Source organism: uncultured Sphingomonas sp., assembly GCF_964235535.1.
Taxonomy (GTDB): Bacteria; Pseudomonadota; Alphaproteobacteria; order Sphingomonadales; family Sphingomonadaceae; genus Sphingomonas.
Map to the genome: position 1 here is coordinate 1 of NZ_CAXSBH010000010.1, position 55,813 is coordinate 55,813.

The following is a 55,813-nucleotide window of genomic DNA, read 5'->3' on the forward strand; positions in this document are numbered from 1 at the left end:
TCGGGAGCGCGTCCGGAGCGCCGTAGCCGCTCGCCAGCGCCACGAACGAGCCCGATCGGTCGGTCTTGGGAAAAGCGCGCGTGTCCCACCGCGGCTCGCCTCCTTGCGCGCGCGGTCGAAGCCAGATCTGGAACATCCGCGTCGGGACGTCCTGTTCGTTATATTCGGAGTGGCGGATGCCTGTGCCCGCGCTCATCACCTGGACGTCGCCGGCCTGGGTGTGGCCCTTGTTGCCGATGCTGTCCTCGTGCGTCAGAACGCCGTCGCGGACGTAGCTGATGATCTCGATGTCGGCGTGCGGGTGCTGCGGGAAACCGGCCTTCGGAGCGATCTCGTCGTCGTTGAGGACGAACAGGTTGCCGACCGCGACATGGGCGGGATTGCCGTGGCCGCCGATCGCGAAGTGATGCTTGGCCTTGAGCCAGCCAAGGTCGCCGCCGCCGATCTCGGCCAAGGGTCTGTGTTGCAGCATCGTCGGTCGCTCCGGTTGGGACGACTCCGGGCATTCCGCCGGTGTCGCCCGCCGCCCGTCTCGCAGGCGGCCATTGGTGGGTCGGGTCAGGGGCTCGGGTCGCACGACGTCGCGGCACCGAGCCGATCAGGTGTTGCCTAGGCGGCCAGCGCCTCGATCTCGGTCGTGGCCTTGGCAAGCGCGGCCGCCTTGACCTCCTCCCCCATGTTCAGCCCTTCGGCCCGCACGACGGACACGTCGGTCACGCCCATGAAGCCGAGCACGCCCGTGAGGTAGGACTCCTGGTGGTCCATGGACGCCGCCGGGCTGTCGCCGCTATAGACGCCGCCTCGCGCGGAGGCGATGAACGCCCGCTTGCCCTTGGGCAGCAGGCCCTCGGGACCGGCGGCGGTATATTGAAAGGTCCGGCCGGCGACGCAAACCCGGTCGATCCACGCCTTGAGCTGCGTGGGCACGGAGAAGTTGTACATGGGCGCGCCGATGACGATGATGTCGGCCGCGAACAGATCGTCGATATAGGCGCCGCCGATCTCGAGATCCGCGCCCAGTACGGGGGTGGCGGGGGTTCCCCCCTGGAGCACGGCGATGTGCTCGCCCGTCAATTGCGACGTCCCGTCGGCGGCCAGGTCGCGGTAGATGACCTTGGAGCCCGGCCGCAGCGTCTGTTGCCGCGCGACGATCTGGGCCGAGAGCGTGCGGCTGGCCGAATAGCCGCCGAGGATGCTGGAATCGATGTGGAGGATGGTCATGGGAAAATACTCCGGAGAACGCGGGGAAGGCGCGATTGGTTGGGGCGACAGGAAGGATTTGATGGCGCTGAACATGATCGTTAACGTCGTATCCCCGTGCGCTTCGGACCAGCAGGGTAATTCCGACGGACTCCATCGGTTCAGCCGATGCCTGGCCGGCGTAGACATGCCGGTCGGCGTACCGCGGCCAGGACATGGATCGAGCCGTCCGCTCACGAACGGCGAACGGAAGGGGCGGCAGCAAGCGCCCCCGGCACATTCGGAGAGCGGCCTTGCACGGCCGTCCCGCCCTGGACCGCGAGCGTCGCATGGTAAAGCCTAGATGAGCCCGCGTTCGATCAGGCTTCTCGCCGTATCGATGATCGACTCGGATGCCGGTCTTGACCGCCAATCCAGCATCCGCTCCGCCTTCACGGAACTATAGAGGGTCCGCACCCCCAGATTGGGCGCCAGTTGCGCCAGCTCCGCGTTGAACAGTCCGCCCAATCGCACGACGATGTCAGGCAAACTGCGCGTGGGAACTCTTGTCGCTTGCGGGCCCAACTCGTCACGCAGGAGTCCGGCGATGTCGGCAAACCACAGGAAATCGCCTGACCCGATGAATCTTTGACCGGCGGCCACGGGCGACAGCATCGCCTTGACGTGCAACGTCGCCAAGTCCCGGACATCGACGATGCCGAATCCGATCCGAGGAAGCGCCGGCATCTTTCCCTTCAGCATCAATCCCACGACATCGACCGAGGCCGAATAATCACGGCCCAGCACCGGCCCCTGAATGGAGGACGGTAGAACGGTGGTCAGCTCCATACGCCCACCAGCGGCCCTGATGAACGCCCAGGCATCCGCTTCGGCCAGCGTCTTGGCGCGAGGGTAGTCGTAGATCTTCTTGGGAGGGAGGTCCGTCCAGACCGCCTCATCCGCGCCGGCTCCCTTGATCCTTGGCGAAGCCGCCGCCGTCGATGAGGTGGCGACGACACGCTTCACGCCGGCCCTCAGCGCGGCTTCCAACACCCGCCGCGTGCCCTCGCGCGCCGGGGTGATGACATCTTGTCCACGGTACTCGCCGGTCGGCATCGGCGATGCGACATGAACGACGTAGTCGGCCCCCGTGACGGCCCGGTCCCAGCCGTCGTCGCTTAACAGATCAGCCGCGAAGAAGGTCAGGCGGTCGCCGGGATCCACCTCGCCGGCGATCATGGCGCGGACGTCTTCCTCGCGGCGCAGGTCACGGACGGTCGTGCGCACCTGATACCCCTGCCGCAGCAGCTCGATGACGACCCAGCTGCCGACGAAGCCCGATCCACCCGTCACGACGACCTCGGCCATCCGCACCCCCGAAAGACGTTTCAAATACTCATCGACGGAAGCCGTCGATCACCATACATCGATTTGCGACATAGGATGAATGAAGCAAGTAGGATGAAAAACCATAGCAAGGTTGAAAGCCGGGCAAGCATTGCTTCCGAAGAGGAGTGCCCAAGCGTTTGCCGACCCGTCGATGCGGAAGTCGCGGACTTCCGCAAGGCTATCCGGGCATTGGCCGGAAAGTGGAAGATGGAGATAATGGCGAATCTCGCGGATGGCCCCCGTCGCTTCGGAGACCTGGGGCGCTGTCTTCCGGGTATAACCCAGCATATGCTGACCGCGCAGTTGCGGGAGCTCGAGGGCAGCGGCTTGCTTGTCCGCACCGCCTATGCCGAGGTTCCACCCCGCGTGCAGTACGAACTGACCGAAGCCGCCTATGCGCTCAGGCCTTTGTTCACCGGGATCCTCGAATGGTCGAAGGCATATGCGGTCGATTTGCGAAAAGGCGACGAATGATCGAGAGCGCGGCGCAGGCGGAAACACGATGATTCGGCCTCATGCGTTCGGCAGCTGTCGGTCATGCTTGCAAAGCTGCTGGAGCGAGGCGTGGAGTGCGTCGATCAGAAACAGGAAGCTTTCGTCGATCGAGTGCGACATTTGAAAGCCGCCCCGCGTCTCGATGTCGGCAAAGCCATGCAATCCGGCCCTGACGATGCGCATCGCATGGACCGATAGATCGTCGGGCACGCCGTAGCTCCTGACGACGGCATCGAAGATCGCGACCGGACGTGAAATCTCGGCCCGTTGCGCACTGGAGTCGATCTTGAGCGCGGTCTGCGTCAGCGCATAAAGGCCGGCATGTTCGATCGCGAAGCGACGATGGGCGGTCGCGATCGAAACAAGCGCTTGGCGGCCGGATCGCCCGAGCGCGGCCATCGTCAGGACATCCGCCAAACGCCGCACCGCGAGCGTGGAGACCCGTAGGATCAGGTCCTCGATGCCGCCGACATGCTTGTAGAGGCTGGGTGCCGCGACGCCGAGATCGGCCGCCAGCCGTGCGAGCGTCAAAGCGGCCAGCCCATGGCCGTCCACGATGGTCGCCGCGGCTTCCGTGACGACTTCGGGCTTGAGCCCTTCCCTAGGCATCGGGGCGCGTGGAAGCCTTGTCGATGCTGATCTTCGTCAGGAACCGAGCGACGGCCGGGTTGACGACCGCCGGACGCTCGAACATCGGCGCATGTCCGGCGTCGGGCACCATGATCAGCTCCGCATCGGCGAAGTTCGACGCCACCCATTCGGCTTCGTCGCGCGGGTTCTTCCAGTCCGGGTCGGCCTCGCCCATGACGACCAGGACCGGCGCCCGGACACGATCGATCCACGGCGCCACGGCACGATGGTCGGCACCGGCGAAGGTGGCGCGGAACGCGGGCCAACGCCCTGGACGTGTCAGCGACACGGTCGAAGCCGCCGCTCGTTCGCCGGCCTTGGCCCCGAGCCCGGGCCACAGCTTGGCCGCATAAGCGCGCCAGACGAATGGGCCCCACGGACGCATGAACGCGGCCCGTAGAACGCGAAGCATCGCATCACCCATGCCGTTGCGGAGAAAGGGGCCCAGAAGGACGAGGCCCGCGACCTGGTCGGGGCGACGTCCCGCCGCGATGACCGCGGCGCCCGCCGACAGCGACGCTCCCGCCAGTATGACCGGCTCTCCTCCGCCGAGCACATCGATCAGCGTCAGGAAATCATCCGCGATCGCTTCGTCACCGTAACGATCAAAGCCGACATTGCTGTCGCCGTGGCCGCGAAGGTCGACGCGGGCGACGCGATAACCGCAGGTCACAAGGTGCGCGGCCAAGGGCGCGAACGCATCCCGCGTGTCGCCCAATGCCGGCGAGCAGATGATCAGCGGTCCGTCGCCCGCAACCTCCACGGCGAGCTTGCCTCCCGCCGTCGCTACAAAGCTAATACTCATAGCCTCGTAGCTACTGGCAATAGCCACTTGGGTCAAGCTTTGTTTCTCGTCACCGTCGATATGGCTGCGCCGGAACGGACCCCTTCGCGCATGGACCGTCCCATACAAGCCGTCTATCCGGAGGTCGGCAGGCTTCGCCGAGCCGCTCGACGGCTCGTCCCATCCCGAGCCTGCTGATAAAGGCGACACGCATGATAAAGATGATCATCACGATCAAGCGGCGAGACGGCATGAGCCATGAGGAATTCGTGCGATATCAGCGCGAAGTCCACAGGCCGCTCCTGATGGCCATCCCGAGGCGAGCCGGTATATTCGCAGGTTCGTCGTTTCGTATCCCGTCCACGCGCCCGACTATTCCGGTCCGGACTACGACTCCGTGGTCGAAGGATGGTTCGACAGCATGGAGGACATGAACGCGCTCTATTTCTCCGAGAACTTCCTCCGCGAGGTCGATCCCGATCATGCGAACTTCATGGACCTCTCATCCTACGGCAGGGTCGTCACTGAAGAGGAGGTCGTCATCGGCTAGGGTCACGACCCATCAGGTGAAAGGCGCGATCTGACTCACGTTCCGTGAGGAGACCGGGGATGAGGGACCTGTACCGGCCGACGGACGAGCACGTCATGCGTTTGCGCCCGTACTTTCGCAGACTCACGGCAAGCCCCGAGTTGTTGATCGATGGGTGTGGAACGGCATGGTTTTGGTCAACCGCGACCGGCTGTTGCTGGCGGGACACACAGAAAGACTATAGTCCGAACAAGGAGCTGCAAGGCCCTGGGGTCAGAAAGGCGTGTTTGCGCGATTGATGGATGGGCTGGCTGCTGCGGGTGCTTGGCCGAGACCGTCATGATCGACGCGACCTAGCCGAAGGTTCTCCGCACGGCATTGAACCTTCGGGCTGTCAGTTGTAACGGTCACGCTGCGGCCGCGCCAACGTGGCCGCTGCCGCGGCGCCGAGCAGCGCGAGAACGGCGAGCATAAGGGCCTTGTGCAAAGCATGGACCAGGGCCGGATCGGCAACGCCGTCCAGCGTCGATCCCATAAGAGCTACCCCGAAAGCAGCCCCAGTTTGGCGCATGGCGTTAAGCACCCCGGCTGCGGTGCCCTCGAGTGCGACGACATGGCCAGAAAAGGCTGTCTCCATCATCGCCGGCACGGCGAACGCGATCCCGCACCCCGCCATGGCGAATAGGGGAGCGGTGACCGTCAGGACGGAACCTTGTCCAACCGTGATTAGGGAAAGGCAGCCGACGACTGCAATGACGAGGCCGGACAACATGACCGTCCGCGCACCGAAGCGCGCGGTAGAGCGTCCGGACGCGATGTTGGCCACGCCGATCAACCCGGTCATCGGCAGAAAAGCGATGCCGGTCGCGAGCGGCGACAGGTGCTGGGCCGATTGCAAAAAGAGGCTATAGGTGAAAATCAGACCGTAAAAGGCAAAGGCAAGCAGGACGCCCACAATTGTCGCCGATGCGAACATCCTGTCGCCGAGCAGCGCGAGTGGAACCAAGGGCTCGGCTGCACGCGAGTCGATCGTAAAAAATACGACCAGCAGGAATAGCCCGAGCAGCAACCCGCCTACGACCCAACTATCCTGCCAGCCTAGGCGGCCAACCTCTGTCACTGCGCCAACGATACAAGACAAGGAGACTACAACCAAGATCTGGCTGAGAATGTGGAACTTCCGGTTGCCGGTGCCTCGATCGACCGGAGCATGACGCTGGGTGAGCCAGATCCCCAATGCGCCAAGCGGCAGGTTGATCAGAAAAATGCTACGCCATCCGACTTGCGCAATCAGCGCGCCACCGAGCAGAGGACCGGCGGCGATGGCAAGACTGCTGGCACCTGAGAAAAGACCTAATGCCTTGGCCCGGTCGCCGCCACCGGGAAAACTGCGCTGAAGCAGAGCCAGGGCGCACGGCATAAGTAGGGCAGCGCCAATGCCTTGGCTGGCGCGCGCAGCAAGTAGCACGCCGAATGACGGCGCGAAGCCGCATGCTACGGATGATAAGCTGAAGAGGCCGAAAGCGGCAATGAACAATTTGCGAACGCCAACGCGATCCGCCAACGTCCCGGCGCTCAGCAGCAGGGCCGCATAGGGCAGCGTGTAGATATTCACGACCCACTGAAGCGCACTTACCTGGACGTCGAAGGATTGCTGCAATGCTTTAAGCGCGACATTGACGACCGAAATATCGAGCGTCACGAGAACGCCGCCCATCGTCGCCGCCGCCAGCACGGCATTGCGGTGCGCCAAGGGGCCGCACTCCAACGGAACCGCGTCTTCCGTCCTCACCCATCGAGGCGCTCCTTTCCCGTGCGCGTAACATTGACCGCCTGTTTAAGCGACGAACGCTCGGGATCGTCGCCCTTACGACCGTGATCCGTCGACGATCTTGCGTCATCGAGGTGCATACGATCACGTCTTCCGCATGCGTAACGATGGTAGGCTGGTTTCGAGCCGCCCGAGATGATTTGTGATTTACGTTAAATGCATAGCAGGCAAGAAGGGGTAACGTTTCTTCGGCTAGACCCTGCCGGCTAGACCCTGCCGGCGAGCGTCAGTTGCACTCCGCACAGCGCGATCAATCGATCGTTCCCGTCAGGGAAACCTACTCCAAGCGGAACGCTCGACCGCACCTTCGATTCACGTCCGCTTGGCCAACTCGGACAAAGCTAGCCCCGTTTCGTCTGCACAACCTCGCAGGTACGGCGGGAGCGACGTTTTCGCTCCCGCCGCTCGCAAACGCCACTGCTACATCGTATCGGCTCAGGCCGGCACGGAACGAGTGCCGTGGCCGACGGTCCGAGCGGACCGCGCGTCGAGGCTGAAGGCACCGGCCCCGAACGCCGCGATGTTGAGCAGGCCGCCGGCGATGGCGACGTTCTTGAGGAAATGGATCATCTGGTTTTGATCGGCGAAATCGGAGTGGAAGATCGCCGCGGTGACGAGCGTGAAGAGCGCCAGCAGGATCGACACTATGCGCGTGCGGTAACCGAGCAGGAGCAGTAGCCCGCCGCCGATCTCGATCAGGATCGCGACGCCCAAGGCGACCTGCGGCGCCGGGAGCCCCATCGCGACGATGTAGCCCAGCGTCGGGCCCGGCGCGGCGATCTTGCCGATGCCGCTCATCAGGAAGAGGACGGCCATCAAGGCCCGGCCGACGGCGGGCATGTATCGTTCGAAGCTGGTCATGGTATCGGGTCTCCTGTTTTCTCATGAAGGCGTTGCGCGCCATTTGCGGTCGGGGCCGCCGAGCATCTCGCGTCCGGAGCGGCGTGGCTCGCGCAAAGCGCCAGTGGACCGGATATCGCCTCGGCGGATGAATTGGACCAGTCGCCATATCCCGGTATGTACCATCGGCGACAACGATGGACGGAGTGGGTCGTGCTGGATGGACTGTCGCTCGACCAGCTCAGATCCTTCGTCACCACGGTGGAGGAGGGAAGCTTCTCCGCTGCCGGCCGAAAGCTGGGGCGGGCGCAATCGGCGGTCAGCGAGCTGATCGCCAATCTGGAAGGCCAGCTCGGGGTATCGCTGTTCGACCGGTCGGGACGCTATCCCAAGCTTACCCGGGCGGGTGAGGTGCTGCTCGCCGACGCCCGTGGTGTGGTCGAGAGCATCGGTTACATGAAGTCGCGGGCCAGGGGCATGGCGGCGGGCATCGAGGCCGAACTGGCCGTCGCGTTCGACGTGCTTTTTCCTCTGAACGTCATCACGGAAGCGGCGAGGGGCTTCCATGAGCGGTTTCCGGACACGCCGCTGCGAGTTTACGTCGAAGCGTTGGGGGGCGCCTATCAGCCGGTGCTCGACGGCCGGGCGAGCCTCGGGGTCGTCGGGTCGCTGCCGCTCATGCCGTCCGAGCTCACGGGCGAAAGGATCGCGAGCGTTACGATGGTCATGGTCGCCGGCGGAAGCCATCCGCTTGCACTGCGCGGCGGCACGATTCCGCGATCGGAGGTCGCGCGGCATCTGCAGCTCGTGCTTACCGACCGCTCGACGCTGTCGTCCGGTCGCGAATTCGGCGTGCTGTCGTCCTCCACCTGGCGGCTTGCGGACTTGTTCGCCAAACATGCCTTCCTGCTTGATGGCCTGGGCTGGGGCGGAATGCCGCTTCACGCGGTCGCGGCGGACATCGCGGCGGGAAGGCTGGTGGTTCTGGACGTCGAGGATGTCGGCCCTGGGGGCCTATCGCTGCCTATGTCGGCGGTCTACCCGCCGGCAGCTCCCCCGGGTCCCGCCGCCCGCTGGCTGGTTGACCGGCTTAGGGAGTGCGCCTCGGAGAAGGCGCACTCGGAAAGGTAAGTTCACTCGCCGTCCACCTCATGGGCGCGAACTCACCAAGGTGTCTCGCCGCTTGCCTCCACGAAGCGACCGGACACGGCATCGTCCCCGAGCAGCGCGTATTCGACGGGCAGCTTGGCACCTTCCTCGACCGTCAAGAAGCCGTTATGCCCGGTCAGGTCGGTCTTCACATAGCCCGGGCTGACCGAGTTGACGACGATCGGCGTGTCGCGCAGCTCCTCGGCGAGTTGTACCGTCAGCATGTTCAGCGCGGCCTTGGACGCGTTATAGCCGATCAGCCGGGCCGAGTAGTACGGTGAAGCCGGATCGCCGTTGAGGGTCAGTGAACCCAGCGAACTGGACAGGTTGACGATGCGCGCGGCCGGCGCTCGGCGCAGCAGCGGCAGCATCGCCTGCGTTACCGCGAGCGTGCCGATGAAATTGGTATCCATGATGCGGCGGGCGGCTTCCGGGGCGCTTGCGGTCGGCGGACCGTCCTTCGCATCGACGATGCCGGCGTTGTTGACGAGGATGTCGAGCCGGCCATGGTCGACACGGATCGTCTCGGCCGCCGCCGCGACGCTCGCATGGTCGTCGAGGTCGACTGGAATCGATCGCGCGCCAAGGCCGGCGGACGAAAGCTCGGCGACCGCCGCGCTCGCACGACCGGGATCGCGGGCCCCGATGATGACGAAGACACCGGCTTGGGCGAGCTGTCGGGCGATCTCCAATCCGATGCCTTTGTTCGCGCCGGTTACGAGCGCGATGCGGGTGGTCTCGGTCATGTCTGCATCCTTATCGGGTTTGTTGTTGTGCTACCCCAAGATATGAAGGATCGTTCGGTTTGAGGATTCGCATATGACATCGCACCGGCCGACGCACCTGAACCCGCGGAAAACCCCACGTCAGGCGCGCGCGACGGCGACGGTGAACGCCATGTTCGAAGCGACCGTTCAGGTTCTGGTGACCGACGGGCCCCACCGGTTGACGACGACCCGCGTCGCGGAGCGGGCCGGCGTTTCGGTGGGCACCATGTACCAGTATTTCCCGCACAAGCAGGCGTTGTTCTACGCACTCAACGAGCGCTACCTCGACATGCTGGCCGAGAAGGTGGAACTCGCGTGCCAGGCAAATCACGGTACCGCCATCGGCCGGATGGTCGAAGCGCTCGTCGCCACCTACTGGGACGCCAAGATGGAAAGTCCCGAGGTTACCCGCGCGCTCTATCGATCGGTCGTGGAGATTGACAACGAAGCGCTGATCGAAGTGTTCGCGCGCCGCGTCGATGCCGCAGCCGCCACGATGCTGGCGAGTGCGTCCGACGCCAGCTTCGCCGATCTGGCCACCGTCAACCTAACGCTCCTGACCACGATCTTCGGTACGGTGCGCAACGTGTTCGAGCGCAACCTGTCCGTCGCCGAAGAACGCGCCGTCCAGGGTCAGCTCATGGCCATGTGCAACGCCTATTTGGGGGCGGTCAGGTCGACCGGATCGTGATCTTGCTGCCGGCGTTGGCCCGCCGTCGGCCTCCGAAGTTCCATGACGCAGCGCATGATGGCTGCTCGCAAGAATCAGGCTGCTGTCTCAAATGTCTGTTGCTTCCATTGCGCGTTCCATCGAAACCGCAGCCTGAGCGGGGTAGTTGGATCGCTGGCGGACTGCCCTACGGAACTGCCATTGAAAGCCGGAAAGCAGGACATTTGCTGGCCCGACATTCATTTTACCTAATCATCATCAGGCCGCTAGTTTCTCTGATCCTCGGCTCCCATCGCGCAATCGCTCAAGCGGCGTGCCACCGCTACGCAGGACGATGGTAAAGAGCGAATCCCGTCGCCCGCTCCGATATACTCGCATGTAAGCGATGATCGCGTTCAGATCGTCAATACCGTCGCGCCGTGCGTTTTTCGGGCTTCGAGGGCGCGGTGCGCCGCGGCTGCGTCGCCTAGCGGGAAACGCTGACCGATCGGAAATGCGACACCCTCTCCCATCACTTCGAATACCCGGCCGGCTAAGCGGCGGCGCTGCTCGGCGGTGGCGCCGTAATGGGCGAGCGTCGGCCGGGTGACGTACACCGATCCCGCATTCATGAGGTCGAGCGCCTTGAAGGGAGGGACCGGACCGCTCGCGTTGCCGTAGGTGACCAACAGGCCCATGCGCGACAGCGACGCGAGCGACGCGTCCCAACTCGCCGCGCCGACGCCGTCGAGAACGACCGCGACGCCTAGGCCGTCCGTCAATCCGCGGACCTGCGCGGCCAGATCGCCCATCGCGCAACACAGGACATGGTGCGCGCCCGCCGCCCGTGCGCGGTCGGCCTTCTCCGCCGTTCCGGCATGCGCGATCACGACCGCGCCGATCCGCGCGAGCCAGGGTACGAGGATCGACCCCATGCCGCCTGCCGCCGCATGGACGAGCACGCCCTGCCCGCGCCGCGCCTTCGCGCACTCCTCGATCAGGTAACACGCGGTCATGCCCTTGAGCATCGCGGCGGCGGCGGTCTCGTCGGCGACATGGTCGGGCAGCGGGACAAGATGTTTCGCCGGCATCACGCGCACGGTCGCATAGGCGCCGAGCGGGCCGGTGCCGTACGCGACCCGGTCCCCGGCCGCGACGTCCACGACGCCGGGGCCGACCGCTTCGACGACGCCGGCGGCTTCCGCGCCGAGGCCGCTTGGAAGCGCTGTGGGATAGAGGCCCGATCGCTGGTAGGTGTCGATGAAGTTCAGCCCGACGGCCCCGTGACGTATGCGCGCCTCCCCCGGATCGGGCGTTAGCGCGGCGGCGTCGATCTCCTCACGCTCGATCACCTCCGGTCCACCGGTTCGACCAACGATCAGGCGAAAGTCGTTCATACCGGCTCCCTTGCACCGAAGTCCCGCCGTGCCTTTACTGGACGTAGGCCTTGACGAGGTCGTACAGGAAGTCGCGCCCGACATAGACCGAGCGGACCTCGCGCCGCTCGTCCAGGCCGTGCGCGCCGTTCCCGTCCGGATCGCCCCAGCCGCCGGGCACACCGTAGGTCGGAATGCCGATCGGGGCGAGGTAGGTGGCGTCGGTCGCGCCGGTCGACATGGTCGGGATGAGCGGCACGCCCGGGAAGTAACGGGCCACGAGCCGTTCGGCGGGCCGCATGATCTTCGGGTCGAGCGGCGGCGGGACCGCGACCGGGCGCAGGCGTCCGACCACGGTCACGCTCACTCCCGCGTCGCCGATCGCTCGGGCCAACGCGGCACGCGTGGTGTCGGCGTCCTCGCCCGGCGCGATGCGGCAATTCACGGTCGCCGTCGCCCGCTGCGGCAGCGCGTTCACCGCGTGGCCGGCCTCCAGTATCGTCGCCACGCAGGTCGTGCGCAGCATCGAGTTGAACGTCCGGTCGCGCGACACGACGGTTTCCGCGGCGCGGTCGGCGGGATCCTTGGCGAGTGCGACCATCGCGCGGCCCAGATCGTCGTTCCGGACGCCCCCCGATTTGGCGAAATAGGCGCGCGTCGTGTCGTTGAAGCGGACCGGGAACTTGTACGCGCGCAAGCGGGCCAGCGCGTCGGCGAGCTGGTAGATGGCGTTGTCGTCGACCGGGATGGAGCTGTGTCCGCCCGGATTGACGGTCCGAAGCTCGAAGCTGCGGTTGGACTTCTCACCGATTTGCATCGACTGGGTCACGAGCTTCCCGCGTCCGTCGGTGCGACCGCCGCCGCCCTCGTTGAGCGCGAATTCGGCCGCGATGAGCTCGGGCCGGTTCTCGGCCAGCCACTGCGCCCCGTTGAAGCGCGCGCCCGACTCCTCGCCGCAGGTCAGCGCCAGCTTGACCGTGCGCCGGGGGCGGTAGCCGTCCTTCTTGAAGCGGACCATGATGTCGACCCAGCTCGCGACCATCGCCTTCATGTCTGACGCGCCGCGCCCGTAGAAATAGCCGCCCTCCTCGATGAACTTGTAAGGGTCGCGCCGCCAATCCTCGCGCCTGGCGTTCACGACGTCGAGATGGCCGAGCAGCAGGATCGGCTTGGCTCCGGCCGCGCTCCCGGGCAGGACCGCGACGAGGCCCCCGTCGAGCGGGAACTTCGCGTCCCCGAACAGGGTGATCTGCGAGTCGCCGTACCCGGCCGCCTTCAGGCGCGTCGCCATCTTCGCCGCGGCGAGCGTGCAGCTGCCCGTCGCGACGGACGTGTCGGTTTCCACGAGTTCCTTATATAGGTCGCGGAACGCCAGCCGGTCCGGGCGCGGAGCGGCGGTCTGCGCCGATGCCGAGCCGGACGAGAACAGGGCGAGAGCGCCGGCAACGGCTATGGCGAACCTTTTCACGAACGACTTTCCTCCGGTGACCTCGAGCCTGCCCGACGCTATGGACGTGGTCCGGGATCGTCAAACACTGTGGCGCAGCGAACGCACGTGCCGACCATTCGCGCTGCTACGGATCGTCCGGGCCGTCGCCGCGTTCACGAGCACGATGATCCAGGATAAGAACGACGCAGGGCGTCCGACCGGCACCGCGAACGTACGGGGCGCGATGCTGCTCGGGGCGCTCGGGATCGTGTACGGGGATATCGGCACCAGCCCGCTTTACGCGTTCCGCGAAAGCCTGAAATCGGCGGGCGGCGCTCCCGCCGCTGTGGAGGCGACGGTGCTCGGCATCCTGTCGCTCATCTTTTGGGCGTTGATGATCATCGTCACGCTGAAATACGTGCTGTTCGTAATGCGCGCCGACAACCAGGGCGAGGGCGGGATCATGGCGCTGCTCGCGCTGGCGCTCCGCAAGGTCCAGCGGCCGACGACCCGGACCGCGCTGCTCGTGGTCGGCGTCGCCGGCGCGGCCCTGCTCTATGGCGACGGGGTCATCACCCCCGCCATCTCCGTGCTGTCGGCGGTGGAGGGCCTGTCGGTCGCGACGCCGCTGTTCGAGCCGTATGTGGTGCCGATCGCGCTAGTCGTGCTGATCACGCTGTTCTCCGTCCAGCGGTTCGGCAGCGGGCGGCTCGGCAACACGTTCGGCGTGGTCATGATCGGCTGGTTCGGCATGCTGGCGCTCGCGGGCGCGTACCACATCCTGCAGGCGCCCGACGTGCTCGCGGCGTTGAACCCGCTGTACGCCGCCCGTTATCTCGGCGGACATGGCTGGGTGTCGTTCGCGGTGCTCGGCTCCGTTTTTCTGTGCGTCACCGGCGCGGAGGCGCTGTATGCCGATATGGGGCATTTCGGGCGCACGGCGCTTCGGCTCGACTGGCTGGGCTTCGTGCTGCCGGCGCTCGCGCTCAATTATTTCGGGCAGGGCGCGCTGGTGCTGGCCGACCCGGCGGCGGCCGCGAACCCGTTCTTCCTGATGTTTCCGGCCTGGAGCATCTACGGCGTCGTGGCGCTGGCCACCGCCGCCACGGTGATCGCCAGCCAGGCGCTGATCTCCGGCGCGTTCACGCTCAGCCAACAGGCGACATTGCTAGGCCTGCTCCCGCGCCTCCAGATCCGGCACACGTCCGACGAGGAGATCGGGCAGGTCTATGTCCCCCAGATCAATTTGCTCCTCGCGATCGGCGTTGTCGCGCTCGTGCTGGGTTTCCGCTCGTCGGAGGCGCTGGCCAACGCCTACGGCATCGCGGTGGTGTCGACCATGGTCGCGACCACGATCCTGGCGGGGACGGTCGCTCGGCATAATTGGGGGTGGGGCCTGCCGGCGGTGGTCGCGGTCACGGGCGCGTTCCTCCTGGTCGACGTCGCCTTTCTCGCGGCGAACGCGGCCAAGGTGTTGAAGGGCGGCTGGTTTCCATTGGTCGCGGGCGCGCTGATCTTCGCGTTGATGATGACGTGGCGGCGTGGGCGCAAGGCCGTGGTCGAGGCGTTGGGCGAGGACCGCGCGGATCTGCCGGACTTCCTCCGGACGCTCGACCCGACACGGTATCCCCGCACGCGCGGCACCGCCATCTACATGGCCGCGCGCAGCGACACCGTGCCGGCCGCGCTGGCGCTGAACCTGCGCCATAACGGTGTCCTGCATGAGCGCGTCGCGCTGCTCAATGTCGATGTGATGCGCGTGCCCTATGTGGCCGCCGACAAGCGGGTCGAGGCGCGTGAGCTCGGCAAGGGGTTTTGGGCGCTCAGCGTCCGGTTCGGATTTTTCGAAAAGCCCGACGTGGCCGCGGCGCTCCGGGCGGATCCGGACGACTTCCCGATCGACCTCGCGACCACGTCGTTCTTCCTGGGTCGCGAGCTGCCGGTGCCGACGATCAATCCCAGGCTCAATTTCTGGCAGGCGCCCCTGTACGCCTTTCTGACCCGCAACGCGGTAAGCGCCCCCGAATACTATCTCATCCCAACCGAGAACGTCGTCGAGCTCGGCACCCGGGTCGAGCTTTGACCGTTCCCGGGGGCGGCTGCCGCATCCACGATAGGACGAACCCCGACATGCCCGAACGCGCCAAGCTCCGGCTGCACGACGTCCAGCTCCGTCCCGACCCGTCGCGCACCGTGGTCCGGCCGTTCGAGCCGGGCTATCCGCGCGGCTTCGACGGCGGCGTCACCCGCACGCAGGAGACGGTGGATTTCATCCTGTCCCTCGACGAGGCGGAGCTGACCCGGCAGCTGGAGGGCGTCACCGCCTCGCTCGACCAGAATCACCGCGACGTCGACGCGTTGTTGCGGCGGCGCTTCGACGAGATGGCGGAGCGGTTCGACGGGGCGGACCGGTGCGACGACGCGCGCCGCCGGCTGATCGGGGCCTATTTCTCGCAGGAATATGCCTATGAGGGGGCCGCGTTGTTCAACCCGAGCGCGGTGCTCCATCCCGATCAGGTCGACCTGGCCGAGGGCGAGGTCCGGTTCCTGCTGTCGCTGCGCGGGATCGGCGAGGGTCATCTGTCCTCCGTCACGTTTCGCACGGGCCGGTGGAGTTCGGACGAAGCGCCGACCATCGACGATCCGGGATCGGTGTCGGTACCGCCCGTCATCGACCGGGCCGATGCGGACGGCGCGTCGATCCGACTTCATTGCGGCGGCAGCCGTACCGTGGCCGAGACCGTGCTGTTCCCCGTCCTGCCGAGCCAGCGCCAGGGAATCGAGGATCTGCGCCTGGTGCGCTTCGACGAAGGCGACGGGACGTCCGTGTATCACGGCACCTATACCGCCTTCAGCGGATCGGCCGCGCGGTCGGAGCTGCTGACCACCACCGACTTCCGCACCTTCGAGATGCGCGCGCTCACCGGCGACTCGGCGGGCGGCAAGGGGATGGCGCTGTTCCCCCGCCGCGTGGGCGGCCGGTACGCGATGCTGGGCCGGCAGGACAACAAGAACATCTGGCTGCTCGGATCCGACGACATCCTCGATTGGAACGGCGGGGCCAAGCTGGTCGAGCCGCGCTATCCGTGGGAGTTCGTCCAGATGGGCAATTGCGGCTCGCCGATCGAGCTGGACGAGGGATGGCTGGTGCTGACCCACGGCGTCGGCACGGTGCGCAATTACTGCATCGGCGCGTGCCTGCTGGATAAGGACGACCCGTCCAAGCTGCTGGCGCGCACGCCGCGCCCGGTCCTGGCGCCCAGCCCCGAGCAGCGCGACGGCTATGTCCCCAACGTCGTTTATAGTTGCGGCGCGCTCGCGGTCGGCGGCGACCTGCTTCTGCCCTACGCGGTCGCCGACAGCTTCACCGCGTTCGCGACGGCGTCGATCGACGACTTGCTGGCCGTGATGGAGTGATCAGCACAGCCCTTCCTCCGCCAACACGGGCCGAAGTTCCTTCCTGAAGGCGAAGAAGCCCTTGCGGGTATGCGGCCAGAACCGTTCGTCCCACGACCGCCTGACCTGGAAGAGGTCGACCCCTGAGTGTTCGAGCGTCGCCGCGGCCGTGGCCAGCGCGTCCGCGACCGGTCCGACGGGGGTGTAGGGGGCCGCGATCGCCGACGCTCCGGCTTCGGTCGCCGCCGCCAGCAGGCGATCGGCGTCGAGCGCGCCGGCGATCCCGGTCGGACAATCGAAATGCGCGCGCACCCGCGCGGCCGTGTCCTCGGCGGCGGCCGCGACGAAGCGGCCCGACTTGTCGCCGTCGCCCGCGATCGCCGAGACGACCAGCGCACCGGCGAAGGATGGGCGGTGGGGGAAGACCGACTCCGGATGCATGTCCTCGGGCGTGACCAGCAGGAGCGTCGGACGACCGGCGTCATGATTCGCCGTGCGGGGCAGGGTGAAGGGAGCGGGCAGGGGCGCTTCGGTCAGAGCCGACGCCGACGTCGCCAGCCCGACCGGCGAGAACCGCCCGCCGGTGTTTCGCGCGATGTTGTCAGCGGTCGCAAGGTAGGTCTTGCCCGCGGTCTGCAACCCCGCCACCCAGCGCCAGGACAAGGTGTTGCTGGCCGGGTCGGCGTCGATCAGGTGCCGCATGAAGAAGTCCGCGCCCAGCGTCCAGGGCAGCCGCAGCGTGAAAATCCAGATCGATGCGAACCACATCCGGGCGTGGTTGTGCAGATAGCCGAACTCGACCAGCTCGCACGCCCAGTCGTCGAAGCCGTCGATGCCGGTCGCCCCGGCCTCGGCGCGGTCGAGGTCGCGGGTCCCCTTGAAGCCCGCGCGCACCTCGTCGCGCTCCTCGGTGAAGCGCCGCCACGCTTCGGGCCGCATCTCCAACCAGCCCTTCCAATAGGTGCGCCACGACACCTCCTCGACATATTTGCCCGCGTCGGCGAAGTCGTGCCGGTCCAATATCGTGGCGATCACCTCGCGCTCCGTGATCAACCGGCGGCGCAGATAGGGCGACAGCACCGACGTCGCGAGCCGGTCGTCGGGGCCGAGGTCGGCGTTGCGGCCGTCGGCGTACGCACGCCCCGCACGGGGCGCGAACTCGGACAGTCTGCGCAGTCCTTCGTCTCGGGTCGGTGGGAAAAGGGTCGTGGTGGCCATCTTGCGGTCGGGTGCCTTGGATCGGGGCGGGGTGCGGGGATGCGCACGTCGCCGTCTGATTCCCTAGATGCTTCCGATCCGGGAGAAAGCCAGGGTCGGGGTCTTCATGATGCCGCCCGGTCACGCGCCCGCTCGCCGGTAAGCGCGTCGAGCAGCCGCCATCCGTCGGCTTCGGCGAGGTCGTGGATGTCCGGAGCCGCCGCCCCGCCGCCTGCGGTGTCGACCAGCAGGGTGGCGAGCCCCAGGCGCCGCTGAAGCCAGCTGCGCCGCACCGTCGCGACCTGGACGTACGCCGTAGGCACGATCCAGTCGGTGCGACCCCACACGCCGCGTTGCACCTGCAGCAGCCCCGACGCGAGCCGGTAGCGATGATGGCGGCGGTCGAGGAGCGCCCAGGCGGCCGTCGGGAGTAGGAACGGCAGCGCGAGCAGCGCGACAGGCCTGACCGCGGCGACGGCCAGGATCAGCAGCGCGGGCACGCCGACGCGCCGGGCCAGCGCGCGCCAGACATGGCCGCGCGCCACGGGCGTCATCTCCGCCGGGCTGACCCGCCGGAGCCGGAGCGTTCCGAGGAGCCGGTCGACCTCGTCCGCGCGGGCGAATGGGGCGAGATCCTGGCGTCCGCCTGCTCCCTCGCCCCCGAAGACCTGGGCTCGAAGCCGCGCCCAGCCGAGCCGCCGCCGCAGCGGGCCGGTGTCGATCGCCGCGAGCTGGACGCGCGGCAGGGACACGATCGCCTCGCTGCGCGTGAGGAGCCCGCGCTTGCGGCGGAGGCGGCCGCCCTCGTCGGTCAGTCGGAAGCCATGGTCGCGCAGCGTCGTGCGCACCACGCCCGCCACCACGCCGACCGCCAGCACGAGCGCGACCGCCAAGGCCGCCGCGCCCGCCCTGGCGAGCATGGACAAGGACCGCGCGGTCTCCGTCCTGGCGACCACCACATCCCAGAGCGCGGCGTCGTCGAGGTCCAGCGCCCGCCCGGCATATTGCAGCAGGCCGAACCCGAGCGCGATCCAGACCAGCGAGAAGTTGAACAGCCCCCATAACGTCACGCGCCGCGGGCTCATCGCGAAGACGACGGGCGCGGCCGGCTCCGACACGGCGTCGGCGGGCATCGGGCAGCCGGTCGCGGAGTGGTCGAACGCGGCCGCCCGTCGTCGCCCGAGCGCCGCCCGCAGCCGCTCGGCCTCGGCGACCGAGACGCTGTCCAGCGCGCCCTCGTCCGCGCCCGCGCCGCCGGTCTCGAGCGTGACGGTGGCGAGGCCGAACAGGCGCTGGAGCGGGCGGCGCTCGATCCCGACATCGGCGACGCGCCCATAGGGGATCGTGCGGCGGTTGCGGCTGAACAGGCCGCTGTCGATCACGACCGCATCCGCCGTGAGCGCGTAGGTGAAGCGGTACCAAGTCGCCCAGCGCAGCAGGTTGACGGCCAGAAACGCCGCCGCCGCGGTGGCGAGCACCGACCCCATGCTGAACCGCGACATGGCCGCGAGCAGGGCGGGGATCGCGAGGAGCGCCGACGGCGCGCGCCGGACGAGCGTGATCAGGAGGGTCGCGGGATGGAGGCGGCGGGGCGCCCCGTCCGGGTCCGAGTCCGGCCCGCTCGGCCGGACGCTCGCTTCCCTTACCACGCGTCCATCCGAATTGTGGCGCGGATCGTGTCGCGCAGCTGATCGGCCGTCGCCCGCGAGACGCCGGGCAGCACCACCATCGCATGCGCGGTGCCCGCCGTGTGCAGCACCAGCCGTGCGACGCCGTTCGCGCGCTCGATCGGTCCTTGCGCCACGTCGATATGCTGGACGCGGGCGAGCGGCACTAAGGTATGGACCTTGGTCCAGACACCGTGGGCGACATGAAGCTCGTCCTCGCCCAGCGCCCAGCCCCACGCCGCCCAGCGCCGCCGCGGCGCGACGACGAGCGCCCACAGCGCGGCGACGCCCGCGACCGCGACGCTCGGCCACGCCGGCCAGCCCAGCCGGATCTGCGCCGCGGTGCCGAGCGCCACCCCCAGGCCCAGCAGCAGCAGCGAGGGCACGACCGCATCCAGATGCATGACGGAGCGCTGGCCGGGTTCAAGTCTAGTCAGCGCGATCGGAGGGAGAGCCATACGCCTTACATGGGCTTGGGCCCCATCCGAATCCAAGCGGTTCCGGCCGGCGCGGGATCGGGACCGCCGGGATCGCTCCGGCTTTCCGCTTCAAACCGGTCGCTGCCCGCCACGTCCGACTGCAACGCTTGCGCGCCTGAGCGGTTGTTCGAGGGAGGGAGAGGCCGCGCCCGCGGCGATCCCGCCCTGCCCACCTTTTAGGAGCATCGAACCATGTCTACCCCCGACAGCCTGCAGGACCTGTATGTCGACGAGCTGAAGGACCTCTGGTCCGCGAACGACCAGATGGGCCGGGTGCTCAAGAAGATCGCCGGCAAGGCGTCCGATGCGGCGCTGGGCGAAATGCTGACGAAGTCGCGGACCGGTATCGGCGAGCATACGGACATATTGAAGGAGCTCATTGCCGCCCAGGGCGGGAAGGTGTCCAAGGAGCATTGCTTGGGCATGGAAGGCCTTGTGACGGAGGCGACCAAGCATGTGGTCGAGGAAGGCCCCAAGAAGGGGCCGCTCCGCGACGCGGTGATCATCGCCCAGTATCAGCGCATGACCCATTACGGCATCGCCGGGTTCGGCACGGCCGCCGCCTATGCCCAGGCGCTCGGGCTGGGGGGGGATGTCGCCAAGCTGAAGAACGCGACGAAGGAAATCTATGGCGGCGACGAATATATGAACCGCCTCGCCGAGACCTCGGTCAATCTGAAGGCGGGCGACGAATAGCGGCGACGGGAGCCGTGACCTCCGGGCCGGTCCGGCCCGGAGGTCACGGCCTCACGATCATGTGAAGATAACGATATACCGGTCGCAGGTCGGTGGATCGCGGTGCCGATGTCGGCCGTCTCGACGAAAAAGGCGTCCCCGCCGCCGTTGCCGCGTCCTCAAGCAGGTCCAGCGCGCGCCGGGCCTCCACGTACCGGCCCGCCGCCGCCATCCAGTTGCCCGCCCGGCTCGCGCCCGGCAGCGTGCGCGTCTCGACCAGCGCTGCCTCGACCTGTCCCCCGTCCAGCAGTCGCCTGGCGCGGGCGAGGCGCTCCACGGGCAGCGAGCGGGGCGCGTCGGCGCGGCGGAGCACCACCAGCTCGCCGATCTCGCGGCGGATCGCGGACCAGGCGTCGCTTCGCGATCCCGCCTGTAGTTCAGGCGCGATCGCGTCGAGGCCGAGCCGCAGGTCCTCCAGCGTCACCGGCGCGCGCGCGGCGGCCGCGACGACCTCGACCGCGCGCGGGTTCGTCGCGCCGAACCGTTCGCGGAGCCGGTCCTCGGTCCGGCCGAGCGGGACGCCGCGGTCGAGAAGCCGGCGCGCGGCGACCGCCACGAGCAGCGCCTCGGCCCGGCCGGCTTGCACCCCCGCTTGCGCGGCGTCGGCGGTGGTCGCCGCCATGCGCTCTTCCAGGGCGGTGAGCTGGGCGTCCAGCCCCGCCTCGCGCGCGGTGAGCGTGGCGAGGTCGGAGACGGGCTGCGCCGCGGGGGTCGAAGCCGGCGGCTGAAGCGGCTGGGCGGGGACCGGCGCGGCGGGCTGGGCGACCGTCTCGGGCGCGAACCAGCCGAAGCGTCGCGCGCCCCAGGCGGCGACCGCGAGCCCGGCGAGGAAGGTCAGGACGAACAGGAGGCCGATGATGCCGAACCGCGGACGCGAGCGTGTGTCGACCGGCAAGCGATGCTCCATCGGTCCGCTTATCCCCGCCCGGTCCGCCGTCGTCAATCGCGGGGCGTCGACCGCAGTGGGGACTCGAGTAGGTCGAGGAGCGCGGCGTCGGTGGGGTGCCCGGCGGCGAGGCCGCTCCGCCAGCCTTCGCCGGCGGCCGCGAGCACCGCGGGGCTAAGCGCCGCGATCGCGATCGCGGCGCGGAGCGTCGCATCGCGGCCGACGAGCTCGGACAGCCGTCGCGCCGCGCGGGGCGAATGCAGGAGCGCGGTCCGGCCCTCCGCCAACGTCCGGGTCGTGCCGGGTGCGACCGGCAGCGGGTCGCTCGCATAGACGGGTATCGCCCGAACGCCGGGCTGGTCCGGCATCCGCTCGCGCCCGGCGAGGTGGAGGAGGCGGGTCAGCCCGTGTGCGCGCGCCGCACCGAGCGCGGTCGCCACGCCCTCGTCGCCTGTCGCCGCGAGCATGAGGCCCGCCGCGCGCGCGGCCGCCGCCGTCGCCTCGCCCACGGCCACGACCGGCAACCGTGTGAGTGCCGCCAGCCCCGCCCCGGCGTGGCGCACCGCCGCCGCGCTGGTCATCAGCAACGCGTCGAAGCCGTCCGGCTCCGGCGGCGTCCAGGCGAGCGGACGAACGGCGAATAGCGGGAGCCGCATGACGTCGAAGCCGCGCGCGGCGGCGCGGTCGGCGGTCTCGGCGTTGCCCGGCTCGGGCCGGAGAACGACGACCCGGGGCTTCACGCCGCGAACAGACGCCGGATCGCGAGGGGAGCACGGGCAAGCAGGTCGGCGGCGAGTTCCGCACCCAGTTCCGGACTCGTGCCTTCCGCCGCGCCGCACACCTCTTCCTCGCCGTCTTCGGCGATCAATGAGGCGCGTAGGCGGAGCGTCGTGCCCGCAAGGCTCGCGAGCGCGCCGACCGGGGAGTGGCAGTCGGCCCCGAGCGCGGCCAGCAGCGCGCGCTCGGCGAGAATGCAGGTGTGCGTGTCGAGATGGTCGATCGCCTGAGCGGCCGCGACCGCGCGCGCGTCGTCGGCGCGGACCTCGATCCCGACCGCGCCCTGGGCAGGGGCGGGGAGCATGATGTCGGTCGCGATCGCCGCGCCCACGTCCGGCCGGCCCAGCCGATCGAGCCCCGCCGCCGCGAGCAGCGTGGCATCGACCTCTCCGGCCGCCAACTTGGCCAGCCGCGTGTCGACGTTGCCGCGGATCGGCACGATCCGTAGATCGGGGCGCAGCCGCAGGAGCTGCGCGCGGCGGCGGGGCGAGCTGGTGCCGACGAGCGCGCCGTGCGGGATCGCCTCGATCGACTCCGCGCCGAGCAGGCGGTCGCGGACGTCGGCGCGCGGCAGGGTGGCGGCGATCAGGAGAGCGGCGGGGCGAGCCGTCTCCACGTCCTTCATCGAATGCACGCACGCGTCGATCTCACCCACCAGCAGCGCGCGGTCGAGCTCGCGCGTCCACAGCGCCTTGCCGCCGATCTCGGCCAGCGGGCGGTCCTGGATGCGGTCGCCGGTCGTGCGGATCACCACCGTCTCGATGTCGTCGGGCGACCAGCCGTGCGCGTCCGCCAGCGCGTCCGCCACGAGGCGCGCCTGGGCGAGCGCGAGCGGCGAGCCGCGGGTGCCGAGGCGGAACGGGATCATGCCCGGGCGCTTAGGCATGAGCGCGCTGCTTCGACAAGCCGCGCGGGGGCGGGTAGGACCGGGTGGATGATCGTGCTGGGCCTGGAATCCTCCTGCGACGAGACCGCCGCCGCGCTCGTCACCGGCGATCGCGTCGTGCTCGCGCATCGACTTTTGGGGCAGGAGGCGGCGCACCGGCCTTACGGCGGCGTGGTTCCCGAGATCGCGGCGCGCGCGCATGTGGAGGCGCTGGAGCCGCTAATCGTCGCGGCGCTGGGTGATGCGGGGCTGACGCTGGCCGATGTAGACGCGGTCGCCGCGACGGCAGGGCCGGGGTTGATCGGCGGCGTGATGGTCGGGCTGGTTACGGGCAAGGCGCTGGCGCACGCGGCGGGCAAGCCGCTGGTCGCGGTCAACCATCTGGAGGGGCATGCGCTGAGCCCAAGGCTGGTCGATCCGGGATTGGAGTTCCCGTATCTGCTGCTGCTGGTATCCGGCGGGCATTGCCAGCTGCTGCGCGTCGAAGGGGTGGGGCGATATAGCCGGCTCGCGACCACGATCGACGATGCGGTGGGGGAAGCGTTCGACAAGACCGCCAAGATCCTCGGGCTGGGCTTTCCGGGCGGGCCGGCGGTGGAGCGGGCGGCGCTGGCGGGCGATCCGCGCGCGGTCCCGCTGCCGAGGCCGCTGAAGGGGTCGGCCGAGCCGCATTTCTCGTTCGCGGGGCTGAAGAGCGCGGTGGCGCGGGCGGCGGGCGCGTACTCTGCAGAAAATCTGGCGGCGTCGTTCCAGGCGGCGGTGGTGGATTGCCTGCTCGACCGGACGGCGCGGGCGCTGGACGCGTCGCCGGGCGTAACCGCCTTGGTGGTCGCGGGCGGCGTGGCTGCGAATGCGGCGGTGCGGGGGGCGCTCGAGGCGCTGGCGGCCGAGCGCGGCCTGCCCTTCGTCGCGCCGCCGGGGTGGCTCTGCACCGACAACGCCGCGATGATCGCCTGGGCGGGAGCGGAGCGGTTCGCGGCGGGCATGATCGGCCCGCTCGACGCGCCGGCGCGGGCTCGGTGGCCGCTCGATCCAACGGCGGAGCCGGTGCGCGGGGCGGGAGTGAAGGCATGAAGATCGGCGTGATCGGCGGCGGAGCGTGGGGCACCGCGCTGGCGCAGGTGGCGGCGCGCGGCGGGGCCGAGCCGGTGATGCTCTGGGCGCGCGAGCCCGAAGTGGTGGCGGGGATCAACGACGCGCGGATCAATCATGCGTTCCTGCCGGGCGTGATGCTCGCCAGGTCGATCCGCGCGACCGGATCGCTGGACGATCTGGCCGGGTGCGACGCGCTATTGGTGGTCGCGCCCGCGCAGCATGTGCGCGGCGTGTTGACGGCGCTGCCAGCCGGAGACGCGCCGCTGGTGCTGTGCGCCAAGGGGATCGAGGCGGGAAGCAAGCTGCTCGTGGGCGAGGTCGCGCGCGCGGTGAGGCCGGGTGCGCCGGTGGCGGTGCTCTCGGGTCCGACCTTCGCGCATGAGGTCGCTGCGGGCAAGCCGACGGCGGTGACGCTCGCCTGCGCCGATGCGGGCGTGCGCGCGGCGCTGGGCGCGCGGCTCGCCTCGCCCAGCTTCCGGCCCTACGCGTCGGAAGACGTGGTCGGCGCGGAGATCGGCGGGGCGGTCAAAAACGTGCTCGCGGTCGCGTGTGGCGTGGTCGAGGGCGCGGGGCTTGGTCAGAATGCGCGCGCGGCGGTGATCGCGCGAGGGTTCGCGGAGATGACGCGGTTCGGGCTAGCGCGGGGAGCGAAGGTCGCGACCTTGAGCGGACTATCGGGGTTGGGCGATCTGGTGCTGACCTGCTCGTCGACGAGTTCGCGCAATTTCTCGCTCGGCGTCGGGCTTGGGCGCGGCGGCGCCGCGGCGGAGCTCCTCGCCGACCGGCGGACCGTCGCGGAGGGCGCGTTCACCGCGCCCGTGCTGGCGGAGGCGGCGCGCGACGCGGGGGTGGACATGCCGGTAACGGATGCCGTGGTGCGGCTGCTCGGCGGCGAGGACGTGCGCAGGGTGGTCGAAGCGCTGCTCGCCCGGCCGTTGCGGGACGAGGGTTGATATGCACCCTCTCCCGCTTTCGCGGGAGAGGGAAAGACGCGCATAGCGCGGCGAGGGTGAGGGCCGGACCTTTCCCGGACAGGCCCGCCCCTCACCCTCGCCGCAGCTGCGCCACGTCTTTCCCTCTCCCGCGAAAGCGGGAGAGGGTTAGTATCAGAAGTCGATCGCGATGCCTTTGTGCTCCCAGTCGCCGTAGCGGACGGGGTTCTTGCCCATCGGATCGTGCTCGGGCTCGGCCACCTCCTCCGGCTTGGGGACGGGCGGGTTGGGGGTGAGGTAGGCGGGGGGCTTCAGATGGTCGGGACGCTTGCTCATGGGTATGGCTCCGGTTGCGCGTTGCGCTGCTTCACTCCAGATCGGGGGCACATGACCTCGCCGCAACCCTCCCGCTACCTATCCGACGACGTTCCCGGGCTGCCCGCGCGCCGCGCCGCGCTCAAGCTGCTCGACGCGGTGCTGCGCCAGGGACGCCCGCTCGAGGCGGCGCTGGCGGGGGCAACGAATGCGGTCCGCGGCCCGGATCGAGCGCTCGCGCATATGATCGCAGCCACCGTGCTGCGGCGGCTGCCCGACCTCGACGCGCTGATCGACGGGGCGATGGCGCGGCGGCTGCCGGACGACGCCAAGGCGCGGACCGCGCTCAGGATCGCGCTGGGACAGGCGCTGGTGCTGGGGACGCCGCCGCATGCGGCGATCGCGACGGTGCTGCCGCTCGTCGACGGGGGACCGCGCAAGCTGGTCCACGGCGTGTTCGGGACGGTGATGCGGGCGAAGGCCGTCCTGCCCGACCCGCCCAACCTGCCCGCCGAAGTGGCCGAGCGCTGGATGCGCGACTGGGGCGAGGAGGCGGTCATGGCCGCGCGGCGCGCGATCGCCGAGCCGCCCCCGCTCGACCTGACGCTCGCCCGGCCGGAGGCGACGGCTGAGTGGGCCGAGCGGCTCGGGGGCGAGAGCTTCATGGCGGGTCATGTGCGGTTGCCCGCGCGCGCGGCGGTGGCGGAGCTGCCCGGCTATGCCGAGGGCGCGTGGTGGGTGCAGGACTGGTCCGCATCGCTGCCCGTGCGCGCGCTGCTGGAGGGATGGGGCGCCCGCCCGCCCGGGCGCGTGCTCGATCTATGCGCGGCACCCGGCGGCAAGGCGCTCCAGCTGGCGGCGGCGGGGTGGGACGTCGTCGCGGTCGATCAGTCGGAAAGTCGCCTGGCGCGACTTCGCGAGAACTTCACGCGGTGCGGACTGGTGGCGGAAGTGGCGCGGGGCGACGTGCTGACCTGGGAGCCGGACGCGCCCGCCGACGCGGTGCTGGTGGACGCGCCGTGCAGCGCGACGGGCATCTTCCGGCGGCATCCGGACGTGCTCCACCGAGCGCACCCGCGGTTTGTGGCCGAGATGGCGGAAGTGCAGGCGCGGCTGCTGACGCGTGCGGCCGACTGGGTGAAGCCGGGCGGGATATTGGTCTACGCGACCTGTTCCCTCGAACGCGCGGAAGGGGAGACGCAGGTCGAGCGGTTCCTGGGCAAGCGGGCTGGGTATGCGAGCGCGCCGCCGTCGATGACCCGCATCCTGCCGTCCACCATGCCGGGCGGGTGCGACGGGTTCTTCGTGGCGCGGTTCATGCGCAACGGCTGACTTGCCGGGGCGTTCGGGGGTGATAGAGGCTCCCGAATGTCCCGACCCGTCCGCATCGCTCCGTCCATCCTGTCCGCCGACTTCGCGCGGTTGGGCGAGGAGGTGCGCGCGGTCGACGTGGCGGGCGCGGATTGGATTCACCTGGATGTGATGGACGGGCATTTCGTCCCCAACATCTCGTTCGGCCCCAACATCGTGCGCGCGATTCGGCCGCTGACCGCCAAACCTTTCGACGTTCATCTGATGATCGCGCCCGTGGACGGCTATCTCGATGCGTTCGCCCAAGCGGGGGCCGACACGATCTCCGTGCATCTGGAGGCGGGGCCGCACGTCCACCGGTCGGTTGGACGCATCAAGTCGCTCGGCCTGCGTGCGGGCGTCGCGCTCAATCCGGGTACGCCCGCCAAGATGCTCGATTATCTGCTCGACGTCGTGGACCAGGTGATCGTGATGACGGTCAATCCCGGGTTCGGCGGCCAGCGTTTCATCGAGTCGCAGCTCAAGAAGGTCGCCGCGATCCGCAAGATGATCGACGCGACCGGCCGCTCGATCGATCTGGAGGTTGATGGCGGGATAGACGCCGAGACCGCTCGCCAGGCGATCGACGCGGGCGCGGATGCGTTGGTGGCGGGGACATCGGTATTTGGCGAGGGCAATTACGCGGCGAACATCGCGCGGCTGCGTCCCGCATGAGCCGAGACGATCCGGAGCCTTCGGTTCCAGGGGACGGGATCGAGGAAGGGCGACGGCTGATCCGCGTCGGCGGCGACAAGGGGCTGTCGCTCGCGGATCGCTTCTCGGAGCGGCTGCACCGGCTGACCTGGCGCACGCCGCTCCACGACCTGCGGCTGACGGGGCGTCATCCGCTAAAGCTGATCGCGGTGCCCGACGATCCGATCCCCGGCGATGCCGGGCGCGGGCGGGCCCTCCTGGCCGGGCGACTGGTCCATCTGGGCGAGGAGCGCGCGGTCGACGCGATCGACCTGCGTCGGCCCGATTGGGGCAAGCCGTTCGCCGACCATCTCCAGGGCTTCGGGTGGTTGCGCGACCTGTCGACCGTGGCGACGCGCGCGCAGGCCGCCCCGGTCGCCGACGCGCTGATGCGGCGCTGGCTCGACGCGCATGCGGATGTCGTCGACCAGGCGGCGTGGCGTGCAGACCTGTGGGGTCGGCGCGTGCTCGCCTGGACCGCGCATGCGCCGTTGATCCTGTCCTCGACCGACTCGGTCTATCGCTCGCGCGTGCTGAACGCGTTGGCACGGGGCGGGCGGTATCTCGACCGCCATGCCGACAGGACGGCGCCCGGGACCGCGCGGATCGCCGCCTGGTGCGGCGTCGTCGCCTGCGGGCTGTTGCTCCCGGACGGCGACGTCCGGTTGCGCTTCGGCGAGGCGGGACTGGCGCGCGCGTTGGGCGTAAGCCTGTTCGAGGACGGCGGCACGGTGTCGCGCTCCCCGTCGATGCTGCTCGGGGCAATCGACCTGCTCGCGAGTTTGAGCGCCTGCTACGACGCGCGGCGGCGGGAAGCGCCCGATGCGGTGGAGCTCGCGTTGGCCCGGATGGTGCCCGCGCTGCTCGGCGTGACGCATGGCGACCGCGGCCTGTCGAGCTGGCAGGGCGGCGGGCCGATCGCGGCGGAGCGCGTCGCGGCCGTGGTCGAGGCGAGCGGGATACGCACTCGCCCGCTCCGCCAGGCACGCGATTGGGGGTACCAGCGGTTGACGGCGGGGAGCGCGGTGTTGATCGTCGACGCCGCGCCGCCGCCGGTCGCGCGCGTCGTCGAGGGCGGTTGCGCGTCGACGCTCGCCTTCGAGTTTTCCGACGGCCCGGCCCGGCTGATCGTGAATTGCGGCGGAGCGCGCGAGGCGGTGGCGGGGCTCCCGCGCGCGTTCGCCGAGGGGCTGCGCACCACGGCCGCGCATTCGACGCTAAGCTTGGCCGATACGAATTCGACGGCGATCAACCCCGACGGCACGCTCGGGCGCGGGGTCGGCGAGGTCGAGCTGTCGCGCCAGGAGAGCGAGGCGGGAAGCCGGATCGAGGGCACGCATGACGGCTATGCGCGGCGATTCGGCTTCGTCCATCGCCGCCAGTTGATGCTGACGAGCGACGGGCGCGAGCTGCGCGGGGAGGACGCGCTGCTCCCGCGCGGGAGCAGGCGGCGCGCGGGGGCAACGCCCTTCGCGATCCGATTCCACCTCGGGCGCGGGGTCGAGGCTGAGCCGACCGTCGACGGTCAGGCCGCGATCCTGCGCACTCCGGAAGACGGCCTATGGCAGTTCCGCTGCCGGGGCGGGGCGCTGGCGATCGACGGGTCGGTGTGGATCGACGAGGCCGGCCGTCCGGTAGCGACGCGCCAGCTGGTCGTCACCGGCGAGGCCGAAGCGGGGGGCGCCAGCGTCGGCTGGCTCTTGAAGCGCGCGCGCTAGCGGGGCAGGGCGCGCGCTCACCGGTCGCGGAGTTCCCCATGTCGCTCGTTCCCGTACGCCGCGCCCTCCTGTCGGTGTCCGACAAGGCCGGGGTGGTCGACCTCGCCCGTGCATTGGCGGCGCGCGGCGTCGAGCTGGTGTCGACGGGGGGCACCGCCACGGCGCTGCGCGACGCGGGGCTGGCGGTCCGCGACGTCGCCGAGCTGACGGGCTTTCCCGAGATGATGGACGGGCGGGTGAAGACGCTGCACCCGGCGGTGCATGGCGGGTTGCTTGCGGTGCGTGACGACCCCGCGCATGCGGGGGCGATGGCGGAACACGGGATCGGCGCGATCGATCTGGTGGTGGTAAATCTTTATCCGTTCGAGGTGACGGTCGCGCGCGGGGCGGAACGGGGCGAGGTGATCGAGAATATCGACATAGGCGGGCCGTCGATGGTGCGATCGGCGGCGAAGAACCATGCCTATGTGGCGATCGTCACCGACCCGGCGGACTATCCGGCGTTGCTCGCCGAGCTCGACGGGAACGACGGCGCGACCACGCTCGATCTGCGCCGCCGCTTCGCCGCGACCGCCTTCGCCACGACTGCGACCTACGACTCCGCCATCGCGAGCTGGTTCGCGTTCGCTGATCAAGGTGAGCGGTTTCCGGCGACCTTGCCGTTGGTCCTCCAGCGGCAGGACGAGCTGCGCTACGGCGAGAACCCGCACCAGGACGCCGCCTTCTACAAGAGTCGGGGGCCGTCCGCACGGGGGATCGGGCAGGCGGAGCAGGTCCAAGGCAAGGCCCTCAGCTACAACAACTTGAACGACGCCGACGCCGCGCTGGAGCTGCTGGCCGAGTTCCGGGACGCCGCGCCGACGGCGGTGATCGTCAAGCACGCCAACCCGTGCGGCGTCGCGACGGCGGCCACGGCCGAGGCGGCGTACCGGATGGCGTTCGAATGCGACCCGGTGTCGGCGTTCGGCGGCATCGTCGCGGTCAACCGCCCGCTCGACGGTCCGACCGCCGCCGCCATAGCCGAGATCTTCACCGAGGTCGTGGTCGCGCCGGGGGCGGACGACAAGGCGCGGGCAGTGTTCGCGCGCAAGAAGAACCTTCGGCTGCTGCTGTGTGGGCAATTGCCCGACCCCGCGCGTAGCGGGCTATCGGCCAAATCGATCGCGGGCGGCTGGCTCGTCCAGTCGCGCGACGACGGGCGGTTGACGGACGACATGCTGATAGTCGTCACCAAGCGGCGGCCTACCGAGCACGAGCTGGCGGATTGCCGCTTCGCCTGGATCGTCGCCAAGCACGTCAAGTCGAACGCGATCGTCTATGCGAAGGACGGCGCGACCGCCGGCGTGGGCGCGGGGCAGATGAACCGGCTCGAATCCGCGCGCATCGCCGCCTGGAAGGCGCGCGACGCGGCGGACAAGGCGGGCTGGGCGGAGCCGCGCACGATCGGCGCGGCGGTGGCGTCCGACGCGTTCTTCCCCTTCGCCGACGGATTGATGGCGGCGGTCGAGGCGGGAGCCACTGCGGTCATCCAACCCGGCGGCTCGATCCGCGACGCCGAGGTGATCGCGGCCGCCGACGAGGCGGGGCTGGCGATGGTGTTCACCGGCATGAGGCACTTCCGACATTAACCGTCTCTCCCTCTCCCGCTTTCGCGGGAGAGGGTGGCCGAGCGTAGCGAGGTCGGGTGAGGGCACTTCGCCTCAAGAACTGCCCTCACCCTGGCGCTTCTCGCCTGTCCCTCTCCCGCGAAAGCGGGAGAGGGTTTAGCCTGCGGCCGGCAGCGCCGCCGCGCCCGGCGTCGCCTTGCGCCGGAACAGCGCGCGGTCGGCGTCGCCGAACGACCAGCGCCACAGCACGAACAGGTACGCGCCCGCGATCGCGGGGATGCCGATCACGAGTTCGGTCCATTCGAACCGCTGCGGCAGCGCGGTAAAGATCGTGCCCACGCCGATCGCCGCCAGCGCCGCCCACAGCAGCGACCAGCGCCAGGGCGCGACCTTGCGGCTAAGCATATGTTCGAGGAAGCGGACCTTGATCACGCTCGTGACCCCGAGGCTCAGGCACAGCGCGACCGCGGGCCCCGCCGCCTGCCACGTCGCCGGCCAGCCGAGCGCGCGCGCGGCGAACACCAGCGCGAAGCTGAGGCCGATCTGGAACAGCAGCATGCCGAGCGAGATCAGCAGGTTGCGCTTGCGGGCGATGTAGACGAGCGCCGACTCCGACACCGCGCCCGCGGTCCCCGCGAACTCGGCGGTGAGCAGGAACGCGAGCGCGGCGGTGCCCGCCACGAACTCGGGGCCGATCACGCCCATGACTGCTTCGCCTGGGATCGATCCCATCAACGCGAGCCCGCCTTGCGCCGCCATGATCCAGAAGGCGACTTGGCAGACTTGCCGTGCGACCGCCGCCTTGTCGTCCTTCGCCAGCGCTTCGGTCACGACCGGCCCCAGGATGGGATCGAAGCTCGTCTTGAGCTTGGCGGGGAGCGAGGCGACCTGCTGCGCCATGTAGTAGATGCCGACGATCTCCGGCGCGAACAGAACGCCCAGGATGAACCGGTCGACGTTGCGAGTCCCCCATTCGAGCGCGTCGGCCCCCGCCAGCGGGGCGTTCGCCTTGGCAAGCGCGAGCAGCGGGCGGACGCGTGGGCTCCAGCCGCGCGGCAGGCCGTACGAACGGACGAACGGGACCGCGCTCGCGATCAGCGCCGCGATCATCGAGGCGACGTAGGACAGCACCAGCCCGTCGCGCAGCGTGAAGTAGGAAAATGCCCAGGCCGCGATCGAGATCGTCCACGGCTCCACCACCGCGCGCGCGGTCACCGCCGCCTTTACGTTCAGCCGGTAGGCTAGCGCGGCGAGGCTGACGTCCGACCAGGCGGTGGCGACGATGATCAGCGGCAGGAACCGGTCGAGGCCCGTGATCGGGGAGTTCGGGTATAGGAGCTGCGGGAACGCGAACAAAACCGCGCTCGCCGCGACCGACACGACCAGCGCGACGACCATCGCGTCCCACACCACATGCGCATGCGGGCGGTCGGTGGTGGCCAGCGCCTGGGCGAGCCCGCGTTTCAGGCCCAGCGTCGCGAGCAGCGCGGCCAGCTCGACCACCACCACCGCGATCGCGAACCGTCCGACCAGTTCCGGCCCGTACACCCGTCCCGCGATGAACAGGAACGGGATGCGCGCGAGCAGCCGGAGCGCGAAGCCCGCGATGTTGGTGCGGCCCCCCTTGGCGAGCGCCGCGATGTCCTCGGGGTCGCGGGTGGGCACTAGTGCGCCGAACCCCAGCTATGGCCGGTGCCGATCTCGACGCCGAGCGGGACGGAGAGCTTGACCGCCGGTTCCGCCGCTCCCTCCATCACGCCGCGGATCACCGTGCTCGCCGCCTCCACGTCGTGGGCGGGCAGTTCGAAGACGAGTTCGTCATGGACCTGTAGGAGCATCCGCACGCCCGGCAGTCCCGCCTCGGCGAGCGCGGGTTCCATGCGGATCATGGCGCGCTTGATGATGTCGGCGCTGGTGCCCTGGATGGGCGCGTTGATCGCGGCGCGCTCGGCGCCCTGGCGCTCGTTCTGCTGGCGGCTCTTGAGGCGCGGGAACCAGCATTTCCGGCCGAACAGCGTCTCGGTATAGCCCCGGTCGCGCGCTAGCGTCAGCGTGTCGGCCATGTAGCGGTTGACGCCCGGGAACCGCTCGAAATAGCGGTCGATCAGCCCCTGCGCCTCGTCCGCGCCGATGTTGAGCCGCCCGCCCAGCCCCCAGCGCGAAATGCCGTACAGGATCGCGAAGTTGATCGTCTTGGCCTGGCTGCGCGTGTCGCGGTCGACCCTCCCGTAGAGTTGCTGCGCGGTCAGCGCGTGGATGTCCTCGCCGTTCGCGTAGGCCGCTTTCAGTTCGGGCACGTCGGCCATGTGCGCCGCCAGCCTAAGCTCGATCTGCGAGTAATCGGCGGCGAGGAGGACGTGGCCCTCCTCCGCGACGAACGCCTCGCGCAGCTGGCGGCCGATTTCGGTGCGGATCGGGATGTTCTGGAGGTTGGGATCGGTGGACGACAGCCGCCCCGTCTGCGCGCCCGTGAGCGAATAGCTGGTATGGACGCGCCCCGTCGCCGGGTTGACCTGAGCCTGGAGCGCGTCGGTGTAGGTGTTCTTGAGCTTGGTCAGCTGGCGCCAGTCGAGCACGCGCCGGACGATCTCCGACCCCGGCTCCTGGCTGCGCGCGATGCGCTCGAGCTCGGTCACGTCGGTTGAATAGACGCCCGATTTGCCCTTGCGCCCACCCTTCAGCCCCAGCCGGTCGAACAGCACGTCGCCGAGCTGCTTGGGGGAGCCGATGGTGAAGGGACCGCCCGCGAGTTCGTGCACCTGCCGCTCGTACTCGGCGATCTGACCCTCGAACTCGGTCGAGAGCGCGGCGAGGCGGGGGACGTCGACCAGGATGCCGCGTCGCTCCATGCGCGCGATGACGGGGACGAGGGGGCGGTCGACCATCTCGTAGATACGGGTCGCGCCCTCCGAAGGAAGCCGCGCCTTGAACTTGCGCCACAGCCGTAGCGTCACGTCGGCGTCCTCGGCGGCGTAGCGGGTCGCGGTTTTGAGGTCGATCTCGTGGAAGCCGCGCTGGTTCTTGCCGGTGCCGACCACCTCCTTGAAACCCAGGCAGGTGTGCGACAGGTGCTCGGTCGCGAGCTCGTCCATCTTGTGGCCGTGCTTGCCCGCATCGAGATCGAAGCTGAGCACGATCGTGTCGTCGAACGGCGCGATGTCGAGCCCCAAGCGGCCGAGCACGATCATGTCGTATTTTAAATTGTGCCCGATCTTGAGCACCGCGGCGTCGGCCAACAGCGGCCCGAGCAGCGCCAACGCCTCCGCGCGGTCGATCTGGATGGGCGTGTCGCTCAAGAGGTCGGAGCCGCCGTGCCCGAGCGGCACGTAGCAGGCGCGGTTGGGGGCGAGCGCGAGCGACACGCCGACCAGATCGGCGCGGGTAGCGTCGACGCCGGTAGTCTCGGTGTCGACCGCGACCCAGCCTTGCGCGCGCGCCTCGGCGATCCAGCGTTCGAGCGTGGGCGCGTCGACGACCGTCTCGTAGCCGTCGAGATCGGGGGCAGGGTCGGCGTCCGCGTCGTCGGACGGGGCCTCCGCCCCGCCGGCCGGGCCGTCACCGCCTCCGGCGGTGCCGGCCGTCACCTCGCCCAATTTGGCGAGCAGCGACTTGAACCCGTGATGTTCCAGGAACGCGCGCAGCGGTTCGGGCGGGATGCCCTGCATCGCCAGCGCGTCGAGCGGATCGTGAAGCGGCGCGTCGTCCTTCAGCGTGACGAGCACCCGGCTCAGCCGCGCCTTGTCGGCGTGTTCGATCAGATTGTCGCGAAGCTTGCCCGCCTTCATCGCGGGCGCGGCGGCGAGCACACCTTCCAGATCGCCGTGGTCGCCGATCAGCTTGGCCGCGGTCTTCGGGCCGACGCCCGGCACGCCCGGCACGTTGTCGACCGCGTCGCCCATCAGCGCGAGCACGTCGCCCAGCCGCTCCGGCCCGACCCCGAACTTCTCGACGACGTATTCCGGGCCGAGCCGCCGATTGTTCATCGTGTCGAGCATGTCGATCCCGCCCCGACCGTCGACATTGGGCTCGAACAGCTGCATCAAGTCCTTGTCGGACGAGACGATCGTCACGTCCCACCCCTCGCGCCTGGCCGCGAGCGCATAGGAAGCGATGATGTCGTCGGCCTCCAGCCCTTCCTCCTCGATGCAGGGCAGCGAAAACGCGCGGGTGGCGTCGCGGATCATCGGGAATTGCGGCACCAGGTCGGGCGGCGGCGGCGGCCGGTGCGCCTTGTATCCGTCATAAAGGTCGTTGCGGAACGTCTTGGACGACGCGTCGAAGATGACGGCCATGTGCGTCGGCCCGTCCGCCCGGTCGAGCGCGTCCACCAGCCGCCATAGCATGGTGGTGTAGCCGTACACCGCCCCGACCGGCTCGCCGTGCTTGTTGGTCAGCGGCGGAAGACGGTGATAGGCGCGGAAGATATAGCCGGAGCCGTCGACGAGGTAGAGATGGGGCATCGCGTGGGGATGTAGCCGATGCGCGCCGCGCGACCAATCCTCCCGCGCATGGCCGGCGCTAGTTCGCCACCCCGGCCGGCGTGAACCCGCCCGGCGCATACGTCGTCACCGCCCTCGCGACCGCCTGGATCAGCTGTTGGCGGGCGGTGGTGGAGCGGGTGGTGTCGCCGATCATCACCGCGACCGCGTAGCGGCGGCCGTCGGGGGCGGTGAGGAGGCCGACGTCGTTGAAGCCGGCGTTGCGGCCGTTCAGGTCCTGGCCGGTGCCCGTCTTGTGCGCCAGCTGCCAGCCGACCGGGACCGCCGCGCGCAGGCGCGAGCGGCCCGTCACCGTGCGCGCCATCGTTTCCAGCAGGACGCGCGTCGACGATTCGGACAGCAGCTCGCCGCGCGCGAGGCGCGACAGCGCGTCGGCGATGGCGAGCGGGGCCGCCCCGTCGGGCGGGTTGGCGATATAGGCGTCGAGCGCGGCGCGGCGGCGCTCGGGCGACAGGCGCGAGCGCGCGTCCTGGAAGCCGCTGGTCAGCGAATATTCCTGCCGCCACTCGATCCCGGCCGTACCCGCCTGGAGCAGCCGCTCGCCGGGGCCGAAGCGGATGTCGCCGAGTCGTTTGCTCGCGATCACGTCGCGCACCGCCGACGGCCCGCCGACGAGCGTCAGCAGCCGGTCGTTGGCGGTGTTGTCGCTCTGCGTCAGCGCGCGGGTGAGGAGGCCGCCGACCGTGGTGGTGAAGCTGCCTTTCTGCCGCACGATGTAGGCGATCGGCTGGTGAAACAGCGTCAGGTCCTGCGGCCGGACGGTGATCTCGTCCTCCAGCCGCACGCGCCCCTGGTCGCGCATCTCCATCAACGTGATCGCGACCCACAGCTTGGAAACGGACTGCTGGGGCAGCAGGCGGCGTCCGCCCGACTCGATCGTCCAGCCCTCGTCCACCGCGCGCACCGCGGCTCCGGCGATGCCGCCGAAGCCGCGCACCGCCTCGCTCACCGCCGTCGCCAGCCGATCGGGCGCGGCGCGAACCGCGCGCCGCGCGGGCGCAGGGACCGGCACGGACACGACGGGGACAGGCGCAGGCGGTGAGATGCGCGCGCTGGCTTGCGATGTCGTCTCGGGCCGCGATGCGGGGGGTACGCAGGCCGCCAAGGCCGCGAACAACGCTAATATGGACGAACGGCCCGCGCCGCTCCGAAAACTCTTCACGATCGCACGTACCCCAACCCCAAGCGCGGGTATCTGATCCGAGCTTCGTTTCGGCGATACCAACGGACGCGATCGATGCGACGAAGCGAGCACGAGCCGCGCCCGGTCGCGGACGGGACCGGGATCAAAAATGCGAGGGCACCAGAACGGTGTCCGACGCCGTGTCCGACGCCTCCGGATGGTCGAGCGTATAATGGAGCCCGCGGCTCTCCCGGCGGTGGAGCGCCGAGCGGACGATCAGTTCGGCGGTCTGGAGCAGGTTGCGCAGCTCGATCAGGTCGGGGGTGACGCGGAAATTGCCGTAATGGTCGGCCACCTCCTCGTTCAGCATGGCGAGGCGGGTGGCGGCGCGCGTCAGCCGTTTGGTGGTGCGGACGATGCCGACATAGTTCCACATGAACCGACGGATCTCCGTCCAGTTCTGCTTGATCACGACCTCCTCGTCCGAGTCGGTCACCCGGCTGTCGTCCCAGGCACGCACCGGCGGGGGCGGGGGGAGATCGTCCCAGCAGGCTGCGATGTGGGCGGCCGCCGCCTCGCCGTAGACGAAGCATTCCAGGAGCGAGTTGGACGCCAGCCGGTTCGCGCCGTGGAGCCCCGATTGCGTGCACTCGCCGGCCGCATACAGCCCGGGCAGGTCGGTGCGCCCGTCGCGGTCCACCACGACGCCGCCGCACGTATAGTGCTGCGCGGGCACGACCGGGATCGGCTGCGTCGTCATGTCGATGCCGAGGCCGAGCAGCTTGTCGTGGATGTTGGGAAAATGCCCGCGCACGAAGTCGGCGGGCAGGTGGCTGATGTCGAGATGGACGTAGTCGAGGCCGTCGCGCTTGATCTCCGCGTCGATCGCGCGCGCCACCACGTCGCGCGGCGCGAGCTCGGCGCGCGGATCGAGATCGACCATGAAACGGTGGCCGGTATTCGGATTGAGCAGCCGCCCGCCCTCGCCGCGCACGGCTTCGGTGATCAGGAAATTCTTGACGTCCAGATTATAGAGGCAGGTCGGGTGGAACTGCATGAATTCCATGTTCGACACGCGGCAGCCAGCCCGCCAGGCCATGGCGATGCCGTCGCCCGTCGCCCCCGCCGGCGCGGTGGAGAACAGGTAAGCTCGGCCCGCGCCGCCGGTCGCCAGGATCGTCGCGCGCGCGGTGTGAAGGTTCACGACGCCCGAGCCCCGGTCGACCGCATAGACGCCCCATACATGCCCCGCGCCCGAATAGCGCTCTTCATGGCGCGAGGTGGCGAGATCGATCGCGACCTGGTCGGGGATGAGCGTGATGTTGGGGTTGGCGCGCGCCGCCTTCAGGAGCGCCTCCTGAACCGCCCAGCCGGTCGCGTCGTCGACATGGACGATGCGTCGGTGCGAATGCCCGCCCTCGCGCGTCAGATGGAGCGCGCGATTGTCCTCTGGTCCCTGCATCGCGAAGGGGACGCCCAGCTCGCGCAGGCGCTCGATCGCGGCGGGCGCGCGCTCGACCACGAACTCGACGACGCCCCGGTCGTTCAGCCCCGCGCCCGCGACCATCGTGTCCTCGACATGGTCGGCGAACGTGTCGCCCGGCTCGAGCACGGCGGCGATCCCTCCTTGCGCCCAGGCGGTCGACCCCTCGTCCAGCCCGCCCTTGGCGAGCACGGTCACGCGGAACCGGTCTGCGAGGTTGAGCGCCGCCGTAAGCCCCGCCGCGCCCGAACCGATGACGAGGATGTCCGACTCGGTCCCACTCATCGGCGCGCGTCGCCGAAGGTAACGAAAGTCACGTTAGTACGCATGTTTCGTGGGGCCTCGGGGCGGCCGGATCGGCTGGGCAGGGCGGGTCGAACTCGCATCGCAATTGCTCCTGACACGAGTCGGCGGCTGTAGGACAGTCCAATATTCGATCCGGCGATCACTGCGCGATGCGGTCGGCGGCCCAACCCGGGCCGGCGGCCCGATTCCCCGTGACCGCGCCGACATATGGGGGACCCCCGGCGCTGAGGCGGATGCGCGCGCCGTCCAGCTTCGTATCCGACAGGGGCCATGCGCGGCCACCCCGGATCAGGACGCCGCCGAAATCCTGGTAGCGCTGCGTCAGCCGCAGCTCGGCCCAGCCGCCCGCATCGCGCAGCCGCCAGCGCCCCGCGACCCGCGCGGGCACGATCCACAAATGCGCCCGCGCGCCGCCGACGCGCTCCGTCCGATCGGGCCGCCAGTCGCCCATCTCGAACACATGGCTGACGATCCGCGCGCCGGGCGCGAGCTCGGCGAGGAGGCGGGGGCGGAGGCGCATATTGACCTCCGGCAGCAGGAACATCGTCACCACGTCGTATCCGTCGAGCGGCGTGGCGAACAGATCGCGCACCTCGAACCGTACCCGGTCGGCGACCCCCGCCTCCGTGGCGGCGGCGCGAGCGTCGGCGACGAGCACCGGGTCGATATCGACGCCCAGGCCCCGCGCCCCGCGCTTCGCCGCCGCGAGGAGGATCCGCCCGTCGCCCGTGCCCAGATCGAGCACCCGGTCGCCCGCGCGCACCCCCGCCATGTCGAGCATCCGCTCCACCAGCTCGGGCCGGGTCGCGGCATAGGGCACGTCGAGGCGTGGCGCGCTCCCGAACAAGGTCGATACCGAACACCGCGCCTGCGTCGCCGACAGGCACCGCGCGCCGAGCGCGACCCCGGACGCCGCGCCCAAGGTAAGCGCCGCCGCGGCAAGGTTCAGCCGACCTGCCTTCATTCCCGCCGCCTTATCCGACAGTCACGCGCCTGCCGCGCGCGTGAGGCTCAGGAACACGTCTTCCAGGTCGGGCTCCTTGGTCACGACGTCGACGATGCCCAGCCCGCCGGCCTGCACCGCCGCCAGCACCTCGCCCGCGTTGACGCGGTCCTTGGCGTAGGTGATCTCGAGCGTCCGCGCGCCGCGCAACATCACCTTCTCGAAGCAGATCGCATCCGGCGCTTCGGTCAAGTCGCGGTCGACGGTGACGGCCACCACCTTCTCCTGCGCGCGGCCGACGAGTTCGCGGGTCGGCTCGTTGGCGATCAGGCGGCCGCCGTTGATGATCGCGATACGGTCGCACAACTCCTCCGCCTCCTCCAGATAATGCGTCGTCAGCACCACCGTCACGCCGCCCGCATTGAGCTCGCGCACATAGGCCCACAGCTGTTGGCGGAGCTCGATGTCGACGCCCGCGGTCGGCTCGTCCAGCACGAGCACGGGCGGCGAGTGGACCATTGCCTTGGCGACCATCAGTCGCCGCTTCATGCCGCCCGACAGGGTGCGGGCGTAGGCGTCGGCCTTATCCTCCAGCCGCACCGCGCGGAGCAGCTCCATCGACCGCCGCTCGCGCGGGGGTACGCCATACAGCCCGGCCTGAATCTCGAGCGTCTCGCGTGGGCTGAAGAACGGATCGAACAGGATCTCCTGGTTGACGATGCCGATCGATGCCTTGGAATTGCGGGGATGCGAGTCGATGTCGAAGCCCCAGATCGACGCGGAGCCCGCCGTCTTGTTGACCAGCCCCGCCAGGATGTTGATCAGCGTCGACTTGCCCGCGCCGTTGGGGCCCAGCAGCCCGAAGATCTGGCCGCGCGGCACGTCGAACGTCACGTCGTCTAGCGCCTGCTTGCCGCCGGCGTAAGTCTTGGACAGGCCCTGGATGCTGATCGCGGCTTCGGTCATCGCGGGGGCTTTAGGCCCGGGCCCGCGCCGCGCCAAGCGCCGGGGATGCCGAGCGTCACTTACGCGTCAGGGTCGTCCGGTTGCGCTGCAGCCACGCCTCGCCGGCATCGTCGGTGAAGTCGACCTCCTTGAGGGTCACGAGCCGGACGCCGTCGCGGGTCGTGGTCTCGCGGATGCGGGCGGGGCGGTCGTCGTCCCGGCCGACGCGTTCCTCGATCATCGTCCAGTGGGTCGCGTCGGCCGCGCGGGTCAGCCGCGGCGTCGCGACGTCGGGCTCGACCGGTCGTCCGGCCCGGAACGACGCCGTGCTCTCCGCGCCGGTCTCGGGATCGAGGACCGCGACCATGGTGATGTGGACCGCGCCGACGCGCGGACCGTCGTCGAACACGGCCCTGCGGATCAGCGTCAGTCCGTCGGGCACCAGCTCGACCGTGACGGTCACCGGCAGCCCGACCCACCGGTCGGTTTGATAGTCGCGGTAGGCCAGCTCGCCCTTCCATGCGCCGACAAGGCCGGCGCGCACTTCGCGGACGCTCGGCGGCGCGGGTGCGCCCGTCGGCACCTGCGCTGCCGCCGTGCAGATCGCGGCCGCTGCAACCGCCGCCCATCGCCAACCCATACCGACCTCCTGCTGGAGTAGTCAGACCACGCTACGGCATGTCCGCAGCGCCTCCAAGAGCGGCGATTGATGCGCTCCGCTCGGCCCGCTATGCACATCCACATGCATCCGCCGCTCGAAACATCCCGCGTGTCCTCCCGCCGCGTCGCGTGCGACGGGGCGACCGACATTCCCGGCGGCGCGGCGCTCGGCCATCCGCGCGTGTTCCTGCAGATCGCGGAGCCGGGTTATACCGATTGCGGCTATTGCGACCGGCGCTTCATCCTGATCGGCGGGCCGGCCGACGGGGCGGATCAGGGCAAGCTTCACGATCGCGGCGACGGCGCGGGGAACTGAGCGAGGGCGACCCGAGCGCGGCCGCGTCGGCTGCGACGCCCCGCCAGTCGGTCCAGCGGCTGTTCGACGAAACGCGCAGGCGCCTGGTCGAGACGGGGACGCGCAACCGGCTGGTCCATGTCAACCGCGCCAACACGCGCGGGAACGTCGTCGGGATCGTCAACGAGCGGTCGGACGAGGTCCACGCGATCCTGTGCGCGGGCAAGGCGATGCGCTTTCGCGCGCTCGGCCGCGACGCGAAGGGCGAAGCGGGCGACATCCAGCTCGCCACCGACGAAGAGCCGGTCGACGCCGAGCGCTATACCGACAACCATCTGGAGACGCGGCTCGGCCCCGACGGCTTGAGCAAGAAGCTGCTGACGATCGCGCGCGAGGCCAGGACCGCCGAGGAGGAGCAGGGCGTCAACATCCTGTATCTGGCGCTCGGTTTCGTCACCTGGTTCGAGGATGCGGCCTCGAACACCCCGCGCGAGGCACCGCTGGTGCTGCTCCCCGTCGAGCTGGTGCGGAACGCGCGGACCTCCACCTACGATTTGAAGCTCCGCGACGAGGAATTGCTGACCAACTTGCCGCTCCGGCAGCGCTGGCGTGACGATTTCGGGATCGTGCTGCCGCCGGTGGAACCGGGCGAAGGCTGGCGGCCGAGCGATTATTTCGCGCAGGTCGAGGCGATCGTCGCCGACCGGCCGCGCTGGAAGGTCGACCGGGATGCGGTCCAGCTCGGCTTCTTCTCCTTTTCCAAGCTGCTGATGTTCCTCGACCTCGCGCTCGACGCCTGGCCCGACGGCGCGCTGGAAGAGCATCCGTTGACGCGCGGGCTGCTGTATGAGGGGTTCGAGGCGGAGCCGCCGCTGTTCGGGCCCGACGACCGGCTCGACGAGCGGCTCCCGCCCGACAAGCTGTTCCACGTCGTCGACGCCGACGCCAGCCAGGCGCGCGTGATCGAGGAGGTGCGGTCGGGCCGGAACCTCGTCGTCCAGGGGCCGCCGGGGACCGGCAAGAGCCAGACGATCACCAACATCATCGCCGCCGCCGCGCGCGAGGGGAGGACCGTCCTGTTCGTGGCGGAGAAGATGGCGGCGCTGTCGGTGGTCCACGACCGGCTGGTCAAGGTCGGCCTGCGCGATATCTGCCTGGAGCTTCATTCCAAGACGGCGAACAAGAAAGCGGTGCTGGCGGACCTGGCGCGCACGCTCGCCGCGGGCCAAGCCGCTCCCGCCGCGCCGCCCGCGCCCGAGGCGTTGCGCGAACGTCGCGACCGGTTGAACCAGGTCACCGCCGCGCTCCATGCGTTGATCGGCGCGACGGGGGAGACGCCCTTCTCCGTCTTAGCGCGGCAGGCGCGGTATATCGGCCTGGGCATGCCCGCGCCGGTGCTGGAGGCGAATGGCCTGGGCGCGATGACCCGCGCCGAGGAACGTGCGCTCGCGGACGCGCTCGTCGAATACGACGCGCTGGTCGGGCGGGCGGGACCACCGGAGCGGCACCCGTTCGCGGGTGTGAGGGCGCTCGATATCCAGCCGGTGGAACTGACGCGGCTGGTTCCTCGGCTGGAGGAGGCCGGGGCTGCGGTCGAGGCGTTACGGCGGGCGCTCGATGTGCCGCTCGCGGCTTTGAGCTCGACCGAGGTCCGGTCGATGGCGGCGGTCGCGCCCGTGCTGGACATGCTGGCGCGGCTGGCCGGGATGCCCACGACCGACGGCGAGTTAGCGCGGGCGCTGCTCGCCACCGCCGATCCGGTGCGGTTGAGGGAGGGCCTGGATAGCGCCCAAGACTGGCGCGCCGCGCGGGATATGGCCGAAGCGGATTTTGTCGAAACCGCCTTCGCGAGCGACGTGGCCGAGCTACGCGCGCCGCTGGTCGCGGGCGCGTCGTCCTTCTTCTCGCGCTGGGGCTCCGCATACCGCTCGGCGTCGCGGACGCTGGCGGGGTTGCTGCGCGGGCCGCTGCCCTCCTCGGCGGACGAGCGGCTGGCGCTGGTCGACCGGCTGCTTGACATGCAGGCACTCCGCGCGCGGTGGGGCGAGGATGAGGCATTTCTTGCCCTGGAGCTGGGTACCGTGTGGCGCGGTGAGCGGACCGACTTTGCCGCCGCCGCTGCCGTCGCGGCCTGGTGCGCCGGAGTGCGCGCCGCGCCGCTGACCGCTGACCCGGAGCGGCTGGTGCGCCTCGCCTCCGCGCCCGCCGAGCTGGCGATGACGACAGACGCGCTGAGACGGGCGGAGCTCCTCGCACGGACCGCGACCGAGCAGGTTGTCCGCGCGCTCAAACTTGACGGTAGCGCACTCGCCGAGGCCGACCTGACCGACGTCGCCGCACGATTGCGGGCCATGGCGGCATCGACCGACCGCTACGGCGAATGGGCGCGCCTGTGCTCCCTGCGCGAGCGGCTGAATGCGGCGGGATTGGACGAGCTCGCCGCGCGCGTCGCGAGCGGCGCAATCGACGGCCAGGCGGCGGCGGTCGAACTGCGGTTTGCGCGCGCCGAACGGCTGTGGCGGGGCGTGATCGCCGACCAGCCCGCGTTGCGCGACATCGCCGCGCTCGACCGGCACGCGCTCGCCGCCGATTTCGGGCGACTGGAGCGCGCGCGGCTGAAGGAGAATGTCACCGCCATTCTCGCCGACCACCTAGCCCAGGTCCCGCAAGGCGCGATGGGCGAGATGGGGGTGATCCGCGGCGAGATCGGCAAGAAGCGCGCGCACCTGGCGCTGCGCCAGCTGTTCAAGCGCGCGCCGACCGCGATCCAGCGGATCAAGCCGGTGCTGCTGATGAGCCCGATCTCCGTTGCGCAGTATCTGACGCCGGGCCTTCTCACCTTCGACTTGCTCGTCATCGACGAGGCGAGCCAGGTCCGGCCGGAGGACGCGCTCGGCGCGATCGCGCGGGCGCGCCGGATCGTGGTGGTAGGCGACCAGAAGCAGCTTCCGCCCTCCTCCTTCTTCGACCGGCTGCTCGCCGACGGTGAGGAGGCGCCCGAGCCCGAGGACGGGGAGGACGACCTGCTGGAGGGCGCGGCGACGCTCGGCTCGCTGGAGAGCATCCTGTCCCTGTGCGAGGCGCGCGGGCTGCCGTCACGGATGCTTAAATGGCATTACCGTTCGCGCGATCCGTCGCTGATCCGCGTCTCCAACCGCGAGTTCTACGAGGATGGGCTGATCCTGCCGCCCTCCCCGCTGGAGAAAGACCCGGCCTATGGCCTGACCTTCACGCGCGTCGCGGGCGTCTACGACAAGGGTGGTAGGCGCGACAACCGGCTGGAAGGCGAGGCGATCGTCGCCCGCGTCGCCGAGCACGCCCGCGCGCATCCCGACCTGTCGCTGGGCATCGTCACCTTCTCGTCGGCGCAGAAGAACACGGTCACCGAACTGCTCGAACTCGCGCGGCGGAGCGACCCGGCACTCGACGGCTTCCTGCGTGAGGGGCAGGCGGAGGACCTGTTCGTCAAGAACATCGAGAACGTCCAGGGCGACGAGCGCGACGTGATCCTGATCTCGGTCGGCTACGGTCCTCAGACGCCCGGCGGTCGGCTGGCGAGCATGAATTTCGGCCCCGTCAACGCCGAGGGCGGCGAGCGGCGCTTGAACGTCCTCTTCACCCGCGCCCGCATCCGCTGCGAGGTATTCGCGTCGTTCGATCCGGGCGATATCGATCCCAGCCGCGTCGCGCGTGAAGGTCCGCGCATCCTCAAGCGCTTCCTGGAATATGCCAAGTCGGGCAAGCTCGACGAGGCGGCCGCGACCGGGGCGCCCGCCGATACGCCGTTCGAGGAGGACGTGGCCGACGTCATCCGCTCGTTCGGCTACCTCGCCGATCAGCAGGTCGGTTCGGCGGGGTTCCGCATCGACATAGGCGTGCGCTATCCCGACAAGCCGGGTGCGTATCTGCTCGCGGTCGAGTGCGACGGCGCGACCTATCATTCCGCGCTCTGGGCGCGCGAGCGCGACCGGTTGCGCCAGGACGTGCTCGAACATCTGGGCTGGCGATTCCACCGCGTATGGAGCACCGATTGGTTCGGCCGCCGCCCCGCCGAGATCGAACGGCTGCGCGCGGCGCTGGCGCAAGCGCGCGCGGCTGCGGAGGCGGGGGTGAAGCTCGACGGGGCTAACCGCGCCGGCACGCGGTCGGTTGTCGAAACCGCTCCGGCGGCGGAAGCGTTCGTCGTCCCGGAGACGACGGGGCGCACCATGCCGCCTTACCGGCGCGCCAGCTTCTCCGTCCGGAGCGCGGTGGAGCCGCACGAAGCGCCGGCCGCGCTGCTCGCCAAACCGGTAAGCCAGATCGTCGAAACCGAAGGACCGATGCACCTCGACGAGGTTGCGCGCCGCGTCGCGACCGGCTTCGGCAAGGAAAAGGCGGGCGGACGCATCCTGGCCGCGACCTTGCGCGCTCTCGAGGCATCGCCCGACCTCCGGGTCGAAGACGGCTTCTGGTTCACGCTCGCGCAAGGCGAAGCACCGCCCGTCCGCGACCGCTCGGCCGAGACCGGACCGACGCTGAAGGCGGGCGCGATCTCCCCGATGGAGATCCGCGCGGCGCTGGCGATCGCGCGCGAGGACAATGCAGGCGGATCGGACGGCGACCTGATCCGCACCGCCGCGCGCCTGATGGGCTTCCGCCGCGTCGGGCCGGAGCTGCAAGCACGCATCGCCGACGTGCTGCAGGCGGATGCCGGAAACGGGCTGGCGTAGACTCCCGACCGGCTTATATCCGGTGCTATGAACGCCATCACCGATCCCCGCCGCTTCCTTTACCGCGATCTCGACCCCGCCAGGGCGCAGGCGCTCGCTGCGCAGGCATTGGGCGCGGCCGACGACGGCGAGCTGTACCTTCAATATCGCCGGTCGGAAGCGTTCGGCTTCGATGACGGCCGGCTCAAGACCGCGAGCTACGACACGCATGGTGGCTTCGGCCTCCGCGCTGTGTCGGGCGAGACCACCGCCTTCGCGCATGCCAACGAACTGAGCGAGGCCGCGATCAAGCGCGCGGCCGAGACGATGACGCTGATCGACCCCGCGACCGGTCCCAAGGCTGGCCCGCCGCAGGGCACCAACCGCCATCTCTATACCGACGGCGACCCGCTGGACCTCGTGCCGTTCGCCGACAAGGTGAACCTGTGCCAGCGGATCGACGCCGCCGCGCGGGCGCGCGACCCGCGCGTGGCGCAGGTATCGGTCGGATTGTCGGGCAGCTGGAGCGTCGTCGAGATCGTCCGCGCCGATGGCTTCGTCGCGCACGATGTCCGCCCGCTGGTCCGGCTCAACGTGTCGATCGTGGTCGAACAGAACGGTCGGCGCGAGACGGGCAGCTTCGGCATCGGCGGCCGCTACCTCTATGACCGGCTGTTCGAGGAGGCGACCTGGACCCGCGGGATCGACGAGGCGCTGGCGCAGGCGCTCGTCAACCTCGACTCGGTCGCTGCCCCTGCAGGCGAGATGACGGTTCTGCTCGGGCCGGGCTGGCCGGGCGTCCTGCTCCACGAAGCGATCGGCCACGGGCTTGAAGGTGATTTCAACCGTAAGGGTACGTCCGCCTTCTCGGGCCGCATCGGTGAGCGCGTCGCCGCGCCCGGCGTCACCGTGGTCGATGACGGTGCGATGCCCGACCGGCGCGGCTCGCTATCGATCGACGACGAGGGTACGCCGACGCGCGAGACCGTGCTGATCGAGGACGGCATCCTGAAAGGCTACATGCAGGATCGCCTCAACGCCCGGCTGATGGGCGTCGAACCGACGGGCAACGGCCGCCGCGAGAGCTTCGCGCACGCGCCGATGCCGCGCATGACCAACACCTTCATGAAGGCCGGTCGCGACGACCCCGCCGAGCTGTTGAGCCGCGTCAAGAAGGGCATCTTCGCCAAATCGTTCGGCGGTGGGCAGGTCGACATCGTATCGGGCAAGTTCGTCTTCAGCTGCACGGAGGCATACCGCGTCGAGAACGGCGTCATCGGCGCGCCGATCAAGGGCGCGACGCTGATCGGCGACGGCCCGACCGTGCTGACGAAGGTACTGGGCGTGGGCGACGATTTCGCGCTCGACGAGGGCATCGGCGTCTGCGGTAAGGGCGGGCAGAGCGTGCCGGCGGGCGTGGGGCAGCCGACGCTGCTGGTGAGCGGGCTGACGGTGGGCGGGACGGCGGTTTGAGGTTCAGCCGCTGCCGGTGAGCACGTCAATTGCGCTGATGATGCGGACATCCTGATCGCTTAGAGAGGCGACCTTCTTGCGTAACTCGGCAACACGAATAGCGGTCGCGAACTGGGTCACCATGACCAGCGTCTCACCCTCGATGTCGAATGTTGGATTGAGTCGAGCGTTGGCCGGGGGTGCGTCACCGGGTGGAAGGAGCGGCACGACGAACCGCGTGCTGATTTCCGCGAGCGCATTTGTCTGACAGTCAATAGCCAGTCCACCATCACGCAACGCATAAACGTCGAAGCGCGCCATCAAAACAGGCGGTAGCGCTCGAGTGGCAACTCGTTAGCTTCGACCCAGCGATTATGCGCCTCGGCCCACTCGCGGTTCTCCTCTCGCCACACGCGGTCTTGTTCGACCCTCGCCGCTTCGCGCAATGCCGCCTCGCATGCTTGCGACAAATTGATACCGGCTTCCCGCGCCGCCGCGACGACACCGGTATCCAATGAGAGATTTACCGGCTTACGCTTGCCCGAGATTATGGTGTCCATCTTCATACGCATCATGTATGCGCATGAAATTCGTGGGTCAAGCGGGGAGGCGAGCATGTCCGAGTTCTTCGACGCCATCAATGACGACCACCGGGCGATGATCGCGCGGCAGCCGGTGTTCTTCGTCGCGACCGCCGCCACCGACGCGCGCATCAATTTGTCCCCCAAGGGCATGGACAGCTTCCGCGTGCTCGACGACCGGACGGTCGCCTATCTCGATGTCGGCGGGTCGGGGAACGAGACCAACGCGCATCTGCTCGCCGATGGGCGAATCACGATCATGTTCTGCGCGTTCGACAGCCCCACGCTGATCCTGCGGCTATACGGCCGGGGAACGCCCGTGCTGCCGCAGGATGCGGGGTGGGGCGCGTTGGCGGCCCAGTTCGAGCTCTTCCCCGGCACCCGGCAGATCTTCACGGTCGCGGTTACCCAGGTCCAGACCGCCTGCGGCTGGGCGGTGCCGCGCATGGCGCTGGAGCGCGAGCGCGAGACGCTCAACAAATACCATCGCAAGTTTGCGCCGGACGAGCTGCTCGGCGTGTTCGCCACCGAGAACGCCCGGAGCATCGACGGCCTGCCCGCGCGGGTGCCCACCGAGGTTCCCCGTTGATTTCCGGATCGTGAGCTTGGTCGAACTCGGCCGCTATGCGCGCAACGAAGCGCATATGGTCGTCGGCATGCTGGGCGGGCACGGCATCGGCGCTACCCTGTTCGACGGGGAAGCGTCGATCGCCGAGGGCAGCTGGTTTCTGATCCCCGTCCGCGTGATGGTTGACGACGACGACCTAGCGGAAGCGCGGGCGCTGCTGCCCGAATAACGGGCACATTTCGCCTGCTGCCTCAATTTGCGGCGGCTCTAACTTCCCATGATAAGGTCCAACACCGTCCCGCCGCCCTGCGGTCGGCTGGCACGGTTATTGCTCCGTTTGCTCCGGGTGTAGGGGGAGTGCGCATGAAGATGGTGATGGCGATCATCAAGCCGTTCAAGCTCGACGAGGTGCGGGAGGCACTGACCGCGCTCGGCGTCGCGGGGATGACCGTGACCGAGGTCAAGGGCTTCGGCCGGCAGAAAGGCCAGACCGAAATCTACCGCGGGGCGGAATATTCGACGTCGATGGTCCCCAAGCTTAAGATCGAAGTGGTGTGCGCCGACGCGCTCAGCTCGCGGGTGGTCGAGGCGATCCAGCAATCGGCGAACACCGGCGCGATCGGCGACGGCAAGATCTTCGTGCTGGATGTCGGCGAGGCGGTGCGCATCCGTACCGGCGAGATCGACGAGACCGCCCTGTGAAGGCGCACAACGTGAACGGGGGAACTAATATGGACCGAGCGGTTAAGCTCTTGGCGGGTGTGGGCGTAACGGCCGCGCTCTATGCCGCGCTTCCGGCCTGGGCGCAGGAGGCGGTCGCGGCCGCCCCGACCCCGCCCGCCCCGAACAAGGGCGACACGACCTGGATGCTGATCTCGTCGGCGCTGGTGCTGCTGATGTCGATCCCGGGGCTGGCGCTGTTCTATGGCGGGCTGGTCCGCACCAAGAACATGCTGAGCGTCCTGATGCAGGTGCTGACCATCGTGTCGGTCGCCAGCCTGGTGTGGGTCTGCTGGGGCTACAGCCTGGCCTTCACGAGCGGCTCGCCCTTCATCGGCGGGTTGTCCAAGGCATTCCTGCGCGGGGTGGACGTCACGACACTGGCGACGACCTTCTCCAACGGCGTGTACATCCCCGAATACGCGTTCGTCGTATTCCAGATGACCTTCGCCTGCATCACCCCCGTGCTGATCGTGGGAGCGTTCGCCGAGCGTGTGAAGTTCACGCCGCTGATCCTGTTCACCGTCGCCTGGCTGACGCTCGTCTATTTCCCGATCGCGCACATGGTCTGGTATTTCGCCGGTCCCGACTTCCTGCCTGCCGCACCGACCGACTCCGGTTATTTGTACGGCATGGGCGCGCTCGATTTCGCGGGCGGGACGGTGGTGCACATCAACGCCGGGATCGCCGGGCTGGTCGGGTGCCTGATCATGGGCCCGCGCGTCGGTTACAAGCGCGACCCGATGCCGCCGCATTCGCTGGTGATGACCATGATCGGCGCGTCGCTGCTGTGGGTCGGCTGGTTCGGGTTCAATGCGGGGTCGAACCTGGAGGCCAACGGCGTCACCGCGCTCGCGTTCCTGAACACCTTCCTCGCCGCGTCGGCCGCCGCCGCCGCCTGGGCGATCATCGAGCAGGTCACGCACCGCAAGCCGTCGCTGCTGGGCGCCGCCACCGGCGCGGTCGCCGGGCTGGTGGCGATCACGCCCGCCAGCGGCTTCGCCGCGCCGATGGGAGCGATCCTGCTGGGCCTGATCGCCTCGCCGATCTGCTTCCTGTTCGTGACGACGGTGAAAAACCGGCTCGGCTATGACGACACGCTCGACGTGTTCGGCGTTCACTGCATCGGCGGGATCGTTGGCGCGATCGGCACCGCGATCGTGGCCGACCCGGCGATGGGCGGGCAGGGCTGGTTCGACTATACCGTCCTCCCCGCCGTGCCGGGCGCGTACGATATGGGCGGGCAACTCTGGACGCAGATCAAGGCGGTGGCGATCACTTTGCTCTGGTCGGGCCTGGTCTCCGCCGCGCTCTTTTCCCTGATCGACAAGACGATCGGCCTACGCCCTTCGACCGAGGTCGAGGTGGAAGGCCTCGATATCAACGAACATGGCGAGCGCGCCTACAATTATTGAGTTTCGGGGGCGGTCGCCCGTTCCCTCAAGTCGTTCCTCCTGCGGACACCCTATCGGCCCGGCGCAGCGATGCACCGGGCCGCTTTTTGCGCAGGGCGGCTTGCGCTGCCCCAGCGCAAGACTCGTCCAAGCACGGCCGGCGAGCGCGTGGCCTCGCTGCGCGCCTCGTCCGACGGCGCGGCTTCGCCGCGACGCCCCTTGCCCGGTTCGATCCGGAATGACCGATAGGATCGGGCGGAGCGTACCTCCGCAACCCGCCCGAAACCGAGCTATCCCGCCCGGTCGCCCGCTAGCCTTCGCATGTCCAGCGCGTCGACGCCCGCGACGGCCACCCGGCCGAAGCGGCGCTCGCCGGTCTCGACGACGATGCCGCTCGGCGTCGAGCGGACCGCGCCCCAGCCGACCTCGCGCACCGCGATCCGCGCGCCGTGGCGCTTGCACACCGCCAGCCGCACAGCCCCCGTATCGACAGCCAGCGCCGCCAAGCCGTCGGCCCCGACCACCGCGCCCGCCGTGCGGAAGCCGGGGAGCGCATGATCGGCCGCGTCCGCCGCCTCCTCGGGGCTGGCGATTCTACCGCCGCGTCGGAGCCGCAGCCACCAAGCGACCGCCGCGAGCATCAGGATCGCGGCGACCAACCCGCCCAGCTGCACCCAGTTCACTTGGGAAGCCGAGCCTCGGCGGCGAGCGCGTCGAGCATCGGCCCGATCGGCCGGAGATCGTACCCCGCCGCCTCCGCCTGCGCGACGAGCAGCCCCGGATCGCGCCCCGCCTTGGCGGCGGCGAGCGCCCATAAATTGCACGACCGCGTCCCCGATCGGCAATAAGCGAGCACCGGCCCGTCCGCGCCGCGCAACGCGTCGGCCATCGCGTCGAGCTGGGACGGACCGAACCCGGCATGCCCGACCGGGACCGCGGCATAGGCCAAGCCGGCCTCCTCGGCGGCGGCGCGGATCGCGGCACCCGAGGGCTGGCCCGGCTCCTCGTCATCGGGCCGGTTGTTGACGACGAGGACATAGCCCGCGGCTTTAATGGCCGGAATGTCGGCGGCCGTGATCTGGGGCGCGACGGCGACTGCTTCATTCAAGGGGCGGATCATGTGAACGCGGTTATCGCAAGCCCACGCTCACGTCACGCCGCCTCGCGCACCACCTCGAGGAAAGCGTCGCCGTAAGCGTCGAGCTTGCGCGCGCCGATGCCCGACAGCACCGCCAGCTCCGCCCGGCTGCCGGGCCGCCGCGCGGCGATGTCGCGCAGCACCGAATCGTGGAAGATGACATAGGGCGGCACGCCCGCCTCCTTGGCCAGATCGCGCCGACGCACGCGCAGCGCCTCGAACAGCGGATCGTCCGCCTCCAGCCCGGCGGGGGCGGGCTCGCCGCGCCGCCTGCGCTCGCGGGGCGGAGCGGGCGCGACCTCCAGCGTCGCCTCGCCCTTGATCAGCAGGCGCGCGCCGGGGCCGAACTCCAGCCCGCCATGCTCGTTGGCGCGAAGCGCATCGCGCAACAGCAGCGCGCGGCCGACCGGCTTCAGCAGCGCCGCGTCCTCGCCCTCGACGATGTTCCAGACCGACAAGTTCTCATGCCCGTTCATCAGGCTGCGCTCGGTCGATTTGCCCGTCAGCACCTGCTCGATATAGCCGACGCCGAACATCTGCCCGGTGCGGAACACGGCCGACAGGAACTTGCGCGCTAGTTCGGTCGCATCGACGCCCCTGGCCCCGCCCAGCCCCAGGCAGTTGTCGCAATTGCCGCAATCCTCCGCGCGGTCCTCGCCGAAATGCTTGAGCAGCACGCGCCGTCGGCACCCGCTCGTCTCGACCAGGGCGCTCAGGGAGGCGAGCCGCGTCTGCTCGCCTTCGCGGCGTTCGGGCTCGACCTCGCCGATCCGCTGGCGCGCACGCACGAAGTCCTCCGCGCCCCAGAGTAAATGCGCCACCGCCGGATCGCCGTCGCGGCCCGCGCGGCCCGTCTCCTGGTAGTAGCTCTCGATCGATTTGGGCAGCCCGGCATGGATGACGAAGCGGACGTCGGGCTTGTCGATCCCCATCCCGAACGCGACGGTGGCGCAGATCACCATGTCCTCCGAGCGCACGAAATCGGCCTGGTTGCGCGCGCGTACCGCCGGGTCGAGTCCGGCGTGGTAGGCGCGCGTAGGCCGACCCGCCCCCGCCAGCGTCGCCGCCATCCTCTCGGTTCCGACGCGGCTCTGGCAATAAACGATGCCGGGCCCGGGGACTTTGCGGATCAGGTCGGCGATCTGCCGGTTCGCGTTCGCCTTGGCACCGATATGGTAGCGGATGTTGGGCCGGTCGAACCCAGACACGATCAGCCCCTCGGCCGGGATACCGAGCTGCCCGAGGATGTCGGCCCGCGTATGCGCGTCGGCGGTCGCGGTCAGCGCCAGCCGGGGGACGTCCGGAAACGAGTCCATCAACGGTTTCATCAGCCGGTAATCGGGGCGGAAGTCGTGCCCCCATTCGCTGACGCAATGCGCCTCGTCGATCGCGAACAGGTTCAGGTCGACCTCGGACAGCAGGCTGCGGAACTGGTCCCCCGACGCTCGCTCGGGCGCGACATACAGCAGGTCGAGCTCGCCGGCCCGCAGACGCCGGCGCGTCTCGGCCTGGTTGGTGTCGACCGATGTCAGCGTGCCCGCGCGGATGCCGACGGCCTCCGCCGCGCGCAACTGGTCGTGCATCAGCGCGATCAGCGGCGACACGACCACGCACGTCCCGCGCATCATCACGGCGGGCAGCTGATACGTCAGCGACTTGCCCGCGCCCGTCGGCATGACGGCAAGCGTCCGCTTGGACGCCAGCACGCGGTCGACCACCTCGCGCTGGACGCCGCGGAAGTCGGGAAAGCCGAAAATGCGCTGGAGATGGGGCAGGGGATCGAGCATCGGCATCACCCGGCGAATCCCAGATACGTCAGCAATGCTTGATCGACCCGATCCTGATCCGGGCCAGTAAGTCGACCGATCTGCTGACCGAACTTGAGCCGGGGAACTGTCACCAAAATGTCGACCATCACCAGGGACGGCTCATGCAGGTTATTGACTCCGTCCGGTTCGATACGGGGCCGGACGTTCCGGACATTCTCTCCCGTGCTGGTTAGCAGCGCGACGATGATGCTGGGCGCATTCCCGTAGGCATCGGCCTGCACGACCACGACCGGGCGCGGCTTGCTCCCGAACCCACTCCCCGTCGCCGCACTCCAAACGTCACCTCGCTTCAACGCCGGCCTTCCGCCCGGTCCAAATCGGCGAGCATTTCGTCCGTCATTGCTTCGGCCCAGGCCATCGCTTCGACATCGTCGGGAACCGAGCGCCAGAGATATTCGCAATCCAGCCGGGCGTTTTCCAGAAACTCCGGCGAGTTGGCGTCGGGCAGCCAGAAGGTACGCGGCCGCAAGCCGCGCGCCCGCAACGCCGCCCGCTCGTCCTTCGTCAATGGTCGTTCCGCGCCCATCACCGCAAGGTAGGCGACGCGGTTCATGCGCGCAATCGCGCTACTCCGCCGCCAGCGCGACCGGCTCCTCCCGTTCGGCCTGCTGGCGGGCCCACATGTCGGCATACAAGCCGTTATGGGCGAGCAGCTGCGCGTGCGTGCCGCGCTCGGCGACCCGGCCCGCGTCGAGCACGACGATTTCGTCGGCATGGACCACCGTCGACAGCCGGTGCGCGATCACGATCGTCGTGCGTCCGCGCTCGATCCGCTCCAGCGTGTCCAAAATCGCGGCTTCGGTCCGGCTGTCGAGCGCCGACGTCGCCTCGTCCAGGATCAGCACCGGCGGGTTCTTGAGCAGCGTGCGCGCGATCGCGACGCGCTGCTTCTCGCCGCCCGACAACTTCAGCCCACGCTCGCCGACGCGGGTTTCGTAGCCGTCGGCCTGCGCCTCGATGAACGGCGCGATCGCCGCGCCGCGCGCGGCCTCGCGGATGTCGGCGTCGCTCGCGTCCTCGCGGCCATAGGCGATGTTGTAGCCGATCGTATCATTAAACAGCACGGTGTCCTGCGGCACGATGCCGATCGCCGCCCGCAATGACGCCTGCGTCACGTCGCGCACGTCCTGCCCGTCGATCGTGATCCGGCCGCTATCCACATCGTAGAAGCGGAACAACAGCCGCCCGAGCGTCGACTTGCCCGCGCCCGACGAGCCCACGACCGCCAGCGTCCGGCCGCCGGGTACGTCGAGGTCGACACCGTCCAATATCCCGCGCTCGCCCTCATAGCCGAAGCGAACATTTTCGAAGCGCACATGACCCGCGCTCACGGCCAGCGGCTTGGCGTGGACCGCGTCCTGGATCTCCGCGCCGGTGTCGAGCAAGTCGAACATCGCCGCCATGTCGATTGCGCCCTGGCGGATCGTGCGGTACACCATGCCCAGCAGGTCGAGCGGGCGAAACAGCTGGGCCAGCAGCGTCGACACGAACACCACGTCGCCCGCCGAGAAGCGCCCCGTCGACCAGCCGTAGGCGACCGCCGCCATCGCGCCCGCCAGCATGACGTTGGTGATCAGGCTCTGCCCGATATTGAGCCAGGCCAGCGAGTTCTCGTTCCGGACCGCCGCGTCGGTATAAGCGGTGACCGCCTGGTCGTAGCGCCTGGCCTCGCGCCCTTCCGCGCCGAAATACTTCACCGTCTCGAAATTGAGGAGCGAATCCACCGCGTGCGCGACCGCGCCGGTGTCCAGGTCGTTCATCCGGACACGCAGCGCGTTGCGCCAGTCGGTAACCTTGCGCGTGAAGACGATATAGACCGCGACCATGACGAGCGTCGCGGCGACCAGCCACCAGCCGAAGCTCGACGCGAAAATGCCGAGCACCAGCACCAGTTCGAGGATTGTGGGCGCGATGTTGAACAGGAGGAAATACAGCATCGTGTCGATGCTCTTGGTCCCCCGCTCGACCACCTTGGTGACCGCCCCGGTCCGGCGTTCGAGGTGGAAGCGGAGCGACAGGCGGTGCAGATGGCGGAATACGTCGGCCGACAGCCGCCGCGCCGCGTCCTGGCCCACCCGCTCGAACACGGCGTTGCGCGCATTGTCGAACAGATTGCCCAGAAACCGCGACAGCGCATAGGCGGCGACCAGCCCGACGATGATCCACACGCCAGCGCGCTCGCCCGTGGCAAGCCGGTCGACCGCGTATTTGAGCGTATAAGCCGCGCCGAACACCTGCACGAGCTTGGAGCAGACCACGAGCAGCATCGCGCCGACGATCCGCAGGCGGAGCGCGGGCGCGTCCCGTGGCCACAGATAAGGCAGGAAGCGGCGCAGCGTCGGCCAGAGCGGCTCGGTGCTGGTGGTCGTCGGAAAAGCAGGCGGCATCGCTCGCTAATGTCGGAAG

51 protein-coding genes and 1 pseudogene are annotated in these 55,813 nt (G+C 69.3%); 20 read left to right on the top strand and 32 right to left on the bottom strand.

Annotation, left to right across the window (positions count from 1 at the left end):
* The 3 genes from ACFE7F_RS05005 to ACFE7F_RS05015 form a co-directional block, all read right to left on the bottom strand.
* Positions 1-472: pirin family protein (locus ACFE7F_RS05005; RefSeq protein WP_375402745.1), on the bottom strand; the 472-nt coding region annotated here is incomplete at its 3' end.
* A 137-nt stretch (positions 473-609) separates the two neighbouring features.
* The gene (locus ACFE7F_RS05010) at positions 610-1,221 is read right to left on the bottom strand and encodes an FMN-dependent NADH-azoreductase (protein WP_375402746.1); all 612 of its coding nucleotides are present in this window, start codon (positions 1,219-1,221) and stop codon (positions 610-612) included.
* 318 nt (positions 1,222-1,539) lie between these two features.
* Positions 1,540-2,547 (bottom strand): NAD-dependent epimerase/dehydratase family protein, encoded by a 1,008-nt coding sequence (locus ACFE7F_RS05015; RefSeq protein ID WP_375402747.1) that lies wholly within the window; start codon positions 2,545-2,547, stop codon positions 1,540-1,542.
* Between the two features lie 93 nt (positions 2,548-2,640).
* Here ACFE7F_RS05015 and ACFE7F_RS05020 point away from each other — a divergent pair, with 93 nt between their 5' ends.
* Positions 2,641-3,042: a winged helix-turn-helix transcriptional regulator gene (locus ACFE7F_RS05020; RefSeq protein ID WP_375402748.1), complete on the top strand. Its 402-nt coding sequence runs from the start codon at positions 2,641-2,643 to the stop codon at positions 3,040-3,042.
* Positions 3,043-3,081: 39 nt separating this feature from the next.
* Here ACFE7F_RS05020 and ACFE7F_RS05025 read toward each other — a convergent pair whose 3' ends face one another.
* Positions 3,082-3,672, bottom strand: coding sequence for a TetR/AcrR family transcriptional regulator (locus tag ACFE7F_RS05025; RefSeq protein WP_375402749.1), 591 nt, complete (start codon positions 3,670-3,672; stop codon positions 3,082-3,084).
* The gene (locus ACFE7F_RS05030; RefSeq protein ID WP_375402750.1) at positions 3,665-4,498 is read right to left on the bottom strand and encodes an alpha/beta fold hydrolase; all 834 of its coding nucleotides are present in this window, start codon (positions 4,496-4,498) and stop codon (positions 3,665-3,667) included. The genes ACFE7F_RS05025 and ACFE7F_RS05030 overlap by 8 nt, the downstream gene beginning before the upstream one ends.
* 230 nt (positions 4,499-4,728) lie before the next feature.
* Between ACFE7F_RS05030 and ACFE7F_RS05035 the strand changes: the two are divergent.
* Positions 4,729-5,027, top strand: a pseudogene (locus ACFE7F_RS05035) (EthD domain-containing protein).
* Positions 5,028-5,400: 373 nt separating this feature from the next.
* Here ACFE7F_RS05035 and ACFE7F_RS05040 read toward each other — a convergent pair.
* Positions 5,401-6,759, bottom strand: coding sequence for an MFS transporter (locus ACFE7F_RS05040; RefSeq protein ID WP_375402751.1), 1,359 nt, complete (start codon positions 6,757-6,759; stop codon positions 5,401-5,403).
* Positions 6,760-7,272: 513 nt separating this feature from the next.
* Positions 7,273-7,698, bottom strand: coding sequence for a DoxX family protein (locus ACFE7F_RS05045; protein WP_375402752.1), 426 nt, complete (start codon positions 7,696-7,698; stop codon positions 7,273-7,275).
* Positions 7,699-7,890: 192 nt separating this feature from the next.
* On the opposite strand from ACFE7F_RS05045, the gene ACFE7F_RS05050 reads away from it, so the two are divergent.
* On the top strand, positions 7,891-8,808 hold the full coding sequence (locus tag ACFE7F_RS05050) for a LysR family transcriptional regulator (RefSeq protein WP_375402753.1): 918 nt from the start codon (positions 7,891-7,893) through the stop codon (positions 8,806-8,808).
* A gap of 32 nt (positions 8,809-8,840) precedes the next feature.
* Here ACFE7F_RS05050 and ACFE7F_RS05055 read toward each other — a convergent pair whose 3' ends face one another.
* The gene (locus tag ACFE7F_RS05055; protein ID WP_375402754.1) at positions 8,841-9,572 is read right to left on the bottom strand and encodes an SDR family oxidoreductase; all 732 of its coding nucleotides are present in this window, start codon (positions 9,570-9,572) and stop codon (positions 8,841-8,843) included.
* A 73-nt stretch (positions 9,573-9,645) separates the two neighbouring features.
* Between ACFE7F_RS05055 and ACFE7F_RS05060 the strand changes: the two genes are divergently transcribed.
* Positions 9,646-10,284, top strand: a complete 639-nt coding sequence (locus tag ACFE7F_RS05060) for a TetR/AcrR family transcriptional regulator (protein WP_375402755.1) — start codon at positions 9,646-9,648, stop codon at positions 10,282-10,284.
* A gap of 374 nt (positions 10,285-10,658) precedes the next feature.
* Here the strand turns inward: ACFE7F_RS05060 and ACFE7F_RS05065 are convergent, their stop codons facing one another.
* Together ACFE7F_RS05065 and ACFE7F_RS05070 are read right to left on the bottom strand one after the other, a co-directional pair.
* Positions 10,659-11,639 carry a quinone oxidoreductase gene (locus tag ACFE7F_RS05065; RefSeq protein WP_375402756.1) on the bottom strand — a complete coding sequence of 327 codons (981 nt, stop codon included), beginning with the start codon at positions 11,637-11,639 and terminating at the stop codon, positions 10,659-10,661.
* A 34-nt stretch (positions 11,640-11,673) separates the two neighbouring features.
* Positions 11,674-13,086, bottom strand: a complete 1,413-nt coding sequence (locus ACFE7F_RS05070) for a M20/M25/M40 family metallo-hydrolase (protein WP_375402757.1) — start codon at positions 13,084-13,086, stop codon at positions 11,674-11,676.
* A 145-nt stretch (positions 13,087-13,231) separates the two neighbouring features.
* Here ACFE7F_RS05070 and ACFE7F_RS05075 point away from each other — a divergent pair, with 145 nt between their 5' ends.
* Positions 13,232-15,130, top strand: a complete 1,899-nt coding sequence (locus ACFE7F_RS05075) for a potassium transporter Kup (protein WP_375402758.1) — start codon at positions 13,232-13,234, stop codon at positions 15,128-15,130.
* Between the two features lie 47 nt (positions 15,131-15,177).
* Positions 15,178-16,464 carry a glycoside hydrolase family 130 protein gene (locus ACFE7F_RS05080; protein ID WP_375402759.1) on the top strand — a complete coding sequence of 429 codons (1,287 nt, stop codon included), beginning with the start codon at positions 15,178-15,180 and terminating at the stop codon, positions 16,462-16,464.
* Here ACFE7F_RS05080 and ACFE7F_RS05085 read toward each other — a convergent pair whose 3' ends face one another.
* The 3 genes from ACFE7F_RS05085 to ACFE7F_RS05095 all read right to left on the bottom strand — a co-directional run bounded on the left by ACFE7F_RS05085 (position 16,465) and on the right by ACFE7F_RS05095 (position 19,765).
* Positions 16,465-17,661, bottom strand: a complete 1,197-nt coding sequence (locus ACFE7F_RS05085; protein ID WP_375402760.1) for an FAD-binding domain-containing protein — start codon at positions 17,659-17,661, stop codon at positions 16,465-16,467.
* A gap of 104 nt (positions 17,662-17,765) precedes the next feature.
* Positions 17,766-19,289, bottom strand: coding sequence for a PH domain-containing protein (locus ACFE7F_RS05090; protein ID WP_375402761.1), 1,524 nt, complete (start codon positions 19,287-19,289; stop codon positions 17,766-17,768).
* Positions 19,283-19,765, bottom strand: coding sequence for a PH domain-containing protein (locus ACFE7F_RS05095; protein ID WP_375402762.1), 483 nt, complete (start codon positions 19,763-19,765; stop codon positions 19,283-19,285). Before ACFE7F_RS05095 ends, ACFE7F_RS05090 begins: the two co-directional genes overlap by 7 nt.
* A 213-nt stretch (positions 19,766-19,978) precedes the next feature.
* On the opposite strand from ACFE7F_RS05095, the gene ACFE7F_RS05100 reads away from it, so the two are divergent.
* Positions 19,979-20,482, top strand: a complete 504-nt coding sequence (locus ACFE7F_RS05100) for a ferritin-like domain-containing protein (protein WP_375402763.1) — start codon at positions 19,979-19,981, stop codon at positions 20,480-20,482.
* Positions 20,483-20,525: 43 nt separating this feature from the next.
* Here the strand turns inward: ACFE7F_RS05100 and ACFE7F_RS05105 are convergent, their stop codons facing one another.
* The 3 genes from ACFE7F_RS05105 to hemC are packed head-to-tail and all read right to left on the bottom strand — an operon-like array spanning position 20,526 to position 23,052.
* Complete coding sequence (locus tag ACFE7F_RS05105) at positions 20,526-21,428, bottom strand: hypothetical protein (RefSeq protein ID WP_375402764.1); 903 nt, start codon at positions 21,426-21,428, stop codon at positions 20,526-20,528.
* A gap of 32 nt (positions 21,429-21,460) precedes the next feature.
* Entirely contained in the window at positions 21,461-22,147 is a 687-nt protein-coding gene (locus ACFE7F_RS05110) for a uroporphyrinogen-III synthase (protein WP_375402765.1), read from the bottom strand.
* Positions 22,144-23,052 (bottom strand): hydroxymethylbilane synthase, encoded by a 909-nt coding sequence (hemC, locus tag ACFE7F_RS05115; protein ID WP_375402766.1) that lies wholly within the window; start codon positions 23,050-23,052, stop codon positions 22,144-22,146. Before hemC ends, ACFE7F_RS05110 begins: the two co-directional genes overlap by 4 nt.
* A 66-nt stretch (positions 23,053-23,118) precedes the next feature.
* Between hemC and tsaD the strand changes: the two genes are divergently transcribed.
* Together tsaD and ACFE7F_RS05125 are read left to right on the top strand one after the other, a co-directional pair.
* Positions 23,119-24,144 (top strand): tRNA (adenosine(37)-N6)-threonylcarbamoyltransferase complex transferase subunit TsaD, encoded by a 1,026-nt coding sequence (gene tsaD / locus ACFE7F_RS05120; RefSeq protein WP_375402767.1) that lies wholly within the window; start codon positions 23,119-23,121, stop codon positions 24,142-24,144.
* Entirely contained in the window at positions 24,141-25,118 is a 978-nt protein-coding gene (locus ACFE7F_RS05125) for an NAD(P)H-dependent glycerol-3-phosphate dehydrogenase (RefSeq protein ID WP_375402768.1), read from the top strand. The genes tsaD and ACFE7F_RS05125 overlap by 4 nt, the downstream gene beginning before the upstream one ends.
* 153 nt (positions 25,119-25,271) lie before the next feature.
* Here the strand turns inward: ACFE7F_RS05125 and ACFE7F_RS05130 are convergent, their stop codons facing one another.
* Positions 25,272-25,433 (bottom strand): DUF1674 domain-containing protein, encoded by a 162-nt coding sequence (locus ACFE7F_RS05130; protein WP_375402769.1) that lies wholly within the window; start codon positions 25,431-25,433, stop codon positions 25,272-25,274.
* A gap of 51 nt (positions 25,434-25,484) precedes the next feature.
* Between ACFE7F_RS05130 and ACFE7F_RS05135 the strand changes: the two genes are divergently transcribed.
* The 4 genes from ACFE7F_RS05135 to purH are packed head-to-tail and all read left to right on the top strand — an operon-like array spanning position 25,485 to position 30,801.
* A complete protein-coding gene (locus tag ACFE7F_RS05135; protein ID WP_375402770.1) occupies positions 25,485-26,744 on the top strand; it encodes an RsmB/NOP family class I SAM-dependent RNA methyltransferase in 1,260 nt (419 codons plus the stop codon).
* A gap of 36 nt (positions 26,745-26,780) precedes the next feature.
* Positions 26,781-27,437 carry a ribulose-phosphate 3-epimerase gene (gene rpe, locus ACFE7F_RS05140; RefSeq protein WP_375402771.1) on the top strand — a complete coding sequence of 219 codons (657 nt, stop codon included), beginning with the start codon at positions 26,781-26,783 and terminating at the stop codon, positions 27,435-27,437.
* On the top strand, positions 27,434-29,173 hold the full coding sequence (locus ACFE7F_RS05145) for a heparinase II/III family protein (RefSeq protein WP_375402772.1): 1,740 nt from the start codon (positions 27,434-27,436) through the stop codon (positions 29,171-29,173). Before rpe ends, ACFE7F_RS05145 begins: the two co-directional genes overlap by 4 nt.
* A 38-nt stretch (positions 29,174-29,211) precedes the next feature.
* On the top strand, positions 29,212-30,801 hold the full coding sequence (gene purH, locus ACFE7F_RS05150; RefSeq protein WP_375402773.1) for a bifunctional phosphoribosylaminoimidazolecarboxamide formyltransferase/IMP cyclohydrolase: 1,590 nt from the start codon (positions 29,212-29,214) through the stop codon (positions 30,799-30,801).
* Positions 30,802-30,936: 135 nt separating this feature from the next.
* On the opposite strand, the gene ACFE7F_RS05155 is transcribed toward purH, so the two are convergent.
* From ACFE7F_RS05155 to ACFE7F_RS05185, 7 genes are all read right to left on the bottom strand, one after another.
* Positions 30,937-32,445, bottom strand: a complete 1,509-nt coding sequence (locus ACFE7F_RS05155) for a lipopolysaccharide biosynthesis protein (RefSeq protein WP_375402774.1) — start codon at positions 32,443-32,445, stop codon at positions 30,937-30,939.
* A complete protein-coding gene (gene polA / locus ACFE7F_RS05160) occupies positions 32,445-35,240 on the bottom strand; it encodes a DNA polymerase I (RefSeq protein ID WP_375402775.1) in 2,796 nt (931 codons plus the stop codon). The genes ACFE7F_RS05155 and polA overlap by 1 nt, the downstream gene beginning before the upstream one ends.
* A 58-nt stretch (positions 35,241-35,298) precedes the next feature.
* Entirely contained in the window at positions 35,299-36,297 is a 999-nt protein-coding gene (locus tag ACFE7F_RS05165; RefSeq protein WP_375402776.1) for a serine hydrolase, read from the bottom strand.
* A 268-nt stretch (positions 36,298-36,565) separates the two neighbouring features.
* The gene (gene nadB / locus ACFE7F_RS05170) at positions 36,566-38,170 is read right to left on the bottom strand and encodes an L-aspartate oxidase (protein WP_375402777.1); all 1,605 of its coding nucleotides are present in this window, start codon (positions 38,168-38,170) and stop codon (positions 36,566-36,568) included.
* Positions 38,171-38,330: 160 nt separating this feature from the next.
* Complete coding sequence (locus ACFE7F_RS05175; RefSeq protein ID WP_375402778.1) at positions 38,331-39,155, bottom strand: SAM-dependent methyltransferase; 825 nt, start codon at positions 39,153-39,155, stop codon at positions 38,331-38,333.
* A gap of 21 nt (positions 39,156-39,176) precedes the next feature.
* A complete protein-coding gene (locus ACFE7F_RS05180; protein ID WP_375402779.1) occupies positions 39,177-40,100 on the bottom strand; it encodes an ABC transporter ATP-binding protein in 924 nt (307 codons plus the stop codon).
* A gap of 55 nt (positions 40,101-40,155) precedes the next feature.
* Positions 40,156-40,719, bottom strand: coding sequence for a hypothetical protein (locus ACFE7F_RS05185; RefSeq protein ID WP_375402780.1), 564 nt, complete (start codon positions 40,717-40,719; stop codon positions 40,156-40,158).
* Positions 40,720-40,821: 102 nt separating this feature from the next.
* On the opposite strand from ACFE7F_RS05185, the gene ACFE7F_RS05190 reads away from it, so the two are divergent.
* Genes ACFE7F_RS05190 through tldD form a run of 3 tightly spaced genes read left to right on the top strand, consistent with a single transcriptional unit; the run spans position 40,822 to position 47,198 of the window.
* Positions 40,822-41,055 (top strand): zinc-finger domain-containing protein, encoded by a 234-nt coding sequence (locus tag ACFE7F_RS05190; RefSeq protein WP_375402811.1) that lies wholly within the window; start codon positions 40,822-40,824, stop codon positions 41,053-41,055.
* Positions 40,965-45,746, top strand: a complete 4,782-nt coding sequence (locus tag ACFE7F_RS05195) for a DUF3320 domain-containing protein (protein ID WP_375402781.1) — start codon at positions 40,965-40,967, stop codon at positions 45,744-45,746. Before ACFE7F_RS05190 ends, ACFE7F_RS05195 begins: the two co-directional genes overlap by 91 nt.
* Positions 45,747-45,773: 27 nt before the next feature.
* Positions 45,774-47,198 carry a metalloprotease TldD gene (gene tldD, locus ACFE7F_RS05200; protein WP_375402782.1) on the top strand — a complete coding sequence of 475 codons (1,425 nt, stop codon included), beginning with the start codon at positions 45,774-45,776 and terminating at the stop codon, positions 47,196-47,198.
* A 3-nt stretch (positions 47,199-47,201) separates the two neighbouring features.
* Here tldD and ACFE7F_RS05205 read toward each other — a convergent pair whose 3' ends face one another.
* Both ACFE7F_RS05205 and ACFE7F_RS05210 read right to left on the bottom strand, forming a co-directional pair.
* Positions 47,202-47,498, bottom strand: a complete 297-nt coding sequence (locus tag ACFE7F_RS05205; RefSeq protein WP_375402783.1) for a CcdB family protein — start codon at positions 47,496-47,498, stop codon at positions 47,202-47,204.
* Positions 47,498-47,752, bottom strand: a complete 255-nt coding sequence (locus ACFE7F_RS05210) for a type II toxin-antitoxin system CcdA family antitoxin (protein WP_375402784.1) — start codon at positions 47,750-47,752, stop codon at positions 47,498-47,500. The genes ACFE7F_RS05205 and ACFE7F_RS05210 overlap by 1 nt, the downstream gene beginning before the upstream one ends.
* Before the next feature lie 40 nt (positions 47,753-47,792).
* Here ACFE7F_RS05210 and ACFE7F_RS05215 point away from each other — a divergent pair, with 40 nt between their 5' ends.
* The 4 genes from ACFE7F_RS05215 to ACFE7F_RS05230 all read left to right on the top strand — a co-directional run bounded on the left by ACFE7F_RS05215 (position 47,793) and on the right by ACFE7F_RS05230 (position 50,461).
* Positions 47,793-48,347: a pyridoxamine 5'-phosphate oxidase family protein gene (locus ACFE7F_RS05215; RefSeq protein ID WP_375402785.1), complete on the top strand. Its 555-nt coding sequence runs from the start codon at positions 47,793-47,795 to the stop codon at positions 48,345-48,347.
* A gap of 10 nt (positions 48,348-48,357) precedes the next feature.
* Positions 48,358-48,555: a DUF2007 domain-containing protein gene (locus tag ACFE7F_RS05220; protein ID WP_375402786.1), complete on the top strand. Its 198-nt coding sequence runs from the start codon at positions 48,358-48,360 to the stop codon at positions 48,553-48,555.
* Between the two features lie 134 nt (positions 48,556-48,689).
* A complete protein-coding gene (locus ACFE7F_RS05225; RefSeq protein ID WP_375402787.1) occupies positions 48,690-49,028 on the top strand; it encodes a P-II family nitrogen regulator in 339 nt (112 codons plus the stop codon).
* A 29-nt stretch (positions 49,029-49,057) separates the two neighbouring features.
* On the top strand, positions 49,058-50,461 hold the full coding sequence (locus ACFE7F_RS05230) for an ammonium transporter (RefSeq protein WP_375402788.1): 1,404 nt from the start codon (positions 49,058-49,060) through the stop codon (positions 50,459-50,461).
* Between the two features lie 269 nt (positions 50,462-50,730).
* Here ACFE7F_RS05230 and ACFE7F_RS05235 read toward each other — a convergent pair whose 3' ends face one another.
* The 6 genes from ACFE7F_RS05235 to ACFE7F_RS05260 are packed head-to-tail and all read right to left on the bottom strand — an operon-like array spanning position 50,731 to position 55,794.
* Positions 50,731-51,123: a hypothetical protein gene (locus ACFE7F_RS05235; RefSeq protein WP_375402789.1), complete on the bottom strand. Its 393-nt coding sequence runs from the start codon at positions 51,121-51,123 to the stop codon at positions 50,731-50,733.
* A complete protein-coding gene (locus ACFE7F_RS05240) occupies positions 51,120-51,560 on the bottom strand; it encodes a TIGR01244 family sulfur transferase (RefSeq protein ID WP_375402790.1) in 441 nt (146 codons plus the stop codon). The genes ACFE7F_RS05235 and ACFE7F_RS05240 overlap by 4 nt, the downstream gene beginning before the upstream one ends.
* A 32-nt stretch (positions 51,561-51,592) precedes the next feature.
* A complete protein-coding gene (recQ, locus tag ACFE7F_RS05245) occupies positions 51,593-53,365 on the bottom strand; it encodes a DNA helicase RecQ (RefSeq protein ID WP_375402791.1) in 1,773 nt (590 codons plus the stop codon).
* A gap of 5 nt (positions 53,366-53,370) precedes the next feature.
* Positions 53,371-53,808 carry a type II toxin-antitoxin system PemK/MazF family toxin gene (locus tag ACFE7F_RS05250; RefSeq protein ID WP_375402792.1) on the bottom strand — a complete coding sequence of 146 codons (438 nt, stop codon included), beginning with the start codon at positions 53,806-53,808 and terminating at the stop codon, positions 53,371-53,373.
* Entirely contained in the window at positions 53,697-53,960 is a 264-nt protein-coding gene (locus ACFE7F_RS05255; protein WP_375402793.1) for an antitoxin MazE-like protein, read from the bottom strand. The genes ACFE7F_RS05250 and ACFE7F_RS05255 overlap by 112 nt, the downstream gene beginning before the upstream one ends.
* A 13-nt stretch (positions 53,961-53,973) precedes the next feature.
* Complete coding sequence (locus ACFE7F_RS05260) at positions 53,974-55,794, bottom strand: ABCB family ABC transporter ATP-binding protein/permease (RefSeq protein ID WP_375402794.1); 1,821 nt, start codon at positions 55,792-55,794, stop codon at positions 53,974-53,976.
* Between the last annotated feature and the right edge of the window lie 19 nt (positions 55,795-55,813).

Coding starts and splice junctions, on each gene's coding strand:
- ACFE7F_RS05225 (WP_375402787.1), top strand. CDS start 48,690: ATGAAGATGGTGATGGCGATCATCAAGCCGTTCAAGCTCGACGAGGTG.
- ACFE7F_RS05210 (WP_375402784.1), bottom strand. CDS start 47,752: ATGATGCGTATGAAGATGGACACCATAATCTCGGGCAAGCGTAAGCCG.
- ACFE7F_RS05240 (WP_375402790.1), bottom strand. CDS start 51,560: ATGATCCGCCCCTTGAATGAAGCAGTCGCCGTCGCGCCCCAGATCACG.
- ACFE7F_RS05180 (WP_375402779.1), bottom strand. CDS start 40,100: ATGACCGAAGCCGCGATCAGCATCCAGGGCCTGTCCAAGACTTACGCC.
- recQ (WP_375402791.1), bottom strand. CDS start 53,365: ATGCTCGATCCCCTGCCCCATCTCCAGCGCATTTTCGGCTTTCCCGAC.
- ACFE7F_RS05100 (WP_375402763.1), top strand. CDS start 19,979: ATGTCTACCCCCGACAGCCTGCAGGACCTGTATGTCGACGAGCTGAAG.
- ACFE7F_RS05055 (WP_375402754.1), bottom strand. CDS start 9,572: ATGACCGAGACCACCCGCATCGCGCTCGTAACCGGCGCGAACAAAGGC.
- ACFE7F_RS05065 (WP_375402756.1), bottom strand. CDS start 11,639: ATGAACGACTTTCGCCTGATCGTTGGTCGAACCGGTGGACCGGAGGTG.
- ACFE7F_RS05025 (WP_375402749.1), bottom strand. CDS start 3,672: ATGCCTAGGGAAGGGCTCAAGCCCGAAGTCGTCACGGAAGCCGCGGCG.
- ACFE7F_RS05135 (WP_375402770.1), top strand. CDS start 25,485: ATGACCTCGCCGCAACCCTCCCGCTACCTATCCGACGACGTTCCCGGG.
- ACFE7F_RS05010 (WP_375402746.1), bottom strand. CDS start 1,221: ATGACCATCCTCCACATCGATTCCAGCATCCTCGGCGGCTATTCGGCC.
- polA (WP_375402775.1), bottom strand. CDS start 35,240: ATGCCCCATCTCTACCTCGTCGACGGCTCCGGCTATATCTTCCGCGCC.
- tsaD (WP_375402767.1), top strand. CDS start 23,119: ATGATCGTGCTGGGCCTGGAATCCTCCTGCGACGAGACCGCCGCCGCG.
- ACFE7F_RS05045 (WP_375402752.1), bottom strand. CDS start 7,698: ATGACCAGCTTCGAACGATACATGCCCGCCGTCGGCCGGGCCTTGATG.
- ACFE7F_RS05190 (WP_375402811.1), top strand. CDS start 40,822: ATGCATCCGCCGCTCGAAACATCCCGCGTGTCCTCCCGCCGCGTCGCG.
- ACFE7F_RS05075 (WP_375402758.1), top strand. CDS start 13,232: ATGATCCAGGATAAGAACGACGCAGGGCGTCCGACCGGCACCGCGAAC.
- ACFE7F_RS05105 (WP_375402764.1), bottom strand. CDS start 21,428: ATGGAGCATCGCTTGCCGGTCGACACACGCTCGCGTCCGCGGTTCGGC.
- ACFE7F_RS05125 (WP_375402768.1), top strand. CDS start 24,141: ATGAAGATCGGCGTGATCGGCGGCGGAGCGTGGGGCACCGCGCTGGCG.
- ACFE7F_RS05080 (WP_375402759.1), top strand. CDS start 15,178: ATGCCCGAACGCGCCAAGCTCCGGCTGCACGACGTCCAGCTCCGTCCC.
- rpe (WP_375402771.1), top strand. CDS start 26,781: ATGTCCCGACCCGTCCGCATCGCTCCGTCCATCCTGTCCGCCGACTTC.
- ACFE7F_RS05130 (WP_375402769.1), bottom strand. CDS start 25,433: ATGAGCAAGCGTCCCGACCATCTGAAGCCCCCCGCCTACCTCACCCCC.
- ACFE7F_RS05175 (WP_375402778.1), bottom strand. CDS start 39,155: ATGAAGGCAGGTCGGCTGAACCTTGCCGCGGCGGCGCTTACCTTGGGC.
- ACFE7F_RS05205 (WP_375402783.1), bottom strand. CDS start 47,498: ATGGCGCGCTTCGACGTTTATGCGTTGCGTGATGGTGGACTGGCTATT.
- ACFE7F_RS05020 (WP_375402748.1), top strand. CDS start 2,641: ATGAAAAACCATAGCAAGGTTGAAAGCCGGGCAAGCATTGCTTCCGAA.
- ACFE7F_RS05060 (WP_375402755.1), top strand. CDS start 9,646: ATGACATCGCACCGGCCGACGCACCTGAACCCGCGGAAAACCCCACGT.
- ACFE7F_RS05215 (WP_375402785.1), top strand. CDS start 47,793: ATGTCCGAGTTCTTCGACGCCATCAATGACGACCACCGGGCGATGATC.
- ACFE7F_RS05085 (WP_375402760.1), bottom strand. CDS start 17,661: ATGGCCACCACGACCCTTTTCCCACCGACCCGAGACGAAGGACTGCGC.
- purH (WP_375402773.1), top strand. CDS start 29,212: ATGTCGCTCGTTCCCGTACGCCGCGCCCTCCTGTCGGTGTCCGACAAG.
- nadB (WP_375402777.1), bottom strand. CDS start 38,170: ATGAGTGGGACCGAGTCGGACATCCTCGTCATCGGTTCGGGCGCGGCG.
- hemC (WP_375402766.1), bottom strand. CDS start 23,052: ATGATCCCGTTCCGCCTCGGCACCCGCGGCTCGCCGCTCGCGCTCGCC.
- ACFE7F_RS05255 (WP_375402793.1), bottom strand. CDS start 53,960: ATGAACCGCGTCGCCTACCTTGCGGTGATGGGCGCGGAACGACCATTG.
- ACFE7F_RS05015 (WP_375402747.1), bottom strand. CDS start 2,547: ATGGCCGAGGTCGTCGTGACGGGTGGATCGGGCTTCGTCGGCAGCTGG.
- ACFE7F_RS05260 (WP_375402794.1), bottom strand. CDS start 55,794: ATGCCGCCTGCTTTTCCGACGACCACCAGCACCGAGCCGCTCTGGCCG.
- ACFE7F_RS05230 (WP_375402788.1), top strand. CDS start 49,058: ATGGACCGAGCGGTTAAGCTCTTGGCGGGTGTGGGCGTAACGGCCGCG.
- tldD (WP_375402782.1), top strand. CDS start 45,774: ATGAACGCCATCACCGATCCCCGCCGCTTCCTTTACCGCGATCTCGAC.
- ACFE7F_RS05185 (WP_375402780.1), bottom strand. CDS start 40,719: ATGGGTTGGCGATGGGCGGCGGTTGCAGCGGCCGCGATCTGCACGGCG.
- ACFE7F_RS05145 (WP_375402772.1), top strand. CDS start 27,434: ATGAGCCGAGACGATCCGGAGCCTTCGGTTCCAGGGGACGGGATCGAG.
- ACFE7F_RS05095 (WP_375402762.1), bottom strand. CDS start 19,765: ATGGCTCTCCCTCCGATCGCGCTGACTAGACTTGAACCCGGCCAGCGC.
- ACFE7F_RS05030 (WP_375402750.1), bottom strand. CDS start 4,498: ATGAGTATTAGCTTTGTAGCGACGGCGGGAGGCAAGCTCGCCGTGGAG.